47 protein-coding genes (2 of these 47 cut by a window edge) are annotated in these 57,671 nt (G+C 41.6%); 20 read left to right on the plus strand and 27 right to left on the minus strand.

The window, feature by feature from the left end; translation table 11 throughout:
* Positions 1-3,728: the 3' portion of a hypothetical protein gene (locus AU255_RS00410; RefSeq protein ID WP_080521032.1), read on the plus strand. It extends 307 nt beyond the left edge of the window; the window shows 3,728 of its 4,035 coding nt (coding positions 308-4,035); its start codon lies off the left edge, out of view; it ends in the stop codon at positions 3,726-3,728.
* 79 nt (positions 3,729-3,807) lie between these two features.
* On the opposite strand, the gene AU255_RS00415 is transcribed toward AU255_RS00410, so the two are convergent.
* Positions 3,808-4,158 (minus strand): hypothetical protein, encoded by a 351-nt coding sequence (locus tag AU255_RS00415; RefSeq protein ID WP_080521033.1) that lies wholly within the window; start codon positions 4,156-4,158, stop codon positions 3,808-3,810.
* Positions 4,159-4,330: 172 nt separating this feature from the next.
* On the opposite strand from AU255_RS00415, the gene AU255_RS00420 reads away from it, so the two are divergent.
* Positions 4,331-5,209 carry an IS982 family transposase gene (locus tag AU255_RS00420; protein WP_080521034.1) on the plus strand — a complete coding sequence of 293 codons (879 nt, stop codon included), beginning with the start codon at positions 4,331-4,333 and terminating at the stop codon, positions 5,207-5,209.
* A 15-nt stretch (positions 5,210-5,224) separates the two neighbouring features.
* Here the strand turns inward: AU255_RS00420 and AU255_RS00425 are convergent, their stop codons facing one another.
* The 3 genes from AU255_RS00425 to AU255_RS00435 all read right to left on the minus strand — a co-directional run bounded on the left by AU255_RS00425 (position 5,225) and on the right by AU255_RS00435 (position 8,358).
* Positions 5,225-6,526, minus strand: a complete 1,302-nt coding sequence (locus tag AU255_RS00425; protein WP_233144511.1) for a lysophospholipid acyltransferase family protein — start codon at positions 6,524-6,526, stop codon at positions 5,225-5,227.
* A gap of 64 nt (positions 6,527-6,590) precedes the next feature.
* Positions 6,591-7,337, minus strand: coding sequence for an alpha/beta fold hydrolase (locus AU255_RS00430; RefSeq protein WP_080521036.1), 747 nt, complete (start codon positions 7,335-7,337; stop codon positions 6,591-6,593).
* Positions 7,330-8,358 carry a M14 family zinc carboxypeptidase gene (locus AU255_RS00435; protein ID WP_080521037.1) on the minus strand — a complete coding sequence of 343 codons (1,029 nt, stop codon included), beginning with the start codon at positions 8,356-8,358 and terminating at the stop codon, positions 7,330-7,332. The genes AU255_RS00430 and AU255_RS00435 overlap by 8 nt, the downstream gene beginning before the upstream one ends.
* Positions 8,359-8,740: 382 nt before the next feature.
* Here AU255_RS00435 and AU255_RS20205 point away from each other — a divergent pair, with 382 nt between their 5' ends.
* Positions 8,741-8,893 (plus strand): hypothetical protein, encoded by a 153-nt coding sequence (locus AU255_RS20205; protein ID WP_198942505.1) that lies wholly within the window; start codon positions 8,741-8,743, stop codon positions 8,891-8,893.
* Positions 8,894-9,248: 355 nt separating this feature from the next.
* Here AU255_RS20205 and AU255_RS00440 read toward each other — a convergent pair whose 3' ends face one another.
* Entirely contained in the window at positions 9,249-10,133 is an 885-nt protein-coding gene (locus tag AU255_RS00440; protein WP_080521038.1) for a DUF58 domain-containing protein, read from the minus strand.
* The gene (locus tag AU255_RS00445; RefSeq protein ID WP_080521039.1) at positions 10,133-11,119 is read right to left on the minus strand and encodes an AAA family ATPase; all 987 of its coding nucleotides are present in this window, start codon (positions 11,117-11,119) and stop codon (positions 10,133-10,135) included. The genes AU255_RS00440 and AU255_RS00445 overlap by 1 nt, the downstream gene beginning before the upstream one ends.
* Before the next feature lie 288 nt (positions 11,120-11,407).
* Here AU255_RS00445 and AU255_RS00450 point away from each other — a divergent pair, with 288 nt between their 5' ends.
* The 7 genes from AU255_RS00450 to AU255_RS00480 all read left to right on the plus strand — a co-directional run bounded on the left by AU255_RS00450 (position 11,408) and on the right by AU255_RS00480 (position 17,493).
* Complete coding sequence (locus AU255_RS00450) at positions 11,408-12,160, plus strand: DUF5765 domain-containing protein (RefSeq protein ID WP_080521040.1); 753 nt, start codon at positions 11,408-11,410, stop codon at positions 12,158-12,160.
* 181 nt (positions 12,161-12,341) lie between these two features.
* Positions 12,342-13,121 (plus strand): DUF3450 domain-containing protein, encoded by a 780-nt coding sequence (locus AU255_RS00455; protein WP_080521041.1) that lies wholly within the window; start codon positions 12,342-12,344, stop codon positions 13,119-13,121.
* Positions 13,118-14,446, plus strand: a complete 1,329-nt coding sequence (locus AU255_RS00460) for a MotA/TolQ/ExbB proton channel family protein (RefSeq protein ID WP_080521042.1) — start codon at positions 13,118-13,120, stop codon at positions 14,444-14,446. The genes AU255_RS00455 and AU255_RS00460 overlap by 4 nt, the downstream gene beginning before the upstream one ends.
* Positions 14,446-14,970 (plus strand): MotA/TolQ/ExbB proton channel family protein, encoded by a 525-nt coding sequence (locus AU255_RS00465; RefSeq protein ID WP_080521043.1) that lies wholly within the window; start codon positions 14,446-14,448, stop codon positions 14,968-14,970. The genes AU255_RS00460 and AU255_RS00465 overlap by 1 nt, the downstream gene beginning before the upstream one ends.
* Before the next feature lie 254 nt (positions 14,971-15,224).
* Entirely contained in the window at positions 15,225-15,638 is a 414-nt protein-coding gene (locus AU255_RS00470; protein ID WP_080521044.1) for an ExbD/TolR family protein, read from the plus strand.
* Complete coding sequence (locus AU255_RS00475; RefSeq protein ID WP_080521045.1) at positions 15,638-16,270, plus strand: energy transducer TonB; 633 nt, start codon at positions 15,638-15,640, stop codon at positions 16,268-16,270. Before AU255_RS00470 ends, AU255_RS00475 begins: the two co-directional genes overlap by 1 nt.
* An 8-nt stretch (positions 16,271-16,278) precedes the next feature.
* Complete coding sequence (locus AU255_RS00480) at positions 16,279-17,493, plus strand: tetratricopeptide repeat protein (protein WP_158083015.1); 1,215 nt, start codon at positions 16,279-16,281, stop codon at positions 17,491-17,493.
* Positions 17,494-18,187: 694 nt separating this feature from the next.
* On the opposite strand, the gene AU255_RS00485 is transcribed toward AU255_RS00480, so the two are convergent.
* The 6 genes from AU255_RS00485 to AU255_RS00510 form a co-directional block, all read right to left on the minus strand.
* Entirely contained in the window at positions 18,188-19,150 is a 963-nt protein-coding gene (locus AU255_RS00485) for a fibronectin type III domain-containing protein (RefSeq protein ID WP_080521047.1), read from the minus strand.
* A 148-nt stretch (positions 19,151-19,298) separates the two neighbouring features.
* Positions 19,299-20,075 (minus strand): hypothetical protein, encoded by a 777-nt coding sequence (locus AU255_RS00490; protein ID WP_143735820.1) that lies wholly within the window; start codon positions 20,073-20,075, stop codon positions 19,299-19,301.
* Between the two features lie 49 nt (positions 20,076-20,124).
* Positions 20,125-22,311 (minus strand): TonB-dependent receptor, encoded by a 2,187-nt coding sequence (locus AU255_RS00495; protein WP_080521049.1) that lies wholly within the window; start codon positions 22,309-22,311, stop codon positions 20,125-20,127.
* A 60-nt stretch (positions 22,312-22,371) separates the two neighbouring features.
* Complete coding sequence (locus AU255_RS00500; protein ID WP_080521050.1) at positions 22,372-24,549, minus strand: cytochrome-c peroxidase; 2,178 nt, start codon at positions 24,547-24,549, stop codon at positions 22,372-22,374.
* Positions 24,550-24,872: 323 nt separating this feature from the next.
* A complete protein-coding gene (locus AU255_RS00505) occupies positions 24,873-25,868 on the minus strand; it encodes a hypothetical protein (protein WP_080521051.1) in 996 nt (331 codons plus the stop codon).
* Positions 25,869-27,148: 1,280 nt separating this feature from the next.
* Positions 27,149-29,254 (minus strand): TonB-dependent receptor plug domain-containing protein, encoded by a 2,106-nt coding sequence (locus tag AU255_RS00510; RefSeq protein WP_080521052.1) that lies wholly within the window; start codon positions 29,252-29,254, stop codon positions 27,149-27,151.
* Positions 29,255-29,738: 484 nt separating this feature from the next.
* Between AU255_RS00510 and AU255_RS00515 the strand changes: the two genes are divergently transcribed.
* The 8 genes from AU255_RS00515 (at position 29,739) to AU255_RS00550 (ending at position 38,430) form a co-directional block, all read left to right on the plus strand.
* Entirely contained in the window at positions 29,739-30,434 is a 696-nt protein-coding gene (locus tag AU255_RS00515) for a Crp/Fnr family transcriptional regulator (RefSeq protein WP_080521053.1), read from the plus strand.
* Positions 30,435-30,978: 544 nt separating this feature from the next.
* Positions 30,979-31,488, plus strand: a complete 510-nt coding sequence (locus AU255_RS00520; RefSeq protein WP_080521054.1) for an RNA polymerase sigma factor — start codon at positions 30,979-30,981, stop codon at positions 31,486-31,488.
* Between the two features lie 620 nt (positions 31,489-32,108).
* A complete protein-coding gene (locus tag AU255_RS00525; protein WP_080521055.1) occupies positions 32,109-33,098 on the plus strand; it encodes a FecR family protein in 990 nt (329 codons plus the stop codon).
* A gap of 153 nt (positions 33,099-33,251) precedes the next feature.
* Positions 33,252-33,479 (plus strand): DUF6364 family protein, encoded by a 228-nt coding sequence (locus AU255_RS00530; RefSeq protein ID WP_143735821.1) that lies wholly within the window; start codon positions 33,252-33,254, stop codon positions 33,477-33,479.
* Entirely contained in the window at positions 33,469-33,909 is a 441-nt protein-coding gene (locus tag AU255_RS00535; RefSeq protein WP_080521057.1) for a PIN domain-containing protein, read from the plus strand. Before AU255_RS00530 ends, AU255_RS00535 begins: the two co-directional genes overlap by 11 nt.
* A 221-nt stretch (positions 33,910-34,130) precedes the next feature.
* Positions 34,131-36,689, plus strand: a complete 2,559-nt coding sequence (locus AU255_RS00540; protein ID WP_080521058.1) for a TonB-dependent siderophore receptor — start codon at positions 34,131-34,133, stop codon at positions 36,687-36,689.
* A 76-nt stretch (positions 36,690-36,765) separates the two neighbouring features.
* Complete coding sequence (locus tag AU255_RS00545; RefSeq protein ID WP_233144512.1) at positions 36,766-38,031, plus strand: PepSY-associated TM helix domain-containing protein; 1,266 nt, start codon at positions 36,766-36,768, stop codon at positions 38,029-38,031.
* 66 nt (positions 38,032-38,097) lie between these two features.
* Positions 38,098-38,430, plus strand: a complete 333-nt coding sequence (locus tag AU255_RS00550; protein ID WP_143735822.1) for a hypothetical protein — start codon at positions 38,098-38,100, stop codon at positions 38,428-38,430.
* A gap of 62 nt (positions 38,431-38,492) precedes the next feature.
* Here the strand turns inward: AU255_RS00550 and AU255_RS00555 are convergent, their stop codons facing one another.
* The 10 genes from AU255_RS00555 to AU255_RS19970 all read right to left on the minus strand — a co-directional run bounded on the left by AU255_RS00555 (position 38,493) and on the right by AU255_RS19970 (position 49,016).
* The gene (locus AU255_RS00555; RefSeq protein WP_080521060.1) at positions 38,493-38,978 is read right to left on the minus strand and encodes a hypothetical protein; all 486 of its coding nucleotides are present in this window, start codon (positions 38,976-38,978) and stop codon (positions 38,493-38,495) included.
* Positions 38,975-39,310 carry a nucleotidyltransferase domain-containing protein gene (locus AU255_RS00560; RefSeq protein WP_233144513.1) on the minus strand — a complete coding sequence of 112 codons (336 nt, stop codon included), beginning with the start codon at positions 39,308-39,310 and terminating at the stop codon, positions 38,975-38,977. The genes AU255_RS00555 and AU255_RS00560 overlap by 4 nt, the downstream gene beginning before the upstream one ends.
* A 692-nt stretch (positions 39,311-40,002) precedes the next feature.
* Complete coding sequence (locus AU255_RS00565; protein ID WP_080521061.1) at positions 40,003-40,953, minus strand: hypothetical protein; 951 nt, start codon at positions 40,951-40,953, stop codon at positions 40,003-40,005.
* Positions 40,954-41,446: 493 nt separating this feature from the next.
* The gene (locus AU255_RS00570; protein WP_080521062.1) at positions 41,447-42,808 is read right to left on the minus strand and encodes an NAD-dependent succinate-semialdehyde dehydrogenase; all 1,362 of its coding nucleotides are present in this window, start codon (positions 42,806-42,808) and stop codon (positions 41,447-41,449) included.
* 10 nt (positions 42,809-42,818) lie between these two features.
* Positions 42,819-44,069, minus strand: a complete 1,251-nt coding sequence (doeA, locus tag AU255_RS00575) for an ectoine hydrolase (RefSeq protein ID WP_233144514.1) — start codon at positions 44,067-44,069, stop codon at positions 42,819-42,821.
* A gap of 14 nt (positions 44,070-44,083) precedes the next feature.
* Positions 44,084-45,358 (minus strand): aspartate aminotransferase family protein, encoded by a 1,275-nt coding sequence (locus tag AU255_RS00580; RefSeq protein ID WP_080521064.1) that lies wholly within the window; start codon positions 45,356-45,358, stop codon positions 44,084-44,086.
* Between the two features lie 66 nt (positions 45,359-45,424).
* Positions 45,425-46,561, minus strand: a complete 1,137-nt coding sequence (doeB2, locus tag AU255_RS00585; RefSeq protein ID WP_233144515.1) for a N(2)-acetyl-L-2,4-diaminobutanoate deacetylase DoeB2 — start codon at positions 46,559-46,561, stop codon at positions 45,425-45,427.
* A gap of 567 nt (positions 46,562-47,128) precedes the next feature.
* The gene (locus AU255_RS20210) at positions 47,129-47,362 is read right to left on the minus strand and encodes a transposase (protein ID WP_198942506.1); all 234 of its coding nucleotides are present in this window, start codon (positions 47,360-47,362) and stop codon (positions 47,129-47,131) included.
* A 227-nt stretch (positions 47,363-47,589) separates the two neighbouring features.
* Positions 47,590-48,261: a hypothetical protein gene (locus AU255_RS00595; protein ID WP_080521066.1), complete on the minus strand. Its 672-nt coding sequence runs from the start codon at positions 48,259-48,261 to the stop codon at positions 47,590-47,592.
* 587 nt (positions 48,262-48,848) lie between these two features.
* Complete coding sequence (locus AU255_RS19970) at positions 48,849-49,016, minus strand: hypothetical protein (protein ID WP_158083017.1); 168 nt, start codon at positions 49,014-49,016, stop codon at positions 48,849-48,851.
* Between the two features lie 107 nt (positions 49,017-49,123).
* On the opposite strand from AU255_RS19970, the gene AU255_RS00600 reads away from it, so the two are divergent.
* Positions 49,124-50,362: an NAD(P)/FAD-dependent oxidoreductase gene (locus AU255_RS00600; RefSeq protein WP_080521067.1), complete on the plus strand. Its 1,239-nt coding sequence runs from the start codon at positions 49,124-49,126 to the stop codon at positions 50,360-50,362.
* Positions 50,355-53,033, plus strand: a complete 2,679-nt coding sequence (locus AU255_RS00605; RefSeq protein WP_080521068.1) for a nitrate reductase — start codon at positions 50,355-50,357, stop codon at positions 53,031-53,033. Before AU255_RS00600 ends, AU255_RS00605 begins: the two co-directional genes overlap by 8 nt.
* Positions 53,034-53,483: 450 nt before the next feature.
* On the opposite strand, the gene AU255_RS00610 is transcribed toward AU255_RS00605, so the two are convergent.
* From AU255_RS00610 to AU255_RS00630, 5 genes are all read right to left on the minus strand, one after another.
* On the minus strand, positions 53,484-54,731 hold the full coding sequence (locus tag AU255_RS00610; RefSeq protein ID WP_080521069.1) for a tetratricopeptide repeat protein: 1,248 nt from the start codon (positions 54,729-54,731) through the stop codon (positions 53,484-53,486).
* On the minus strand, positions 54,728-55,357 hold the full coding sequence (locus AU255_RS00615; protein ID WP_080521070.1) for an energy transducer TonB: 630 nt from the start codon (positions 55,355-55,357) through the stop codon (positions 54,728-54,730). Before AU255_RS00615 ends, AU255_RS00610 begins: the two co-directional genes overlap by 4 nt.
* Positions 55,354-55,758 carry an ExbD/TolR family protein gene (locus tag AU255_RS00620; RefSeq protein ID WP_080521071.1) on the minus strand — a complete coding sequence of 135 codons (405 nt, stop codon included), beginning with the start codon at positions 55,756-55,758 and terminating at the stop codon, positions 55,354-55,356. Before AU255_RS00620 ends, AU255_RS00615 begins: the two co-directional genes overlap by 4 nt.
* 130 nt (positions 55,759-55,888) lie before the next feature.
* Positions 55,889-56,407: a MotA/TolQ/ExbB proton channel family protein gene (locus AU255_RS00625; protein ID WP_080521072.1), complete on the minus strand. Its 519-nt coding sequence runs from the start codon at positions 56,405-56,407 to the stop codon at positions 55,889-55,891.
* Positions 56,391-57,671, minus strand: partial view of a MotA/TolQ/ExbB proton channel family protein gene (locus tag AU255_RS00630; RefSeq protein ID WP_080521073.1) — the 3' portion only. 81 nt of this gene lie beyond the right edge of the window; 1,281 of the gene's 1,362 nt are visible here — the last part of the coding sequence; its start codon lies off the right edge, out of view; it ends in the stop codon at positions 56,391-56,393. Before AU255_RS00630 ends, AU255_RS00625 begins: the two co-directional genes overlap by 17 nt.

A 57,671-nucleotide genomic window follows, 5' to 3' on the forward strand; every position in this document is an offset into this window, starting at 1 on the left:
ACAATAAACCCGCTTTAGTCATCAGCCGCAACACTAAACCTGCCATCAAACTTGATACTGGACATTACCTGATTCAGGGCTCTTTTCTTTGGGATAACATCCCCGAAAATCTCGCTATACCCGAGCTAACGGGCATTATTTCCATCCGTCTTCTGAATAAAACCATTGATTATCCCAACATTAAAGACCAGCAACTTTGGTTTAAGACAAGTAATTCAGGTAGTGCTCAACCTGAATACCAAACTGATCAATTAAATTTACAAGTTTTTAGAAAAATTGATGACAGTATTCCCTTACTGCTAACAACCTACTTATCTCTGGAAGTTTCTGGCAAACAACGAGAAATAAAATTACCTTATGCTCTATTAAAAGGTTTTATTCCCATTAGTTTAAGCAGCGTTTTACCAGCAAGACTTGAAGCTGATGGCAGCCTTTTAGTTCAAGTACGCCCTGGAAAATGGCATATTGAACTCCAGACCCAACACCCTACTGAACTTCAAGACTTAAGTCTAAATATCAATGACCCTCATTGGCCAGCATCTGAAATATGGAGTTTTGCTTCCCAACCCTATCTACGACTTGTGGAAATTGAACAAGTATCGACTATAGATCCGAGCCAAAGCAATATTCCTGTGCAATGGAAAGCCCTTCCTGCCTTTCTTGTTAAACAGGGGGATACCATGCAATTTAAAGTTATAAGGCGTGGCGATCCTCAACCTGAGCCGAATAATTTATCCATCTCACGCGAACTATGGTTAGACTTTGCCGGCACTGGCTATACGATACAGGACAGGATAAATGGCTCACTAACCCATGGCTGGCGGCTTGACAGCTTAACTGAAAACCAGCTTGGACAGGTACAAGTTAATGGACAGACACAGCTAATCACTTTTTCTGAAAATAAAGAAGCTGAAGGCATAGAACTTAGAAAAGGTCGGCTAGACCTTCGCGCTGATAGCCGAGTTGATAGTAGCATCAATCAACTCAGCGCTACGGGCTGGCAAGAAAAATTTAATAGTGCTAATGCTATCCTGCATCTCCCCCCAGGCTGGCATTTATTTGCCATCAGTGGTGTCGATAATGTGCCTAATAGCTGGATTACTCGCTGGACTCTGTTAGATTTATTTTTAGTGCTTATCGCTGCTCTTGCTGTTAGCCGCCTGTGGAATAACTACTGGGGGCTATTTGCCTTGTTTGCACTCGCTTTAATCTGGCATGAAGCCAATGCACCACGTTTTATCTGGCTTAATATTCTTGTTGCCATTTCCTTAATCAAAGTTCTTCCTCAGGGAAACTTATTACGCGTCCTTAAGTTTTACCGCGCTGCTTGTTGGTTAGTACTACTTATTATATGTATTCCTTTTTTAGTCGAACAAGTTCGGACCGGCCTTTATCCACAACTGGAAAAACCCTGGCAATCTTTAGATACTAAAGGTGCATATCAAGCATCAATGGTCACAACGGCCGATGGGTTGATGCGTGAAGAAGAACAAGCATTGGCAAGCTCTTCTGTACGTAAAACCAAAATGCTTAACGCCAATAGCCGCTATTATCAAACACCAGAGCAGACACTCAAGCAGATTGACCCTAACGCCAGTTTACAAACAGGGCCTGGTTTACCGCAGTGGCAATGGACCAGAATTCCACTGTCATGGAATGGTAGCATCGACAGTCAACAACAAATCAGATATTGGTATATAGACCCTACAGCCAGCTTGTTACTAAATTTCTTACGCGTTGTTTTGATTATCATTTTAAGCCTGCTTATGTTCGGTATTATTAACCAGCGTTTTACCCTTCATTTACCTAAATTTGTTTTCAAGCTAGGTTTGTTTATATTTTTTATTCTACCCATTACGCCTGTTTCTGCTGATTTCCCCAGCCCAGAATTATTAATGGACTTAAAGCAACGACTATTAAAAGCGCCAGATTGCCTGCCAAGTTGCGCTCAACTGCAAGCTATGCAAATTGATATTACTGCAGATAGGCTAGCACTTACCCTGCAAGCGAATGCTCAACAGGCAGTTGCAATACCCTTGCCGGCACAGTTTAAGCAATGGTTACCCCATAGTGTTTTAGTTGACGGCTCTCCGGCGAAGGCTATTATTCGTGATGAACGGGGCTTTTTATGGCTGACTTTAACGCGCGGCATGCACACCCTGGTATTATCCGGAGCGGCCCCATTGCAATCCAGCTTCACACTTCCGTTACCACTAAAGCCTCATTATATTAGCCATACAAGTCAGCAGTGGGAAATTGAAGGACTGAAAAAAAATGGCACGGCTGAAGATCAATTACACTTTACCCGAGTCAAAACTACAGAGCAGAATAAAGATGCTCTACCCTCTCTTGACCCCAGTGTATTACCCGCTTTTCTTAGCATTGAACGCACGCTGAATCTGGGGCTAGATTGGTATATCACTACCCGAGTAATTCGCGCCTCGAAGGAAGCTACAGCCGTTACATTAGAAGTACCGCTACTTAAAGGAGAATCGATCAGCACGAGTAATATTCGCAGTGAAAAGGGCGTTGCTCTGGTACAGATGACAGCAAACCAACAAAGCATAGAATGGCACTCTTTATTAGAAAAAAGTGCGCTCCTGACCTTAACAGCACCGGATACAAATAAATGGTCAGAAATATGGCAGGTTAATATCAGTCCTATCTGGCATATCAAATTCGGCGGCATTCCTGCCGTACATCATCAAGACCAGACAGGTAATTGGCTACCTGAATGGCGGCCCTGGCCCGGAGAGAGCATTACTTTAAGCATCACTCGCCCTGAAGCAGTTCAAGGACAGACGCTGACGATAGACAAAAGTACATTACAGATCAGCTCAGGAAAACGTAATCTAGAATCTAGCCTAGACCTCGACATACGCAGCTCTAAAGGTACACAGCATAATATTACCTTACCCGAAAATGCGCTATTACAGTCTGTCAGTATAAATGGCAAAACACAGCCAATCAGACAACAACAGCGAACTGTGACCTTGCCGGTTAACCCCGGGTCACAGCATTTTCAGCTTAACTGGCATGAGGCAAAACTACAGTCCAGTTTACTCACTACGCCGACCGTTAGCTTGGGTATTGCCAGTGTTAATACCCACTTAAAAGTGTTACTTGCAGAGGATCGCTGGGTACTGCTTACTTTTGGTCCTAAAATGGGCCCTGCAGTATTATTTTGGGGAGTACTTATCGTATTAGCTATTCTTGCCTATGCGCTAGGAAAATCCTGCTTAACGCCACTCAGGCACTGGCAATGGTTTTTGCTATTAATAGGGCTCAGTCAAATTCCACTGATAATGGCTTTCGTGGTTGTTGCGTGGCTGATGGCTCTGGGCTTAAGACAAAAGCAAAGCGTTCAGGATGTAAACAGCTTTAATCTTATGCAAATTCTCTTGATTGCCTTAACCATAGGCTCTTTGGCTATATTATTTATCGCCGTAGAGCAGGGCTTACTGGGTTCACCTGATATGCAAATTGCCGGAAATCAATCGACCGCATTTCAGCTTAACTGGTATCAAGACCGAAGTCTGGCAACGCTACCAACAGCCAGCGTTATATCTGTGCCATTAATGAGTTACCGCATTATGATGTTAATCTGGTCATTATGGCTGGCCATTTCTTTACTGAACTGGTTGAAATGGGGCTGGCAGTGTTTTTCTTATGAGGGTTTATGGAAAAAATCTGTGCCGAAAACCGGGCAAAACGAACCTCCCTTATAAGCTTTTTTCAGACATCACTCTAAACTTATAAAAAAGACTGATGCAAGATCGCCTTGCATCGGTCTTTAAACGATATTTCTTAAGCAGCCAGCTTTCCTTCTATATAGCGCTGCCTTTTCTTGTCAGTGATACTGTCGAGTTCAATCATCACCAAGCTGTCTATACAATTATTGAAATCCGGATCAATATTGAAGTCGATAAAATGACAGCCTTTATCAGTACATAATTCCACATATTGTTTATACAAGGTAGGGACTTTTACGCCTAGTTTCTTCAATTCACTGTTCAATATTTTAAAACTTGTTTTGTAATCACCGGTAAATTCAGTCCGGGCAAACTCCTTGGCAGCTGCAGAAACGGTAAACGGTTTTCTGGCTTTAGCTAATTGCAAATCAGAAGTAAATTGTTGCTGATAAAAACTTATCAACACATCTTTTGCTACATCTGGATAAGCATTACTGAGACTGACCGGACCAAACAGATATTTTATTTCAGGGTTTTCCCTTAGATAACCTGAGTTCGGGATAAGAAAAGGTGGGCAGTCTTTTGAAAATCTGAAAAAATAGAAACAACCAAGAATTTATTTTTTCTAAGACTGCCCAATGCTAAGTTTAACCCGATTATTTTGTGATGTAGATGATTTTTGTAAAACCTTTTTACCCCACTGGGAGAAAACCCAAATAGAAAACGGTGAAAAGAAAAGACGGAAAAAGCGTTGCATTAGCCCCAGTGAAATAATTACTTTGATTGTTTACTATCATCAGTCAGGGTATGACACATTTAAATGGTTTTATTTACGCTACTTGCCCAAAAACTTATCTAAAGCTTTCCCAAAGGTGCCGAGTTATAACCGTTTCATTGAATTATTGCCCGATATTATCGGTCCTTTAACGGCTTTTATGCAAACACGTTGTGGCCGAAGTGAAGGTATTGCATTTGTTGATTCAACACCCCTTTGCGTTTGTAAAAATATTCGTATTCCGCGCCATAAAACTTTCAAAGATGTGGCCCAACGAGGCAAGTCTTCTACGGGCTGGTTCTATGGGTTTAAATTACACATTATTGTGGATGATCGAGGGGAAATACTTTCTTTTTCAATCACGAAAGGGAATGTTGATGACCGTAAACCCGTACCAAAATTGGCTAAAAATCTGATTGGAAAGCTTTTTGGCGATAGAGGATATATTTCTAAAAAACTCACTGAACTTTTAGCAACCGATGATGTTGAGTTAATCACAACTCTCAAGAAAAATATGAAACCACGAGTCATAGCTGCTTTTGATGCACTTTTATTGAGAAAGCGTAGCATTATTGAAACTATCAATGATCAACTTAAAAATATTTTTCAGCTTGAGCACTCTAGACATCGTTCGCTTACGAATTATATGATCAATATTGTTGCTTGTTTAGTTGCTTATTCTTACCAGGAAAAAAAGCCTGCACTCAACTTACGTAGAGAAGATTTATTACCTTTGTTATGACGTCTTATCCCGAACTCAGGTTAGATAAGCACCGATTCCATACCATAAATAATCCAGACTTCGCTGCCCCCAGTAACGAGGCTGGACAAAGCTCCGACCAAGCTCAATACTATGTGGCAAATAGCTCTGAAATTCGGCAGTTAAAGCAAACAAGGTATTGGTATAAAAACCTTCTACACCCATTGTTTGCATGATCCTGTTACCATCTCCTATACGATAAGAGCCGACAATTTCCAGGTCATGTTCATCCCAGAGCACCAGATGCGAATAATATACATCATATTTATCGATGTCCTGGTTTTCTCCTGTACCTTCTTCTACTGTACGAAAAGTCAATTCTCGAAGGCGTGCAATCTCAAGCATCACCGGACAATCACCATGATATTGATACAGGAATATCTTTTTACCATCTTTGGTTTCACCCAATAAACGAGATTGGTAAAGTGCTTTTTTTACTGCTTTACTATCCACAGGGTGAGCAACTGTTTCTATCGTTGCAAACAGTGGTTTCTTATGCTTTTTACCAAGGTTCAGCACATGCCTGCGAAAACGCTGGCAAAGTTGCTTATTATTTTCCTTTGACTCTGAAAAAGCCTGGTAGGGAATAGGGGAGCCTACTTTAAATTTAAGCTCTTTGTTCTTTTTATTGAACATCTCTTGTACCAGCAACATCGTTCCCATAGGCTTATACAAAGCAGAAGCTGCATAAAATAATGCCGAGTTAGAGGCTTTAATATGTATAGGGAGTACAGGTGCTTTTGCTTTCTTGGCTAATTTCAGAAAACCGCCCTGCCATTTACCGTCATGTATCCCTTTTGGTGTAATGCGCGATACTTCACCTGCAGGAAATAAAATAACCGCCTCGTCATTTTCCAAAGCCTCTAGCATCGCTTTATAAGCCTGTTTGTTGGATTTTCCGGATAATACATCGACTGTTAAAAAAACTGATTTTAAAGGCTCCACATAAGAGAGTATCTGATTAGCAACAATTCGCACATCAGGGCGCACTGCCCGAATCAGCTTTACTAATGCTAGCCCGTCCAGAGTACCAATAGGATGGTTAGCGACAATAACCAGGCGTCCTTCAGAGGGGATATTATTATAAGAGTCGGGGCTAACCTGATAACTAAATTTGAAATACTTAAAAAATTTATCTAAAAAAGCAAAACCACGCAAATGCTGATTCCGTTCAATCACTTCATTAAAGTCATCTTCATGCAATAGTGTTTTTAATAGCTTGCGTATTAACTTGTTATTTTTGCCAAGCTTGAGTTCGGGATATGTTTCGCGCAATACTTTTTCAGCATCAATCATCATAATGTCCTTTTACCGTTAATCTAAACAGTGTAATGAACAAATATGTCAGTAATGTGAAGTTGCCTTAATGCTGATTAAACCATAGGCTTATTTCAGCGATAAACCATTCTGGTGCATCTAAGGGAAGATCATGCCCGGCAGAATTATGTTGTTTATATTCCTTATGCCAGCTTTGCTGTAATTTTAAGCTGCAACGATAGTCCACCAAACGATCAGCTGAGCTGCTAATAATTAACACTGGCTGCACAGGTACCGAGCTGATTGAAAATGTTGCCGAAGCAAGTAACTGATTTTTTGCACTCCTTGTTGAAACAGGATTTTCTTGCTGCCACTGTTGCCATTCACTGATTAATGCAACATCATCTGCATGCTTATTAGAAGTCAGTGCCAAAATCAGCTGCTCCCGATCGCGCCTAGCTGTGAACAATAACTTGATAATCCCGGGATAATTCTGCCAGCGCAGGCGCTGATAAAAAGGAGAAAAATTACGTAGACTGGTATTAATTAATACAGTCGAATTGACCTCGGCAGAATAGCGACTCATCCAGTCTATGGCTATCATGCCGCCCATAGAAAGGGCTATCAACTGCAATGGATAATCCTTAGGCACTTGTTCACGCAGAGCATCGGTCATACCCTCTATAGTCTCGGGGCTAGTCAGGTGATTCAGTTTTCCATTCCCTGGGATGTCAGGGGTTAAAATAAGAGCATTGGGATACAGTTTTTGTAACAGTTCAGGGATTTTACCCCAATGCCTTGCTTCACGTAATAAACCGCGAATCAGTACAAAACAAAGTTTAGAATCAGTCATGATACCAAAGAGCCAAAGCTTCCTTTTCCATCAGCGGGGTGTGACTTGCAATTAACCATTTTTTATAAGACAAAGTGGCATGCATTAAATACTCCATTAACACCAGATGCCCTCTCAGTACCCTATTAACACGGTGCTGTTTGACTGGATGAAAAAGCCCCATAGATTTGCGTAATTGCAGCGGATTCTTGCGCACCCAGCGCCATGAGCCCATTTCCAGAGTCAGCGGTAAAAAAATATTATTATATGCCAGGGACTGCTGGTACAAATGATCCCATAAATCCCCGTGTGTCAGGTAATGCTGGGACTGCGGTTCAAAACGGTAATTCTGATAGGGATAGGTTTGCATAAACAACTTACGCAAAAAATACACCTCCCCTAGGTGCTTAATCGGCTCTATACGACTTTTAGCATAGGGAAACCAGATTTGGTTGTGATAACCAAAACCTGAGTGACAATCCAGTACTACACTAAACGGTGCGGGTAAAACATGCTGTCGAATAAAATCCTCCAGTACTTGCGCCTCCTGCTGCATGGGTTCATCTGGTAGCCCACGATACCAGGGTAAGGTAGCTGAAATGCGATGGCCACCTGCCAGCCAGACAGTTTTTTCATAACTATCAACGGGGGCATTGCGCATTAAATCAATACCATTACCATTTGAGCGAGTATGTTTTATCATACCAACCGGGTTAATAAGGGGCAGAAAATTTATGCGTATGCGCTGCAACATGTCGATAAAGCTAAGATCCCAGTGCAAGCGTTCCAGCAGCGTTTCAAGAAAAGCCAAAACAACCTGGGTACCAATCCGTTCCAGACCGTGAATACCTCCCACAAAAGTAATACTCGGTATATCAGCAGCCTGATTACCCAGGCTTAAAGCATAAATTGGCAGCGACTCATTTACATAGGAAACATGGCAGAGAGTTTTGCAGGATAAGAACTCTTTATGATCTCTCTTAATAATAGCTTCAATTTGCTGCAATTCAGAAAGTTTATTAGAAAAAGGGGAGCAGGACATTTAGGCAGATTTTCAATAAGAGGTATACGACTATTGTAACCACTAACCGAGGTGCTTAGGTTACAGTTGCGTGGCAATCAATTTTTTTGCCTCAATATCCCTGACCCGCCTTCTGTTTTCCACATGCAGTCATTCAAACACCGTGGACGCCATAGTACTTATACCTGTTTTCAAGCTCGCTTTAATATCTGGATAAAACTTAGATGAGTACAGCGTAGGCGCTTAGCGTAGTATCAATATAGTGGAATGGATTGCTCAACAAAAGCGACATTGTTTCATTTATGGAAACAAACTAACAATAATATCGCATATTGTTTATCTTTAGATCTACTGTATAGTAAACCCACGTTACATTAATTCTTCTTATTGACAGTGCAAGATGATGACAGAATATCAAAAAAATATTTTAGTAGGCGCTTTGTTCATTGCAGGTATTTTAAGCATTATTTCAGGTGCCTTTATTATCACGTTAATGCTTGCGGCAGGAATCATATTTTTCAGTACTGCTCGTCGCACTACCCCATTAGAAAATTAATTTACTCCATATAGACTAGTACCTCCTTGTGATATGTTTATCCTTTATAATGCCTGATGCAGAAATGCATCTGGCATTTTTTTTGCCCTGCGATCAGTCATTACATACAACTTTCATTAGTATATGAATTCATATACCGCTATATTTAGTTGCCTAAACTATCCCAGCAATCAATGCTACCAAACGATTTTGTCCGTCCTTTGATAATTTCACCGCTTTTTACCTTCCAGGTTTTATTAGCAAAAGAGCCGGTAACTTCAGTCACGACATTTCCAGGGAATCTATGGACTTGCTTTTGCGCGATCTAAACCAAAACATAAAAATCAGGCACGGGCAAAGCCCACGGCCTGCTGACTTACCTTAATATCTCTTCAGGTCTTTCATTACTGGCGCAACGTAACAAGCGGATATTGAGTTTTTTTCCCAGCGTTTGCAGGTAAGCACAGTGATGTTGAAATTTTTCCTGATAAGTCAAAACCCTTTGTTTGTCACTCGTATCAACAACTATATCTGTTGTACTATCAGTAAATCGATAACGACCTTTGGCGGGTAAATGGCTTTCCAGGGGATCATAAACCAGAATCATAATCACCTCGCAATGCCTTGCCAATTTAGTCAAATAATTTTCTATTGCATGATTGATGCCGCGAAAATCACTGATAATATAAACCAGGCTGCCGGGTTTTACATGATGGCTTAATCGTCCGATAACCTGTTCTAAATTAATCGGAGTTTGCTGGTTTTCTGATTTAACCAAGGCATTAAAAAAATGCAGTACTGCCTGCCTGCCATTTTGAGGTTTTAATTCGCGGCAGGCTGTATCGGTAAAAATCTGCCCGCCGATCCGGTCACCATGTCGCTCTGCAACCCAGGCCAGTAAACCTGCTAGTTTTGCCGCCTGCACAGATTTAAAAACACCCCGCGTAGCAAATTGCATCGAAGCACGATAATCGACTGATATAAATACCGGGCGCTCACGCTCCTCACGAAATAATTTAGTATGGGGTTTACCAGTACGTGCAGTGACCCGCCAATCGATACTGCGAATATCATCACCAGGCTGATACATCCGCACTTCATCAAATTCCATTCCTCGCCCTTTAGTGCGCGATAAATAACCGCCACTTTGAAGCGCGCGAATGCGCGAGCGAAAGAGTTTTAATGAAGCTGCTGGTTTGGCAAGCTTGATTAGCATATCCAGGTTCACGCTAACCAACTCACTGTTGGATTTTTTTTCCATTAAGGCACGGCAACCCTGGCAATTAACTGCTGAATAAAATCATCACTGCTAATCCCTTCAGCCTCGGCTTCATAAGATAAAATCACGCGATGACGCAATACATCAAATGCCATATCCTGTATGTCTTCAGGAGCAACAAAGTCCTTACCGTTTAACCAGGCTTTAGCTCGCGCACAACGGTCTAATGCAATACTGGCACGAGGGCTAGCGCCATACTGTACCCAGCTGGCTAGATCTTCTCCATAGGCAGCCGGGTTGCGAGTAGCGAGAATGATTTGCAATAAATAATCTTCCAGATTATCTGCCATATAGGTATTCAGCACTTCCTGTCGAGCGGCAAAAAGACTTTCCTGACTAATCGCTTTAGCACCTTGCTTTCTTGATGAATAGCCCTGCATAGCTTCATTGCGTGCCAGATGCAAAATAAGCTTTTCATGTTCCGCTTGTGGATAATCAATTTTTACATGCAGTAAAAAACGGTCCAATTGGGCTTCTGGCAAAGGATAAGTGCCTTCTTGCTCAATCGGGTTTTGGGTAGCCATAACTAAAAACAAAGGCGGTAGCGGATAGGTTGTACCCCCTACCGTAATTTGCCTTTCTGCCATAGCTTCCAATAAAGCGGCCTGAACTTTAGCCGGAGAGCGGTTAATTTCATCGGCCAAGACCAGATTATGAAATAGAGGACCTTTTTGAAATTCAAAACTCCCCAGTTCAGGACGATAAATTTCGGTGCCCGTTAAATCGGCAGGTAATAAATCAGGCGTAAACTGCACACGATGGAAGTCTGCCTGTATTCCTTTGCTTAATGCATTAATCGCACGGGTTTTTGCCAGACCTGGCGCGCCTTCGACTAATATATGCCCATCAGCAAGCAGGGCAATTAGCATGCGTTCGACTAAAACATCCTGACCAATAATTTGTTCACCGATATAGGTTTTTAAATGTTGTATGGCGATAAGACTATCGCTAGAACTGATTTCTGACATAGCTTGTGCTTATTCCTTAAATGCTATCTGAAAAATAAATAGCTATTTTAGTATAAATTTTCACTTCGCATCTAATTGGATGATAAATTGATCTAGTTCCGTCAGTAAGCATGCGAACAAAGCAAAATTATCTTGCTTAAAATACTCATTAATTTTGCCTGAAAGATGAATAATAACACAATATTAATAGGTTTTATCAAGTTGAGATAAGGTATAATTCCAGGTTTTTTATAATAACAATAAAACCTGAAGCAATGATTTCAGGAAGTAATAACCAGAGGTTTAGGTATGTGTTGGAGTGGTGAAGCGTCGGCTGTTTTAGCCGTAGTCGGGCTGGGAACAGCTGCGTATATTGCAGTCAAAGGAGAATCAAAAGAATTATGGATTCCACTAACTTATTTTGCATTGATGGAGTTATTGCAAGCTGCAACCTATGTCTATATAGATGAATGTAGTTCGCCAATGAATCAGGTACTCACGCTGTTTGGCTATCTCCATGTTGCCTTTCAGCCATTTTTCGTCAATATGGTGGCGATGTATTTTATCCCCGAAAGTGTCAAACTAAAAATAAGAACAACTGTTTATACCTTATGCGCAGTAGCGGCTGTCGCAATAATCGTTAAAATGTTCCCATTTGCATGGGCGGGCCTTTGTATTATTGGCACAGAAGGCTTTTGTGGCGATCAAATTTGCTCTGTTTCAGGCGCGTGGCATATCGCATGGCAGATGCCTTTAAATGGCCTTATGTCTCCTCCCGTAAGCTGGTTTCCCGGTTATGAATGGGGCTTGCATGTGTTTGCCTATATTTTAGCGGCCTTTGTTATGCCGGTTATTTATGGCTCGTGGCGCTTTGTTGCCTTTCATTATGTCGTAGGCCCATGGATTTCAGATGTAACTACTGATGATCCAAATGAGTTTGCTGCAGTGTGGTGTTTATTCTCGATTGTGTTATGTGTATCAGTTATTAAAACACCGATCAGAAAATATTTACATGTCAAAACATGGCCTTTTTATAATAGAACAATCAGCGATTCTTTATAAGTTATCATGCTGTTATACACCTTAACAGCATAGCAATTCAGCATTGCCAGTCTGCCAAAACTGGCAATGCGCCAGACCTATACCAGCGCAAAAAGTAGGTCAAATGACCTATTGAATTTTATACAGGCTGTGATAAAGTCATTCCTCCATTTTATCTTCATTAGATGTAAATCATATTTATATGCTTTTTTTATCCCGTGAATGCCAGATGCTACTGGTGTTATCAGTCTTCAGCTTAAGCACCGTTTCTGTTTTTGCGGATACACTTTCCAGTACAATACAAACTGAAAATGCTATCCAGAAAAATGCCGTACAGTCGCAAAAGACCATTGATGGTCTGGATGATCGTACGCGGGCAATGCTGGATGAATATCGTTCAGCGACACGTCAAATAAAGACTTTGCAGACTTACAATAAACACTTAAAATCCTTGCTGGAGTCGCAGGAAATAGAAAAAGCCTCATTTGCAGAACAGTTAGAACAAATTGAAACCACCCAGCAAGAAATTGTGCCGCTTATTTTAGATATGCAAGCAAGCCTGGCGGAGTTTGTTCAGCTTGATTTACCGTTTTTGCCGCAAGAACGTCAGCAACGCATTAACAGCTTAAAAGAAATGATGAGCCGTGCTGATGTCAGTAATGCCGAAAAATTTCGTCGCCTGATTGAAGCCTATCAAATTGAAAATGATTATGGCAATACCATTGAGGCTTACCGTGCCAATATAGAACTAGATGGCGAAATCAGCTCGGTTGATTTTTTGCGTCTTGGCCGTATTGCCCTTTATTATCAGCGTTTAGATGGTAGTGAAACAGGCATGTGGAACCACACAGAAAAAAAATGGGAAAAACTCTCCTCTGACTATCGTAATCCTATACGTCAGGGATTACGTATAGCGCGTAAAGAAGCAGCCCCGGACTTGTTAACCGTACCGGTACCAACCGCAGAGGAGGCCATGCAATGAGATTAGCCATCAGTTTTATATTTGCCTTGATACTCGCGCATAACGCATACGCCGGAAGTCAGGATCTGAATCAATTGTTACGCGATGTCAAACAAAGACAGGCGCAAGAACGCAAGCTTAACAAAACTCGAGAAGCAGAGTTTCTGGCAGAAAAACAAAACCAGCAGCAATTATTACAAACAGCTAAAGCAGAGTTGGCAAAACAGGAAAAATTAAGAGCCCAACTAAGTACACAGCTGGAAAGTAATGAGACATTACTAGCTGAAATGGAGACGCAGTTAAAAGAACGTAGTGGTGAACTAGGCGAATTATTTGGTGTTGCCAAACAAGCCGCAGGTGATTTACAAGCAAATTTACAAGGATCTATCATTTCTGCCCAATATCCAGACCGCATTGAAGCATTAACCCGGATGACCGAGAGCAAGGCCTTGCCCATGATAAGTCAGCTGGAAAACTTATGGTTTACCTTGCAACAGGAAATGACTGAATCGGGCAAAATTGTGCGTTTTACTCAGCAAATTCAGATACCAGGCGGCGAAAGACAAGAAGCTGAAATTACGCGTATTGGGGCCTTTAATGCGCTTGCCAATGGCGGCTACCTGAATTACGATGCCGATGCCAAAATACTGACCAGTCTGGCGCGTCAGCCTGAAGGCAAATATCTTGATTTGATAGATTCTTACAGAACTTCTGATGCCAAAAAAGCACCGCTTGGTATAGATCCAACACGCGGTGTTATGCTAAATATGTTGATTCAGACGCCAGATGCTCAAGAACGCATCCAGCAAGGTGGAGTAGTTGGCTATATTATTTTGCTGATAGGTGCACTGGGTTTTTTATATGCGCTATTAAGGCTGAGTATATTGGTAGCCACCGGGCATAAAATGAAGCAGCAAATGCATAATGATACGGCGATGGATAATAATCCTTTAGGGCGCGTATTAATTGCTACCGAACAAAGCCCTTCGCAAGAGGTGGCGGCGCTAGAGCTCATTCTTGACGAAGCTATTACCCGTGAAGTCCCAAATCTGGAGAAAGGACTATCCATGATTAAGTTGTTTGCCGCCGTTGCACCTTTATTAGGATTACTAGGAACGGTAACCGGAATGATTGCGACCTTTCAGTCTATTAGTTTATTTGGTACCGGTGATCCCAAGCTTATGGCCGATGGTATTTCTCAAGCGCTAGTGACAACTATGCTCGGGTTGAGTGTGGCGATTCCGTTATTATTTTTGCATAATTTACTTGCTTCGCGCAGTAAAATGCTAGTGCAAATTCTGGATGAGCAAAGTGCTGGCTTAATGAGCCGACGTGCGGGAAAGTAATGATTGAGTCTGTGGCATTTATAGACGATATTCGTAACTTCCTCTATGCAGGGGGTGATGTCTTATGGGTTATTTTAGGGGTTACCATCTGTTTATGGTGCCTGATTATCGAGCGTTTGCTATTTATTAAACAAAATTATCCATTTTTACGTGATAGCTGCCTGGCGCTCTGGAATCAACGGACTGATAAAAATTCGGCCTACGCTTTATTTATCCGTCAGGAGCTGATTTCCGAGGTATTAATCAAGTTGAACCGTGGCGTTGCAATTATAAAAGTGCTGATCGCCTTATGCCCTTTACTTGGATTATTAGGTACAGTAACAGGCATGATCCATGTATTTGATGTCATGGCCGTTACTGGTACAGGCAACGCGCGAGCTATGGCTGCTGGTATCTCTAAAGCGACCATTACGACCATGGCGGGTATGGTTATTGCTATTTCTGGCCTGTATTTCAGTAAACTTATAGAAGAGCGTGTCAGTGATGAATCGCATCACCTGGCAGATTTATTAAAATATCATTAAGTAAGGAACGAGAATTTAATAATGCCCGAGTCTGACTTGTCTTTTGGCTTCACAGGCGCGTTATGCGCCCGCTTTCCAAACACGCCTGTGAAGCCAAAATCCTGCGCCATACTTTCGGGTATTATTACTCCTGTTTTCGTGAAAGTATGTTGTTGGGGTTCGTTCCTCACCCACAACCTACGCCTTCGCGCTTTATAAATAGCGGACTAAGATCCGCTCTACAATTGATACATACTTGAGAGATACAAAACACTATGCGCCGTAGAGCCAATCGTTCCTCAGCAGAACAAAACGCAGATATAGATATGACTCCGATGCTGGATATCGTATTTATCATGCTGATTTTTTTTATTGTGACAACTTCTTTCGTCAAAGAATCGGGTATTGATGTCAACCGTCCCAGTGCTAAAACCGGAGAAACCAAAGCGCAAGGCAATATTATTGTCGGTATAAAAGCAAATGGCGAAATCTGGATCGACAAACGCCAGGTCGATATACGCGCCGTTCGTGCCAATGTTTCGCGTTTACACGCGGAAAACCCACTTGGCTCGGTGATTATTGCTGCCGACCGAGAAACTAAAACATATGTTTTAGTCGCTGTCATGGATCAGATTCGGTTGGCTGGTATTATGAATGCCTCTATTGCAACGGAGTCCGAATCACAGTGATGCGTATTGCATTCTCACTCTTTTCTGGAATCGCTATTGCGTTAGCCCTGTTCTGGGCGATGCAATATATGATTACTAATAATCAGCAAGGCTTTAAAAAAACCGATAGCATACGCATGACCGAATTTGTGCGCTTAAAACGTGAGTCTCAAATTCAAAGTAAAGAGCGTGTCGTTCCCGAAAAACCCAAGTCTAAAGAGCGTCCTGAACAACCCAAAATACAAATGCAATCCACTCAGGTAGCAAAAACAGTGACACCTGATATGGATATGCCAAATCTGGATATTCCGCTACAAACCAATAGTTTTAATGGTTCGGTTTTAACCGGCTTACAAGTACAATCAGGCCCGGGAGAAATCAACGCGAATGTCATTCCGCTGGTAAGAATTCCACCAACTTATCCTATGCGCGCAGCCAGCAGGCGTATAGAAGGCTGGGTAAAAGTAGAATTCACCATTACCAAAGAAGGTACGGTAACAGATGCTACTGTGGTTGCATCACAACCCAGCTCTATTTTTAATCGCGCCGCACTAAGAGCGATAAAACGCTGGAAATTCAAGCCGTATATTATCGCCGGTGAAGCCTATGAACAGCGAGCGATACAAACTATGGAATTTACACTCTCAAAATGAACAAAATAATGAGGAATAGCCTAAAAACCGGGCTAATCAGTCTTAGCCTGTTTATGCTAAACGTACCGCTGTATGCGGAAGATAACCCTCCCCCCATTGCGCCTGGTTTATACAAACAACTCAGCAAAGCAGAGACATTGATTGGCAAAAAAAAATATTCAGAAGCGCGTCAGAGATTAAATAAAATATTAGCTGACGTACAGGACAACAGCTATGAGCAGGCCATAATTTTGCGCAGTCTGGCCTCAATTTATACTTTTGAAAATCAATATAAACAATCAGCACAACTTCTAGAGCAATCTCTGGCGACAAATGCACTCACAGATACACAGCAGCAGGAATCGATACTGAATTTAGGCCAGTTATATATGGCCACTGAACAATATAAAAAAGCGGTTGATACCTTAGCCCCCTGGTTAAACAAACACCCGAATACAACAAACACACAAGTCTGGATTCTGTTAGCCAACGGCTATGCGCAATTAAAGCAGTACCGTAAAGCCCTTCCTTATATTGAACATGTCATCAAAAACGCTAAAAAGCCGCAAACTAGCTGGCTAGAACTAAACCTGGCACTGTATTATGAAATACAAGACTACTCTTCTGCCGCCGGTATTTTAAAAAGATTAATCACCCTGGAACCAGATAAACAAAATTATTGGCAACAACTCGCATCGATTTATCAGCAATTACAACAATATGACAACGCTCTAACGATTCAAAACCTTGCTTATAAAAAGGGGTTTCTTAATTCAGAATCCAAAAAATTAGCATTATTCAATTTATTTCTTTATAACAAACAGCCTTATCAGGCAGCCGTATTATTAGAAAAGGAACTTAACGCCAAAGGAATAAAGCAAACATCGGCAAACTGGGAACTACTTGCCAATGCCTGGACTAGTGCCAGGGAGTATAAAAATGCAATTAAAGCCTTGGATAAAGCCTCCACATTAAACGCATCGGGCCAACTATATTTACAACTCGGGCGAATTCATATCGAACAGGAATCATGGCAGGATGCGATATCGGCGATTAACAAAGCACTTAAAAAAGGCGGATTAAAACAATCTGGAGAAGCCTATATTCTGCTTGGAATTAGCTACTATGAAGCTGGACAATTACAAGCTGCAAATAAAGCATTTACTAATGCGCAAGACTACAGTAAAACCAGAAAATCGGCAGAACAATGGCTGGGCTATATTACAATGGATGCGCGAGGTTAAAAAACACAGTATATTTAATGTAGTTTAGAAAACGGAATCTAGCTGGCTGACCGGCTGACCCCTTGAACGTCCCTGCTAATATCTGAATATGCCTGGTAATCAATTTCCATGCTTTGATTTTAATTCTTCTAGCGATATAAAATTAGCATTACTATTTTCTCTTTTCTATCAGAAAGTATTTCTTCATACCATTCAGGCGATTTAATTCCAGTGGGTTCGCAAGTGAGTGAACCCCATAATTGCCTCCATTATTTGAAATCGCTCAAGTACACTCATTTTTGAAATTTCAGCAATAGTTATTTATATTTTCTCTGTCACTATAGAAATCATTTTAACAGAAGCAATAAAATGTGCGCTTCTGACAAAATATCGCGCTTAATATACAGAGCAGTTTTAGGGCTAGTGTTAGGCGACGCATCTGCTAGATCAAATTAGAGCAGTTGATAAATCACAACTAATAAAAGATCCTGGTGTAAAACTCAAGAAGAGTTATGCGGGTGTTTACAAGAAATGCCTGAATGCTAAATTGCAGTAAATCGGGGATTTAAAGACCAAATAAAGACAGTTATAAATACAAACTTTCAGGTGTTTTCAATAGCAGCAACTCTGGCCGCGTGATATAGACTGTATTATCCTAGAAAACCTGTTATATAGATTCTGTAATTTAAGTTACATGCCGGAAGGGAAGAGTTTTTTAATAGGCGGAAAATTCTATAAGCCCCGTGTTACCTCCTGTACTGGAAACGACCTCAAGGCGAAGACTGGAAGTACTTTTGTTTAGTGCAAATGTATAGGCTTGCTGCGTATCGGGAAGTTCAAATGGTCCTAAAACTGCATCATTATCCAGAATCAAATTAAAACTCAGTATTTTTGCACTGCCATCCGCCATGGATCGTGACCAGACCTGCACTGAATTAATCCAGGTACTTTTTGCTAATGCCACCTCAATAAATGCTTGATCTCCATCTCCAGCAGAGGACCAGGCGGTTGCAGATGAATCATCAAGTGCACTATTTGCTCCCCAATTCGCTTGATTACTTCCTCCACCATAATTACTACTGACCGATGCGACATAAGCCCCGTTATTTAACGACAAAAGATTTGCATCAGCTGCGGCGCTTGCGCTTAACGTATTAAAACTAGCCACAGGGCTCCAGTAAAGTCGTCCTTGTGCATCACTTCCCTGAACACGGTAAAAATACGTACTATCCGGATTTAAACCACTGAGTATCGGATTGTGCTCGGTTATGGCACCCCCATTCATGCTGCTATCGGTTGCAATACTACCAAACTCAAGACTGGTGCCATACATTACCGAGCATGCCAGCGGAACCGTTGAGACAAAATGTAAGCGCGCATTAGTTGCTGTGATATCAGTTATCACAGGCCCATCACCTTCAGTCACATTAGCAAGTTGGTATAAATTGGGCGGCACCGACTCAGGCTGTAACTCACCATAAGTAGTCACAGTAAAGGTCAGCGGATTATTTGCCTGTTTTTGCTGCTCAAGATTGGCCCAGTAATAATGAGTGTCTGCGCCCGATCCAAATTCAATAAGCGGTATTTGTAAAGCGAACTCGGCATCTAAACTGGCCGGTTGAGCAAACACAAGCGTTGAAACACAATATAGACTGATAACATTAATTTTTTTCAACATAATAGCCTGAGGAGGTTAACTGCGACTGAAAACCCGGTCATTGACCGGGCCAAAGTGAATTGGAGAGACTAAACCAGTCACAAAAAAATATTTTGGCTGAGCTATTGATAACTCAATAGCTCATTCTGGCAATTGCATTACTTTAGGCTTAATTGCACCCAGCCTGTTCTAACCAATCGTAAGCATGTCCAACATCCATTATTTCGCCGCTTGCTGGTAAATAATAGATATGGTTATCCATGGAAGAAATACCTACGTAGGCATTGGTACCTGAATAATAACGAAAATAGTAGGGTGGAAAAGTTTGGGAATTTGCAACGCCCTGCACAGGTGAAAATAAACCCGCAAAGTTATTTTCCGCCCAGTCAAATAAACAATCCGAATGTGTCATGTCGCCTTCGGCAACCCGAATTGTTTCTGATAAAATTAAATTCTCACCTCCCATGGGAAAATATACCGGATCATGCCAGGATAAATGATACATGCAGTGTCTTATACCCTTATTGTCTTGCATTAAAGCAAGAGAATTACAGTCCATATATCCCAATTGCTCTGTATCGGTTGGACCTAACGTGGGATCTTGCGCATCAAAATTAATGGCAACATAAATATTATTATTTATATTGGGAGAAGTCGCTATTTCGGTGGTATTCATGTTGTAAGCAACCGCGGTGATCCCGCCTTTATTATCCAACATAGTTTCGAGTTGATAACGAACCGGCTCTATAGTCCCCATCAACGTATCGTCTAATAGACCTTGAAGATTGCTTATCTGTTGAGTAGCGATATCATAATCAAATGTGCCATAGAAAATGGAATTATCAAAAAAAACCAGCTCTACCTGATAACGAATTGGCGCCGCCTGCACGGGTTTTAAGAAAAAAAATAGTGGAAATAACAAGATGATAGCTTTTAGTATTTTCATTTGAACCTCATAAAATAAAAAATTAAATCTGAGACTATAATCAGATCTTTTAATACTCAAGGGTAACCCCGACATAAACAGACCGCCCTTGACCTGGCAAGTTTTGTGTTTTTGGCTCGGATGAACTCAAGGTCATCGCGTTCTGGTCGCCAATATAAACGCCCGACAACGGGTAGTAATATTGATGGTTCAGAATATTATCCACGCCAAAATCAACAGTCACAAATTCCCACTGAAAACTGGTTTTGAAATTTAACAGAATATAAGAAGATGTTTCTAACTCATTTCTTACTTCTTGCACTTCATTTTTTGTATCAACAAATTGCATGTTAAACGTACTTTGCCAGCCTCCCAGTTTATGGTTTACCCCCCATGTAAAATTAAATGGCATCATATTATAAAGATTATCACCATCTGAACGTTTACCACGTACATAACTCATAATGGTATTCGTTGAGAATTCGCCATAAGTTGGGCTTTCAAATAAGTTCATTTCGCCCGTTATATCCACACCCCAGAGGTAGGCATCATAATTTTCAAATGTCAGGTAGTAATAACCATTTCCCGGCTGTTTTCTACACTCCTGACAAAGATCGGCATCAATATAGTTTTCCACGTAGCTGAAAAACGGGGAAATTTCAAGATTCCACACTTGCTCATCACCAGAGTCAGAAAAATTAGCGGTAAAGCCAATATTATGTGCAGTCTCCATCTTTAAATCTATGTTACCTACATAACCATTACCATCACCAAACCAGCCTATCATGGTCATCGGCATTGGACTGATACTCCATGGATATAACTCCTGCACTGAAGGTGCACGATTTTTTCGTGCGTAACCCAGGGTGTAATAACTCCAGTCATTGGGTGTATATTGAACAAGCATACTGATATCAAACGCATTAAAGTTACGTTCGTGATCCAAGGCATTAAATGCCAGTGCCTGTTCATAGTCAGTCAAAAGATAATTCGAGGTAATATTGTTATATCCCTGCACGTCGCCAGTATTCATCCACGTGCGATCGTAACGGAAACCCAGCATCGTTTTCCATGTATCTGTCCAGTATTTTTCCCATTCTGCATAAACACCAAAACGATTCCGGGTCGCATCATTCAGGTTGATAAAATCGTTGGGTCCCATCATGCTCGGAACCGTTGACGTTGCCGGCCAATAATCGTTGATGACACTGCCATGGAATTCACTGCCAAAGCGAAAGATATTGTCATCTTCATCTGATGGCAATTCGAATTCCAGTTTATAGCCATAATTTTTGCCTCGCGTTTCCATAGGCATAAATATGGTCGCATCTCTATCTGGCAAATAATCCATGGTATGACTGGTATGTTCCAAAAATAATATAGTGTCTACATTCCCCCAATCAAATAAACCGTTGTAGTGAATATTACCAAAGAGACTATCATTATTGGTTAAATCCATTCTTGCCGTTGGAAAACCCTGGTATGGAATATGTTGCTGTCCACCTTTAATTTCTAGCAATTGGTCTTCGTAATTAAATGATAATGCGAATGCTTGATTGATGTTTTCATAATTCGTAGATTTAATCACAGTACCGTTGCCATCCTGATAATTCTTACTTTGAGTATCCGAGCCTGTGTAGTCAAGGCGAGCATATTCATTGGCAATGCCTAGTCCGACACTGCCACCAAAAGCATCACCATTACTGCGATAAAATGATGACAGTTTTCCATTTAATAAGAAATCTTCACCAGCTTCGGCAAACTTAGGCTTCGCAGATTTTACAGATATTGTTCCTGCAATACTGTCACCTCCCATTCTTACCGGCGTAATTCCTTTTAAAATGGCAATGCTACCGATATTACTGCGGTCAATGCTCGCTAAGGCAGGATTCATATGATTTGGACAAATTGAGTTGACAGTCATCCCATTAACCTCAATTTTGACACGCGTGTCATTCAAACCACGAATAATAGGTATTGAAGAAACCCCACCCCCTGCTTGAAAGCTCATGCCAGCCGTGTCTTCGAGTAATTTTGCAGTATCAGAAACCTGGCTTTGCTTTTTTGCAATATCGTCTTCGTTAATGCTGTTTTGAGGGGAAACAGTAAGATTTTCGGTGTCAGCCTCAATAACCATATTATCAAGATAAATTGCCTCTTCAGTAGGACTTGAATCCTCAATACTCTCATCTGCATAAACTACGTTAAAACACAGCAATATTGCTGTATTAAACAAAATTATTACTTCTTTTTTCATTTGTTTGTTTCAGTGCTTAATTAAAGTTATATCGAAATCATATTTGCGATGGCTTTTAATTTAGATTTTTCTTAAATAAGCGTCAAAAGGCTGTAATTCAGACTCTATTCCGGATGCGCCAGTCGCCGGCACAACTAGGAAGTCGTCTTTTGCCATGGGTAAATTAAAATGCTTAGGCGTTACACGTAAATGATCACCATCGTGACCCTGCGGAATGATGAGCTCAGGATGATCAAACGGTGCACGTTGATAACGCACACGGTCATCAGTTAAGGTTTTTAAAAAGGCAATCAGATCATGGCGATTTTTTTCAGAAAATTTGAGTCTAGGTAATGGAAACACCAAAGTGGTTTCTTTGGCATCGTTCATAAAATTTCCCCCTCTGGAATAAAATTCAATCACCTGCTCCAGGTTTGCCATGCTTCCATTGTGCATATAGGGACCGGTCAATTCGATATTACGTAATGAAGGAATTTTAAAACTGGCATTTACTTCTGCGAGCATTTTATTGGTATCAGGTTTTTTCAGTTCCGCCTGCGCCGCTTGTATTGTCGGTAAAAAGGCATTTTTATCAGCGCTTAAAAAGCAGTTTTTGCTATCTTGCTGTTGCGGCTGAACGCCATCTTCAATGTTAAATACGCTCAGTGCTTTATAAGTTGGCTTAAAATTAACTGCAAACGGTATTTGAAAGTCACACGGGCGCACATGACGTACTGCATCATCCTTAACATCCTCATTCATACCGGCTAAAAATTGTAAATATTGTTTGCTAAATGACAATGGATTACCAAACTCATCTATACCGCCCAGCCCAATATCTGCCTCCTCTCTCGCGACACCGGTTGATGCAAAGCCAATATCGGAAAAAACGGTTAAGGCTTTGTTATGCACAAAAAGTGGAATGCGGTTAACCACATTGGTGGTCGTGCTGATTTCGTCAAATACACTCGGATTACTCTTTGCCAGTGTCGCGTTGGCATCAATAGCTGCTGCAGTAAAATTAGGCCCTAAATGACAATGCGAACACAGATTAATGCGAAATTGTTCGAAACCATTTAATTCCTCTGCGCTTAAGTCAATGGGTAGATTATCTTTATCGCGCCGACTTTGATCAAAAGGCGCGTTATCAGAAATCAGGGTACTTTCATAAAGCTGAATGGACAAACCAAAAAATAGCGCAAAATTTGCTTCCATTTGCTGATAAGGTTCGCCGCTTAATGGACTGCCAAATTTATTGGGCCCCTGATACGACCAATATTTGCTATTAAAAGCTTTTTTAATCAATGCAGCGTAAGTGGTATTAAGTCCGGGTTTTAAAGCTTGCTCATTGCTCAAGCTAAAAGGTGCAAGCACACTGTCATTCCAATGTACTCTCTGATTTTCTAGCGGCTGACGTGGCAAAAGCTTTCTGCCTATATCTTGCAGAGTACGCTGACTGCAACTCATTTCAGTGGTATTTAACGGTGGTGCAGTGGCAAGTGAAGCCAGGGACGCGTTAGTTAGATGCAGGCGTTCTTTGGTAACTGTGTTGGAATCATGCGCAACCCAAATTCCCGCGTCAGGATCGCGATCACCCCATGAATTACTGCCATTAAAAACATTATTCGCACGACCATCCCAAAAATTGCGATAATTAAAGACAGCGTTAATGACTGTGGGTGCATTTCTTGGTGTCACGCGTCGTGTCGCGAGCTTGCCAACATGAAAAACCTCTCCCGCTGATCGTGCACAATCTTCAAATACGCGCTTTTGAGAACTCACGCCTTTATATTCACCGCCAAATGTTCCTGCAGAACCGGTAACAAAATGGCTGTCATTGCTAACTGAACTGCTTTCTTGTAGTGGGTTTTGCAACTGGTAAAAAGGGAATTGTGCCGCTGAAAGAGATTGATTCACGGAAAATTTCGCTAACTGCTCTTTGCTTAAAGTCGTGGACTGTCCGCCAGGTGCCAACTGATTTTTTACCCTGCTATCCGCACCCGCATGGAAATGACACGAAGCACACGCCATACCATCACTGCCGATATTAGCATCCCAAAACAAGGCTTTTCCTAAAACAATGGCAGTATCTTTATCAGCTATAATGGGATCGGAGCCGTTTAATAACCCCGGAACAGTAGGGACTGGCAAATATTTTAAACTGATGGGCATAGGCCCAAATGACAAGGTATTTTCTGCATGAACTTGCAGAGAAAAAAGCAGAAGGGAAAGCAAAAACCAGCGCCATAAATAAAGCATATAAACTCCAACAGTATTGATTAAGTGCTGTTTGGTCTGTTAAAAATCAATCAGATGCATGCGTTTCTGATTTTTTATTAAACCATGCTTTACGAGTAGATTAATGCCCAATATAACTTTAATGGATAATTCGCAAACAGCCGCGGATAAATCTAAAATATAAGCAAAAATCAATCAATCTTCAAACAAAATTTCGACTCAGAAGAATCTACCTTGCAAATAAGCAACGCAAGAATGAGGGAACCACTGAAAAAGCATAGCCAAGGCCATAGGCGATGGCTATGGCTATGGCTATGGCTATGGCTATGCTTAAGCGTAGTAGTTTATTTACATCCTGCTGCTGTTGTCATAGCAGCTACATCACCTAAATCACTCATTTCACCACCAACCTGAGACAGCGAGTACATATGACTATCTTCGGAAGAAATACCTAAATAATGACCTGTTTCTGCATAATAACGGAAGTAATATTGCATAAAATTTTGAGAAGTTAATCCAGCATGTGGGTAATCAGCAGGCTCTTGCTGTTCAGTATAATTCAATAAACAATCCGCTACCGATAGCGGTATCGCAGTGACTTTAACATCAATCGGTGTATCTTCACCCTCCGTGTTGGTACCGCCTAGAAAGATGGTATAAAAACCTGGCTGCAAATTAACCAAAGTTAGATTAGAGTAGTTAGTATTACCATCAGGGCCAGCATGATGCTGCACACTACCAAAAACGCCATTTTCATATTTGTTATCAATACTGACATCATGCGCACCGGAATCAACATTGTCGTTCCAGAAATTGACATAGTCCGTCATTGAGCCATTCACATAACCTAATGTTTCAACAAGACCATTTTCTAATGTATTTCCTTCTAGTGAATCAACGACATCATTGTCGGTCGCCCAAACAAGTCCTGGCTTTCCTGGTTGTCCAACCTGGTTGAAAGCATGAATTGCACCTTCAGCTCCATCTTTATCAGCCTTTCCAGATGCTTTTGAATCTGCTACAAAATTATTATCAGCTCTATACACCGTAAATCCGGGTGCATTAGTCGCTGCTGAAGAAAGAGATACCAATACGTCAGAAGACTGCATGACTTCAAAATTAAGCCAGGCCCCTTGCATACCCCAGGCGCGATTAGTTAACGCTGGGTTACTTGTATAGCCATTTTTACTGGCATTCGCGTTTATTGTTTGAATAGTCTTTCCTGGCTCAAGCATGTTATCGCCATTAAGCCATGTGCCTGCAGCATAAGAAGCAGAACTCAATACCAGGGAAGAAGCTATTAATCCAAGCTTTGCCGATAAATCAAAAGTTATTTTCATTTAAATTAATCTCCAAAAAGAATAAATGTTAAGTTATTAACCTCATTGAGGCGTGATCAAAAATTTATTGAACTATGTTATATAACTCTGGCTCCTGGATCATTGTCCATAAAGAGCTATAAAGCTCAAAATGAGTCACCGTCAATTATTTACTGAAAACCAGAGGCGTCAGAGAATAAGACTTTTACCCAAAAAAGTGTTTACCATTTTTCCACCCTATCGCTGAGATAGCTAATACCGGCGTACCTTGCAAGTACATTTAGCAGAGAAAAATCAAAGCTACAGTAAACATCACCAGCAAACGTGTAGTGATGAACACCTCTTACGCGTACAGATGAATGCTTTAAAGTCGTAACCTTGTTGCTAATCAACTGAAAATCTTGCATAAATTTAATCAAAACACGGGGCTATTATGCGTAACCGTCGTTAAATTGACACTTATCGTGGGGGAATCCATTTACCCAGGTTCAAAACGTTTGCTATTTTCTACATTCCGCTTTTTTCTTCCCTGAATCAAACGAACTTAGTCGCGTATATAAAAGCAATTTATATGCCAAATTTTTATACTTCACCATTCTTTTTATTATCTAACTGTAAGTTAAGTACTTTATCTTATTCTTATTTACTGATAGCTTTTTAACCATTCATTGACTGACGTATATGCAACGTAAAATAGGTTATATGCCTTATATAAATATGGCAAATGACCTATTTATGCGAATCACCGTATTAAATAGACCGAACAACCTGATTACTTTATGTCTATGGAATAAGACTCGATTGATCATTGACTTAGGAACGCGCATGAAATAACATAAACAAGTTAAAAATCTGTATGATGGGCAAAGCAATAGCGCGCCCTTCAAGCTACTATATAAAGATGGGCACGTAAAAAACCTTTGCCCATCCTACAAGTTGCTCATATTATTTCGTGCATGTTCCTTACCTTCATTGATTCCCTGATCTGTGCTTCTGACAACATATCGTGCTTAATATACAGAGCAGTTCTAGGGCTAGTAGTAATAACTACGGCATTGCTCAAGATATTTTTTTGTAATTCAGGATAGACGAATTAATAAGAAAGTAGTCGTTCACGGATAAGGCTTCATAAATAAATCGACACAAACAGGATAATCCATAAGATGTCTCCACCACTTTTTAAAAACTCAGATAAAGTATCCAATAGTCCCATTTTTGGATTTTCAGTTTTTGATGCATACTGCGCCTTATATTTTAGCCAGACGTCCCTGTCGAACAGGCTAAATAAAACAGGTAACTTGTTACCAATCGTAACTCAAAGTGGCATAAAAGTTCCTTCCTTGTCCAGGCAAATGCTGACCAATTGCTGTGCCATCATTGATAGGATTTCGATTCAAGCCATTAAGGTGAATCCGGTATCCCTTATCAAGCAGGTTTTCAATACCAAAACCTACTTGCAAACCTTGCAAATACTTATATTGAGGGCGATATTGCATACGTAAGTTCCAAAGGATATAGCCGGCTGTCGGAGGCTCATCATTATATGCAGCTGTTTTTGTCTGTTTTCCGTAACCGACCAATTCAGTCCCCGCTAGCCATTCTGGTGTATCATAAAAAAAGCTGATTTTCCCATTGACTGGCGCTATTCGATATAAATTATCTTTAGCATCTGTTCGCTCACCACGGACATAGCTGAGCAAGAAATCAATACGCCAATCTTCCAGAAACCGATAACCTGCCTCCATGTCTACTCCATACAATTGGGCATTAATATTGCTAAATTCCAGAGTCGTAGGGTCAATAGCCAGAGCGGCCTGATTTTGTGTTGGCGTTCCCTGAATATAATTATCTACATAGCGATAAAAAGCTCTAGGGGTTAAATACATCTCTTTTCCTTGCCAATCAAAACCTAATTCAACTTGATAAGATGTTTCAGGTGTTAGATCTACATTACCAATATAATTGCGTCCATCGGCCAGACCACCTGTCGCATTCAGTGGCAGCCATCCGTAACGTTCCTGATAAGAAGGAGATCGAGTTTTTCTGCCAAACCCTAATTCAATAGCCATATCAGAACTTAAGTAATGGGTCAATGCAGCGACCACATCCAGATTGACATCATTTTTGAGCCGGTCACTTGCATTAAAATCAGCTGCCAGCTGTGTACCTGGTTTTCCAGGTGCAAAGATTGGGGCACCTGTTCCACTGACAGTACCTGCATTCATCCTAACCCAGTTTAACCGGGTACCTATTTCAAGAGCCCAATCCTGAACTAAATCTCCTTTCCATTCTGTAAAAAAACCATAGCGGTCACGTGTTACATCATTAAAGTTATTTATCTTAAATGGTTGATTAAACGGGTTCGTAATCACCGCATTATGTTCAATATTATCGCCATCAACGCCGAGTAATAAATTGCCCTCAAAGAGCGGGATATCAAAAGTTGCTTTATAGCCAAAACCTTCAGCAGTATTATCTGACTGACGGCGCGCGGGTTGAGCAACATTACCTCGCAGGGTATAGTTATTCATTTGGTGCTCAACATCCTGATAGCTAAATTCAGTGGTCAATTTATATTTATCCGCTATCAAGCCATTGTAATTCAAGTTGGTAACACCACCATTGGAATAAACAATATCCATCGGCAAAGAGGGCGTTCCCGATAGATGGGTATCATTATAATTATATCCAATATCAAACTGATGATTCTCGTCGTCCGTTTGAAAACCATAGCCAACTGTGCCTACATTACGTTCATAACTGCTATCCCTGTTAACGCCTTCAGACCAGGCAAAACTGTCACCCGCTTCACGACTACCTCCCCCGTGAATCTTATGATTCTGGTTGGCAATATTGGCAAATAAGCTCACATAATAGCCAGTATTAACTGAGCTATAGCCATTTGACGTTCTACCGGAAAATAAAATATCGTCATCTACAGCGAATTCACCACTCCGCGTCTTCTGAACTATATTTCCACCTAACGTTTCTATACCACTACTCACTGAGGCAATGCCGCGCTTGACACTTAATACTTCAGTCAACACTGCAGGGACATGACTTAAAGGCGCATCCATGGCATTTGAACAGGCCGATTTATAGCTCGTTCCATCAGTAATAACATTTACACGATCGCCAAAAAGTCCACGGTACTGTGCAATTCCAGTTAAAGGACCATTTGAGTTTACATTGGCGCCCGGCACTTTATGCAATAAAACGGCTGCATCTCCTGCTCCGCCCATATCGGGTTTCACTCCAACCGTTCCAGGGGTCAAAATTTCTCCCTCAATAAACATGGTTGGTAAAATTTCTTTATCAGCATCGGCTAAATCTTGCGCATAGACAGGCATTGTGCCACCAGCTATCATCAGACCAGCAGATAGATATTTAATTTTTCGTTGTTTCATAGTAACGATTCCTTGTGATGTAATAAACAGTCTGATATAAATATCTGAAGTTTCCCAATAATCGAGAAGTCAACACTAGCAATATGGGGCTGCATGATTTTCAATAGAAATTGAGCCCAGTGCGGCAAACCCACTACAAAACACCCTTATCTGTTGTTATATCCCACTAAAAACCGGTAAACTTCAGTTGCTAATTTCTTGATACTTTAAAGGAATATTACCCTAAGTAAAATGATAAATATCAATTTACAATAGGCAATCCAACCCTCTTTAAATATTGAAAATAATGGCTTATTTTTTGCTTGTTGCTGATTTTAGTCCAAAATATCATGTTTATTTCAAGTTAATTCGTTATATAGCCTAATGAAAAATGTTAAATAACAATGTTTTATTAATCCCGGAAAATTTCATCTCTGGAATAAAGTTAAATAATTTTCCAAATTAATCTTGCAATGTCGCTAACAACGGCAATGATGGCCTATTAATGAAACTCTCCTCAATCAAACAGGCCTGGAATGGTGCAGAAAAATGTAGACAGTGCCATATTCGAGAATTAGCTCTGTTCGCAGACATACAGGAAGATGACTTTAAGCAATTGCACTTTCCTATTTCTGATTTAGAGTTACAAACCGGGGATAGCCTGTTTAAGCAAAGTGAAACACCTAAATTTGTCTATACGATTCGAACTGGTCTGATAAAACTGGTACATTTTTTACCTAATGGTAACTATCGAATCGTGCGCTTGTTAGGCCCAGGTGATCTTGTTGGTATCGAGGCATTACACGGCATTCCATATTTGCATTATGCCTTTACCTTGCAAAATACCACAGCTTGCCAAATACCTGTAGAAACTATTGAACAGTTAAATCGCAAGTCTCCGCATCTCTATAAACAATTGATCGCGCACTGGCAAAGAGTACAAAGCGATGCCGATGTATGGCTTACCAAGTTAACTGTGGGGAATTCAAAAAAACGGGTTGCAAATTTGCTACTCTATCTAGATCAACAGAGCTCCAATGACTTTTTTTATTTACCTGGCCGCGAAGATATGGGCGCTCTTTTAGCCATCGCTACTGAAACTACCAGCAGAATCATTGCCGAATTCAAACGCCTTGAATATTTACAAACTGGGCACTTAGGTGCCTATATTAATAAAGACCAGCTTAAACAAATTTCTTAAACTATGAGCCACCTCAACTATTAGATGGCAACAACGTCGACATAGACTTTTGCTGATCAATTAAAAACCAATCTGGAACGCCGGTACAAAGTTAAGGGGCGAATTAATTTTACCTTTTCAGATATTTGACGCATCATTGCCGAAGTTTTTTTAGATTCGAATTTTAATAGGGTTAGCCCCAAATATAGCAATTCATCAGTAAATTTGATGGTAACCGTTTTATAACGAATGGTCGCCTGACAAATTAATACAAAACTTCAGTTTTTTAAGTTCTTCATGCTGAAAATACCATGTCTAAAAAAGTGTTATATCACACAGTTTTTGGTTAATTGCCTCATTGTATTTTTTGATTAGGCTAACCATAGAATAAAGTGTTCGATATTTTGCTGCGAATTAACTCGTATCCGCTGCCATGGTTTAATTACATAACTCAATGATCTTTTATATCTATTTATCACCTCATTAATAATGTTCAGATACGATTTAACGTACATAAAAGAGAGATAGTTTACAAAAGGTATAAAAATTGCTTATCTAAAAAATTATGCACAAGCTAAATCCCGTCAGTATTGCAGAATTATTAACCGAGCATCATCATGCGTTAAATCGTTTTGCCACCCATAAACTTGGTTCACCCGATGCGGCCTCTGATGTTTTGCAAGATGCCTATCTGCGTTTGGCCAATAGCCAGCAGACAGAAAAAATCAACAATCCGCGAGCCTTTGTTTTTCGCATCGTTTCTAATTTAATTATTGATTATCAGCGTAAAAGTGTTAACCGCATTCTACATGAGACGGATGATCAGATTTTACACTCCATCCCCGATCCGCAGGCTTTAGAAATAAGTATAGAAGGTCAACAACGGCTTGCTCTTATTAATGAGGCATTGGCACAATTACCTGAAAAATGTCGCCAGGCGTTTTATCTTAATCGGGTAGAAGGCTATACACATAAAGAAGTTGCAGAAAAACTGCAATTATCCGAAAGCATGATTGCCAAGCATTTGGTTAGAGCCATGCGTCATTGCCGAGAACACCTCAAACAAAATTTATAGGTGCGGATTTATCCATCAATTATCATTATGACTTTATCCCTATCTAGTTTCTAATTTGGAAAGGCTGAAATCTTGGTTTTCCGATGTATTAAACCAGCGTTTCCAACATGGAAGTGAGTAGGTGTTCCCAACTATCAAAGCAAAAACAGGGCGTAAGCGCCTTCATATCATCGAATAGACATCTGCGAAAAGGCATTTTCTGGCGCAGTAGATAAAAGCCGTCATTCATAAAGTCTAACAACATGTGTAGTAAATAAGCCAATAAAATCCATGTTGCCAATAAAAAAGATAAATTATGCTAACCGTGATCGAAATAGTGCTTAAAGTGCTAGCCTTTGGTTTTCAACATATTGTTATTTTCATTTTCTAGTACACTGATTGGGAAAATTTTCACAAACCGTCGATAGTTGCTTAACTACATCGCTAAAAGTTAATGCATTTTTTCCAAAAGGAGCACTTATAAACTGTTTTTAGGTGGTCATTAAAATGCCATTTTAGGGGATTAGCGCCATAATATGAATTATTGGGATTTATCCGTATAAATTCGCACCTACGTTATAATACAAATTTTTCTTTCTAAATCGTCTTATATAATAGACAGGTTTCTTTCAGATACATAAATGGCAAAAAATACCGTACCAGAAATAACTTCAATGTCAGATCAGGCAATAAACTGGGTGATTTTGTTGCATTCTGGGCAATCAACTAATGACGATAGCATTAACGCACTGCAGTGGCGCAGTCGTAGCCCTGCACATGAAAGGGCCTATGTAGAAGCATTAGTTTTATGGCAGGAAATGGGCTATGTAATGATGCCTCAGCCTGAGCAGACTCATGAGTCTTTAGATTTTAAAGAACAAAAAAGCCCTTCCCAATCTAAAATAAAATATGGTTATCTAGCCAGCTTTGCGGCGGCAGCTATGTTGTTAATTCTGATATTGCCAATCTCACGCTACGCAGACCAATGGCAGAGTGATTATTACACTCAGGTGGGCACTCAACAAAGTATAACTTTAGCAGATGGCAGTATCATCCAGCTAAACACCGACTCTGCTTTATCTATTCAGTATGAAAAAAATCGCCGCGTGATTCAACTACATCGAGGACAGGCACTCTTTACCGTAGCAGCCGATCCACAACGACCTTTTGAGGTGATAACAGAAGATATCGTTATCAGAGCGTTAGGCACTATTTTTGAGGTCTGGAATAATCAAGATGAAACACGGGTAACGGTATTGGAACATGCAGTTCAATTAAGTTCTCTGGGTAAAAATACCCATACACAAATAGCGCGTATAGAAAGCGGCTATCAAACCCAATACAACAATACAACGGGAGTGATGCACACCGAAGCCATTGATATTATAAAAAATGGTGCATGGCAACGAGGTAAGCTGATTTTTAAAAACCAGCCATTGGCGGATGTAATTGTAGAACTAGAGCGTTATTTGCCAGGGCGCATTATGATTACCGATGAAAAACTTCGCAAACTTCAAGTCAGTGGCGTATTCCCCGTACAACAGCCCGATCAGATTTTAGCAATGATAAAACAAACTCTGGCTATAAAAGTAACCCATCTTTCCCCCTATTTAACCCTATTACACAAGTAGGTACGACACTACGAACAATGACGAAGATATGTAGAATAAGGCATTACTCACAAATCCAATACAACAAAGTAAATTGTTTACTCTGTAATAAATAAAGCTGACTCTTTTTACTTATTTTTTGACACTATTTTCGTGCAGCACTATAATCGTGCCATGAAAAATATTACTATAAAACTCGATAATGATGTGGCTCAGTGGTCAAAAGTATGGGCTGCTGAAAATAACACCAGCGTTTCACAAATTCTTGGTGATTTGTTGAAACAAATGAAAAAAGAAAAAACAGGCTATGCAAAAGCGATGCAACAGTTTCTTGATGTCGAAGCATTGCCATTAAAAACATCAAAGCATTATCCTCTGCGAGATGACTTGTATGAGCGTTAAATACTTTGTTGATACTCATATTTTAGTTTATGCCCGTGACAGTACAGAACCTGAAAAACAGCCTATAGCAAAACAATGGTTAGCTCATCTATGGGAACAGGAATGCGGCAGAATAAGTGCTCAGGTTTTGAACGAATATTATGTGACAGTCACTCAAAAACTCAAGCAAGGACTTTCTAAAGAGCAAGCAAGGTCTGCTATACGGGCACTTGCAGTCTGGCAACCACTGGAAATTTCATCAACGCTGATCGAATCTTCATGGGACATTCAGGATCAGTATGGTTATTCATGGTGGGATACTCTGATCATTACTTCAGCACTATTTCTTGACTGTCGTTATTTGCTAAGTGAAGACATGCAGCATCAACAAAAAATCAGTAACCTGACGATTATTAATCCATTTCTTGTTACATGGAACGAATTGGAATAAATAAGAAAACTATTTTTACAGCCTTCTTAGACACAGAGAGAGAGCATCGAGAACACAGAGATTGTTGAATATTTTCTCAGTGTCCTCTGTGCGCTCTGTGTCCATTTTTTACCGATTCAAAACAACATAGATGCATTAATTTATAGGCATATTACAAGATTTTTCTCCTAAGCCGTCTTTAAAGATAACTCTTTAAAAAAATCGCATCATCAGGAGAATCCATGCATTCAAAAACGAGCAACAGCCGATTACAGTACAGGCATGTAACAGCAGGTTTATTATCAGTCGCCATTAGTACCGTAGTCAATCAACCGCTGTATGCCGAACAGCAAAGTAATCTGACAACTCGATATTACAATATCCCCTCCCAATCATTAGATGGCGCATTAACCGAGCTGGCGGATCAAGCTGGGTTAAAGTTATTGTATCCTGCAGAGGTTGTGAGCAATAAACAATCCCAACCTTTGTCGGGTAACTATTCGCCTAAAACAGCATTGGAAACCTTATTGCGTGATAGCAGTCTGGATTATCGCTTTACCGATGATCAATCGGTAACCGTGCAAAAGCATCAAAAGTCGATGGATGATTTGTTAAAGATTGCTGCCAGTGATGAATATCGTGTGGATGCAACGGGTGGTGGGGAGGAAGATTATACTGGGCCGGTTGAACAAGAAGACTTGACGGTGAGTGGGCGGGAGTTGAGTGGGTATAATGTAATTAATGCGAATTCGGCGACTAAAACTGACACGCCGATTTTAGAAACACCAGTATCGATACAGGTGGTACCACGGGCCGTGATGAACGATCAAAAAACCACCACCATTAAAGGCGCGCTGGAAAACGTCAGCAGCGTGCGTCCGCAATCATCTTTAGGTCTAGGTAACGGCTTTATTATCAGGGGCTTTCATAGTGACCGGGTTTATCGTAATGGTCTTGTCGCCAACGGTTTGAGTACCGGGCGAGCTGCTCAGTTTGATTCCGCCAATCTGGAACGCGTCGAGGTGCTTAAAGGCCCGGCAGCGGTTTTATTTGGCCGTATCGAGCCGGGCGGCTTAATCAACCTGGTCACCAAAAAGCCTCAGGATGAGTCCTATTATTCGCTGGAACAGCGTTTCGGCTCTTACGATTTCTATCGAACCGAATGGGATGCGACCGGTGCTATTACGGATGATAATTCGTTAAGCTATCGTTTTAATGGTTCTTATCAAAACAATAAATCATTTCGAGATTTCAATTTTAATGATCGGGTTCAGGTGAATCCGTCTGTGACCTGGCGACCCAGCGATGCCACTGAAATGTCCCTGGATGTAGAAGTTCTGCATGAGAATTATCAGGTGGACAGAGGCTTATTCGCTATCGGAGACCGCCCCGCACCAATTCCCATTACTCGCTCTTTCATTGACCCCAACGATCCTGTCGATACGAACTCCAAGGTATATCTCGGCTTCAATTTTACTCATGCCTTCAATGCAGATTGGACTATACGGAACCGCTTTCTGGCTTCTTTTGTTGACAGTAACGATATTTCTGTTAAACCCGCTAATGCCTTTACGGTAGCGGAGTTTTTAGATCCGAGTTCTGGCAATCGTACCTATTTACGTAATATATTTTCTCAAATTGTAACTTCTCAAACTTATACCACTAATCTTGATTTAACGGGGAATCTGGAGCTTTGGGGAACAAACCATCAAACTTTGATCGGTATCGATTATTTAAGATCAACCGGTACCTACCTGACCCGTGGAAACTTTCGGGAGCCAGTACCGGGCTTGGGAATCGACATTTACAATCCGGTGTACGGCATTGATCCTTCATTTTACGCCAATGCGCTGGCAACTCCTTTTCCCCCTGGGAGTAATCATTCCTATTTTAGGGATGAGTGGTATGGCGTGTATTTCCAGGATCACATCACGCTTTGGGACAAGCTTCATATACTGGGCGGTGGCCGCTATGATTGGGCGACTACCGGTCGAGGCAAGGGCGATTCGTTTAGCGCTGCTGAAGCAGATTTGCCTTCACGCAAAGATGAAGGCTTTAGTCCACGAGTGGGGATTCTCTATCAGCCCTGGGCATGGGCCAGTGTCTATGGCAACTGGACAACCTCGTTCGGTGCAAACAATGGAATAACAGCTACTGGCGCTACTATCAATCCGGAAGTCGGGGAACAATTTGAAGTTGGTTTGAAAACCGAACTTTTCGATCAGCGGCTGACAACAACGTTGGCATATTACCATTTGACCAAAGAGAATATTATGACCAGCGATTTCAACAGCCCCGATCCTCTCGCAAAGGCGGCTATTGGGGAAGCGCGCAGCCAGGGCATTGAGCTGGACATGAGCGGTCAAATCACCGATGAACTCAGTGTCATCGGCAACTATGCCTATACCGATGCACGCATTACTAAAGATTTTTCTGGGCTACAGGGCAATCGCTTGAGCAACGTTCCCGAGCATTCCGGTAGTTTGTGGCTCAAATACGATATTCATCATTATGAACCGCTGAATGGCTTGAGTTTTGGCATGGGTGTATTCGCCGCCTCACAACGGGAAGGGGATGACGCCAATACCTTCGTTTTACCAGGGTATGTCCGACTGGATGCCTTTGCCAGCTATGCCTATCAACTCGGAGATTCGCGTTTAATCGCACAATTCAATATACGCAATCTGTTGGATAAAACCTATTACGAGTCCACCGATCCTTTTCAAAACGCACCGCCGCGTGTCGGCATTTATCCTGGTGCGCCGCTGACAGCGATAGGATCGATTCGCTTGGAATATTAACTGTCATGTCGGGCATAAAAATACATGCCCAGTCTACGAAACTAACCACGACTATACGTGAAGGGGTTGATAAAAGATGAGCGAGCATGAGAATATGGCTTTACAAAGAATATTGCCACAGACGATGAATGAAAACCGCTATAAAGCTTTGCAATGGCGGCGACGGTTTCGCAACTTTTGGCTAACGGTGCATTTGTATATTGCCCTGTCGATAGGCTTTTTCTTTGTCATTCTTGGACTGACAGGTTCTTTAAATGTTTTCAATTACGAACTGGAGGAGCTGGGTTTGCCGCAAGTGCAACATGAAGCCTATGCGCAACTGCGTACACCGGATGAACTAATGCAAACTGTTAAAGCAGCTCACCCGAAAAAAAATGGCAAATGGTCATTGCTGATGCCGGGTTACGGCAACGATTATGTATGGGCGGAATATCCAAAACCTGTAGAAACAGCTGACGAGCTTTATGCGCCGTTCCGTGTTTTGGTCGATCCATACAGCGGAAAAATAATCTCGGAAAGTTATTGGGGACGTACCTTATGGTCTTCAATTTACCAAATCCATGCCAGTTTGCTGACGGCTAGATTAGGTGTAAAGATCGGGCGATTTGGCTTTAATACGGTCTGTTTTCTCGGCTTATTTATGTTTATTTCCACGTTGACAGGGCTTTATCTGTGGTGGCCGCGCTGGGAAAAATTTAAAAAATCAGTAACCATTAAACGGGACGCAAGCCCGGAACGACTTTACTTTGATTTGCATAAAGCCACGGGCTTTTACAGTTCAATCATTCTACTGATTTTGTCGTTTACCGGGTTTTCGTTTAGTTATGCTGATTATATCAAGCCGTTGATACGCGGTTTTTCAGCCGTCAAGGAAAAGCATTTAGAAGAACCGGATGTAAAGTCACAGGTTGTAAAAAATGCGCCGACTCTTTCGATAGCGCGCGCTGTTTCCATTGCAGACAAGATTTTCCCCGGGGCGGAATTGCGTGGAGTAACAACACCGGATGGTATAACAGGCGTTTATAGTGTCTCCAAAAGGCAATCAGATGAGGCTAATCACCGATGGGCGCGCAGTAAGGTATGGATCGATCAATACAACGGCAAAGTATTAGCCGTGCAAGACCCAAATCAATTTACCGCTGGTGAAACGTTCTTGAATGTGTTGTGGCCGCTACACAGCGGCGAAGCGTTTGGTTTTGCAGGTCGCATTTTGTGGTGTATTACTGGATTTGTCCCTTTAATTTTATATGTCACAGGTATGAGCCGCTGGCTACAAAAACGCAAAGCAAAAAAAATAAAGAAAAATAAAACAAAGCAAAATTACACTATCGTAGCCAGGTAGGTCGGACAAGCTTTTCTGCCCGACATTACGATGCTCCAATGTGTTGAACAATGTGGTATTGTTGCCATGGCTTTATCATCGGGCGCGGCAATGTCGGGCAACGATAAAACTGTTGCCCGACCTACGATGAATTATCCGAAACAGCCGGGTAGGTCGGGCATGCTGTTTATGCCCGACGTTTCGATGCTCCAATGTGTTAAACATTGTGGTATTGTTGCCATGGCTTTATCATCGGGCGCGGCAATGTCGGGCAACGATAAAACTGTTGCCCGACCTACGATGAATTATCCGAAACAGCCAGGTAGGTCGGGCAAGCTTTTCTGCCCGACGTTTCGATGCTCCAATGTGATAAACATTGTGGAATTGTTGCCATGGCTTTATCATCGGGCGCTGCTATAAGTATATACAAGATTTAATAATATCTTCCAATGCAGCCCTACAAATAGGATTAATGTATCAGGTTAATCAGGTCTGCGAGTGCTACGACTTATAGTATAGGGCAAAATAAAGGTTCCAACAGTATTAAGCACCTCTAATAACTGAGCCGCTAATTCGTAAGCTTTATTAATAGTTGCAGCTTGTAACTCTGGATCATCAGGATAATCATACGAAAAGCTATTTCTTATTTCGCGCATCAATAACCAGTTATCGGCCGAAGGAATTGCGCCAATTTTTTCTAAGCGATAAAGCTTGTCGATAAAGGCTTTTAAATCACCTGGCTCTTTTGTTAGCTCTAGCACAGCAGGAAATAATTTTGCCCCCATTAAATCCTGTAATTTACCAAACCGTGTGGAAAATTGATCAAGTATAGCCAATTCCATATCGGTTAACTGCTCTAAAGTCTTTGCTGAAAAAGGGACGTGCGTGCGTAACGCAGCCATCGCCCATTTGAGGCGATCGGCGTGACGCTGGCAGACTTTTAATGTTTCATCAAGAGTTTCAATCATTGCAATAATATCCCTGTTTGTTTAGCAATACGGTAGATGGGTATATCAATTGAATGATTACTTCTGCGCAGTACAACATCAATTTTTTGCTCGCCCAGCACTTTATGCAGCTCTCGTAAAAACTGCAATTTAGCCGTTATTAAGTCGGCAGCATTTTGTCGTGTGGCTTCTATATATAAATCTATATCACCGCCCTTAGACTGATCTTTCACTCTTGAGCCAAATAACCATACCTGAGCATCGCTACCAAAGTATTTTGTCGTATTTTCGCAAATAACGTTTTTCTGTAAGGGTGTTAAGCGCATAATATTATCAATTCGTTGTGTCTGCATGTAGATACTATATTATTAATATAATGATTTATTAACGAGTGGAGGTCAACAATGCAACAGAACATCAGACAACCTGATCTCACGGAAAATAAATTGATACCCTGTAAACCTAATGTAGGTTGGCGCTGAGGAACGAAGCCCAACAAATTCGGCGAAATATCCTGTTGGGCTTCGCAAGCTCAGCACCAACCTACGCATCTAAGTCTCACCTTTTTATCTTGAAAAATCAGTAAGCTTTTGATTTTATTGGACTGGCTTGTCATTCCGTAGACCAACTGATATTGCTCACGATACATCAGAGTTTTTTTATATCGTCCTGCACATAATGTAACTGTCTGGCGATATTGATAATTGAAGTATTTAACATTACCTGATGACCCACAAGCTCCAGCTATCTTTAAAAAATGCGTATACATCTAATGTAGCCCGTATGAAATTTACGGAATGCGGGTATTATATTAGGTGCCATGAATATCCCGTATTCCGCTAACGCCATAACGGGCTACAAAGTGGTTAGTGATAGGCTGAAAGTTATACGTAATCTGGTAAACAAAAAGGAAGTCGAAGCTGTCATGAATAAGCTCAACCAACGACCTTGAGAAACATTAAACTATGACACAACACCCCTCACGCTGTATTTTTAATAATACTGAGCGTGAGGTAGCATGATTACTGAAGTTGAATTCGCCTGCTTATTGAGGCATGATGTTTTTAATTTTTAATCCGTCTGTAGCTATAGTCAGCCTAATACCCTTTTCTTTAGCAGTTAGCTTCAAAATAACACCTTTATCATTTCTCATAACCAGCGCAGATATACCAGAATTTTCTGTATTACCTAACACCGCGCCTGCTTCAGCTGCAACAAAAACGCCTTCAAGATCTTTTGCTTCAACCATATTATAGATGTTCCCTGTCGCGTTAACAGATGCAATCCCTAGGTCTAATACTGAGAAACCTTCTATATCAAAGGTATAAATAGAACCGTTATGCATAGTCATCGTCCCTTTGCCCCATTCTACCCCAAAACCCAGTGCAATAGCGGTGCTACTGATATCAACGGTTCCTGATACTTTAGGCGCTGGTAATACAGACACTGCATAGGACTGGACATAGACCGCTTCGACTTCATCGCCTACTTTAACCTCGGATAGATCTACATACTCCGAAACATTAAGTTCTACAGTTTTCTCTTCACCTTTAATAGTGACCAAACGTTTTTTTTCATCTACAGCAGACACAGTTCCTACAGCAGCGATAGTATGGGTTATTCTAAATCCAGGTTTTTCACCCAGCTTTGCGCGCTGTAAATCAACCGAATCCATACGTTCCTTTAGTCCACCATCCTTAGGTGCAAGGGCAATTGCAAAACCTTCAAAGTATTGGGTGATAACCTGATCGCCACGCTTAAGTTGATCAAAATTTCGGACTTCAGGTCCCACAATAAAAGCTTGCTCCTGTCCATTTTCATCTTTAAGGGTAACCATTCGATTTTCCTTATCAATATTTACCACTGTTGCTATAGAAACGGCCGTGCCATTTATAGCTGCCCCCTCAATAGCCGCAGGCTCTTCTACAGCAAAAGCCTGATAAACGGGCATAAATATTGTGGCAATTAAAACACCTATGTGTATTTTTTTAAGCATAATGATTTCTCCATTTTAATAAAAAATTTACGTATTTTTATAGTTTAAGTTATACAAATCTGGGCAATTATCAACCAGTTTTAATCTCCCTAATAGTCATCCATTACTTCCATTCATCCCTCTGTTTAATAGTAACTCAATGCCTGGAAAATTGTCACGTCATTTTATGAGAGTAAAGATAAATTACATTTTTATTCTGGCAATATAGTAATTTTGTATTATTTAACGCCTGGGACGCACAAAGAAATCAGCAGAGTTAGACTCGCTCGATATTCAAATTATCCTTATAATTTGTTGCTTTCCTATTGCCATCTTTTGATTTTAGACTGACTTGCCGCCCCGTTAATTTTTCGATCCGTTCGCTGAATTTAATTCAATAAATCGACTACAGACCAGTCGCAATTTAAGTCTAGATTTCTGTCGATAATTACTCCGATGCAATTCAAGTTCAACCAAGATAGAAATTTCAAATCACATCAGCGACCGTTTGATTTTATTTAATCCAGACTTGCTTGCTGTTTACAAACTCGCGAATCCCGTGTGGCCCTAGTTCTCGACCGTATCCAGAACGTTTAATACCGCCACTGGGCAAACGCGAATCGGTTTTCACTATACCGTTAATAACGACCTGTCCCGCATCGATTTTCATCGCAGTCTGTTCGGCGAGCTTAACATCCGCCATCCAGATACTTGCAGCCAAACCGTATTCGGTGTCGTTGGCAAGTTTCACCGCATGGTCCAGATCATCAACCCGGGTGACCACCATGACCGGACCAAAAGTCTCTTCGCGGAAAGCACACATAGACGGCGTCACCTCCGTAAGCAAGGTGGGTGGGTAAAAATAGCCAGGCCCTTTCGGCAATACTCCCCCTAATAGACAATGCGCACCGGCTGCCACCGTTTCTTGCACCTGACGGTGCAAGTTTTGCTGTAAATCCTGCCGGGCGATCGGGCCGATATCAGTGCTACTCTCCAGCGGATCCCCCATCCTTAATTTTGCCAGACGTATTTTGAGCATGGCAACAAAATGATCGTAAATTGCGTCTTCTACCAAAATCCTTTTAGCAGCGATACAGGACTGCCCCGCGTTGATAATACGTGACAAAGTGATAGCGTTTGCTGCTGATTCAAGATCCGCATCGGCCATCACGATACTAGGGTCTGAGCCACCCAACTCCAACACCGAGGGTTTGATTTCTGACGCAGCAATCGCAGCGACTTTTGCGCCGGCTCCCGCCGAACCAGTAAATGATATTGCCGCAATCAACGGGTCGCGGATTGCACGCTCAACATCCGCAGTAATAACCGGTAAATTCACCATAATATTTGCCGGAGCACCAGCGGTCTTGAAAACCTTAGCGATCGCGGCGGCGCAACCAGGTACATTCGAGTCATGTTTCAACACACAGGTATTGCCCGCCATCAATGCCGGGGCCAAATAACGAAATGCCAACCACAAAGGGGCATTCCAAGGCAAAATCCCAAGTAAGGTCCCCAGTGGTGGATAACAAACGTAACTGCTTGACGCATCGGACTGCAGCGTCTCATTTTTCAAAAAGCTTGCGGCATGTTCGGCATAAAATTCGGCACAACCAGCGGCTTTCTCGACTTCCGGCCCACCTTCTTTAATCGGCTTACCCATTTCGATGGCCATTAACTCTGCCAGCGATTTCTTTTGCCTGCGCAACTCCGCCGCTACCGCTCGCATCACCTCAGCCCGTCCTGAATAACCTATTGAATTCCATGACGCAAATGCCATATGTGCGGTAAGGACAGCCTGATGTATTTGCTCATTCTTGAGCGCGGGATATTCGCTGATAACGGTTTCATTGAATGGATTTTTTGCTACTAGCATCTTAACCTCTCTATTTAGGTGACTTGGTTTCAGGTTTACTGGAAGTTGCTGTGTTAGCTTTGCTGCGTTCAGGTGGATCAATTCCAGCGGGTTTACTTGGCGCTTTCTTGCCTTGTTCTGGCTTCACCACAAAATCACGATCCAAAGTAAAGAATGATTTGCAACCATCTTCAGTAATGTAAATAGTATCTGAGATACCACAGGTTTTATCGCCGTCAATACCCCACATCCAGGGAATAATATGAAATGTCATGCCTGGTTCAAGAATCCGTGATTCGCCTTGTTTCAAACTAATGATATAGCCTTCGTCCCAACTGGGAGGAAACGCAATCCCAATCGAATAGCCAGAACGAGTGATCAACTGTGCACCGACGGTGTTGTCGGTAATAATGTTACGAATCATGTTATCAGCATCCGAAACTGTCATCCCTGGTTGAATAGATTCGTGCAGTGTATTCAGTGCATTTTTCATTTTCTCCTGCGCTTCATACATTGAACTGGACAACTTACCCAGCACGACTGTACGCATCATCGCGGTATGATAACGACGATAACATCCCCCCACTTCTAAAAACACATGTTCTCCTGGCTGCACCATCCGGCCCTCCCACGTTGCATGGCCAATCATGGTGCGCGGCCCTGAGGTAATGTAAGGCATAACAGCCGGCGGCTCACCACCTGCGCGAAACATTGCAGCACTAACGGCCGCACCAATGTCATTTTCACTGACGCCCGCGACGCTGGCTTCCAGTCCGGCCTTCATGCCTGCTTCCGTTGCCGCCGCAGCTCGATGCATTAGTTCAATTTCAACCGCTGATTTACGCACCCGACCTTGCTCGACAATCCCAAAGCAATCCAAAAGCTTGGCCTTTTTCAACGTAGTATGAATAAAGTCTTGCTGATAAGCCGGAAAAAAGTAACTATTACGTTCGTAGCCAATGCGTTTCTCGGACAAGCCGAATTCTCGCAATGCATCGACCAGCATTTGAATGGCATCGCCGGTGTCAGGATAGGGTCGCGTTATTTCTACCCAGGTACGAGCATACACATTTGATGCCTCCAGGGAACGGGTGATCATAAACGGCTCTTGATCAAGGGGAACCACTAAAGCTTGAAAGAAGGAGTAACCCGTTGTCTGATAATCCGTAAGATACATAATGTTTTCAGGATCGGTAAGGACAACCGCATCCAGACAACGTTGTTCAATGCGTTGCCGCAACTCCAGCATACGCCGCTCATACTCAGCGAACGGAAAGGTCATATCTTCTCTTGGCTTCATGCCGCTCCTCCAATAACCTGAGTGGTCTTCTCAAGCAATATCGCTAAACCTTCCTGCAAATCCTGTTCCGGTATGGTCAATGGCGGTATCAGCTTGATTACGCGACCACCCGTGCCACATGCAGACACCAACAAACCTGCGTTAAAACACTCACTGACAATTTCTTTAGCATGCTCACCAGACGCAACATCGATACCATATATCATACCTGTGCCACGAATCTGTATATGCGGAAATTGTAATTCCAGCGGTGCAATTGCATTTAACATGGTAATACCATTTTTATGCACCTGACTCATGAGTTCATCATCTTCGAAATAACTCATTGCCTCAGCCCCTGCCACGAATGACAAACCTTGTCCCCGAAACGTGCCGGTATGCTCTCCGGGCTTCCAATACTTATCAATCTCTGGTTTGACCAGATTCAACGCCAGCGGAGTACCCATACCTCCAACGCCTTTTGCCAAACAAATAATATCGGGATCCAAATCCATACCATCAAAACTGAAGTAACTTCCTGTACGACCACAACCCACCTGAATATCATCGATAATAAACAGCGCTCCCAATTCCCGCGCTAATGCCTGAAGCTCTTGCAACCAGGTTATATCTGCGATTTTGACGCCGCCCTCAGCTTGAATGACTTCAACCATAAAGGCAGCGGGTGGCCGGATACCGCTAGAACTGTCTAAAAAGCTCGCCCGCAGCTGCTTTAAACTTGCCAAACCGCAGCCTAGTTCGCAACCCTTACAAGGCGTTTCACAGCCGAAAGGATAATGCGCAACGTGATTTAAAGGAACCCCCGCGGCGCCACGAAAGGCCTCGTTGGAAGTACACGCTAACGCCCCCAGAGTCATCCCGTGAAAACCATGGCTAAACGCCACTATCTGTTGTCGGCCAGTCGCACGCCGAGCAAGCTTAAGTGCCGCCTCAACCGCGTTGGTACCTGTCGGCCCCATAAACTGCATCTTATGAGGCATATTGCGCGGTTCAAGTATGGTTTTAACAAAACGCTGCATAAAATCCTGCTTGGCAACACTGTGCATATCGAGACTATGAGTGACACCATTGCGCTCAAGATATTGAATCATCGCCTGCTTCATGCGCTCATTATTATGACCAAAATTCAAGACTCCCGCACCGGCAAAAAAATCGATATATTGGTTCCCTTCAACATCTGTCTGGCGGGCATTAAATGCCGTGTCAAAGATCGCAGGATAAACTCGGCAATAGCCTCGGATTTCCGATTCTCGTTGTTGAAAAATATTCATATACCCTCTCCAAAAAAATTAGTTTATATTTCATAAAAATTAACCAGTGCATTCCGCCAGGTTCGGCTATGGCAAAGATGCACTAACTAGACGAGTGAATAGCTTGGTGACTGGCTCAATTAGATGATCATTGAAATCATAAATTGGGCTATGACAGGGATGATCATGCCCCGGCCCGTCATTTGCGCCAATTAACGCAAATGCACCGGGAATTTCCTGCAGATAATAACTAAAATCCTCAGAAGCCATAATCGGTGGCAACTGTTCTGTTTCCAGGGCATCAAGCCCATTAAGTTGTTGCCAGCATTTACGGATCTCCGCCGCCGGTTCATCATGGTTAATCGTGGCCTGATAACGAGGCTGGAGATCGACCTGACATTGAACGCCATAACTCGCAGCTGTATGTTCGCTAATACTGGTTAGCAAGTTGCCGATCTCCTGACGCGCACTTTCTGTGACAATCCGGATACTGCCGCCAATAACCGCTGTTTCAGGAATAACTGTCGGAGCGCTAGGTGCTTCAATGGACGTAATACTGATGACATTCGCTTGCTGTGGTGGCATGCGACGACTGATAATTTGCTGCACTGCGAGGATAATAGCACTGGCCGCCAATACCGGATCCCGACACAATTCTGGCTGACTGGCATGACCTCCAACTCCCGTCACGGTAATAGTAAAGGTGCCATTGCCACACATGACGATACCATTCGGACAGAGTAATTTACCAAATTCAAGCGCCGGCCAATTGTGCCAGCCGTAAATACAATCAATTCCCTCAAGAGCACCATCATCAATCATTTTTTTTGCGCCATGACCTCCCTCTTCTGCGGGCTGAAAAAGCAAGGTAACCGGACCCGGCAAAGACGCTTCAACTCGCTTCAACCATTGCGCTGTCGCCAGCAAAGTAGCGGTATGACCATCATGACCGCAAGCATGCATGCGCCCATTATGCACAGAACACCACTCTTTACCGCTACGCTCAGTCATGGGTAAAGCGTCAATGTCACCTCGCAAAGCAATATGCGGATGCCCCCTGGCCTGGGGATTTAATATCGCGACTGTACCGGTATCAGCACACACTCGCCAGGGAATATCAAGCCTGGAAAGTTCTTCACGAATGCGTTTTGCGGTGCGCAGCTCTTGCCATCCCAATTCAGGATTAGCATGTAACTCACGACGCCAGCGATGCGCGGCAGTCATTGTTTCGCTCCAATAATTCTGCATAAATCTCCGTCTAAGTTGATACGAGATTGCTCATTAAATGGCAATAAATGAGAGAGGTTAACATTATTTTTAAAAGGTTAAGCCCATAAGTGTATTGAGTTAATCTTCTGTTTTTCTCCAGCCAAGTGAACGCCCCCTTTTCCTTCCATTCATTTGTCGTCCCGTTAATATCTCGATTGGGTGCTTAAACAAATCACGTCCAACGGCCATTCCTTTGTTCACGCTCTGCCGAATGTTAACTATCAGCTTACCATCAATCTGGTACTTAAAAATAGGGCCCGATAAATTTCCTGCCGATCTGTTGTATTTTTTGCTAAAGATAAATACAATCCATGAGACGTGCAAAGATCAGTTTTTTCCCCTAATGCATTAATTTGATAACTCGATCAGGAGTATTGTGAAGCATCTCCTGCCATTCCAGCACGCACCGGACTAAGCTCGATATACCAATATAATTCCAATAAGTAGGTCTCCGCTTCAAGCAATCAAGATTTGTAACGGACTTCCCATAAGGTTCCTGTATGGCGATATTGATAATTGAATTTAATAACGCCCTAATGACTGCATCACTTTGCTGATGCTGTTTTCTGCATGCAGCGTAAATAACAAATGAATATGGTTTGTCATCATCACATAGGCATCTAAATCAAACGGGTATTTTTGGCAAGCTGCTTTCAGGATGCTCAGATAATAGTGATAATCTTCATCTGCAACAAACACAACAACTCGATTATTGCCGCGCTGAATACATACTGAGGCTAGCCTCTTTGATTGCACAGCAGGCACTTGCCATCAGGTGGCTACGAAACAACGTTAAAAAAACGAATTCGGCGAATTTTTCTTATAGAACAGATTGGTATAGTTCAATCTAACACCCCGCTATTTTCTTCTACTTTTTCTGTTGGACGGTTAGTGAGAATTTACATTAATGTTCTATGATGCCATTTTCCCGAATAATTGATTTTAAATAGCTATTTATAAGACCCCATATCGAGTTGTGTATTTTATTTTTCCTCCGCCTGCTCACAAATAAAAGTAAATTTTTCAACTTCACCTCCTGCAGAAAGACTAAAAATAACCGTGTTACCAACCTCAAGGTCATTTTCAAAGCCGATTTTGAGAACCCCTGAATAAAGCTCTCCGGGCTCAATCGTTTGTTGACGCAAATAATTTTGATTTAATTGTGTAAAGGTTAACTTATCTATACGCTCTTCATATGATTCTGAACTTTGACTTCCAACAGAATAAAACAACCGCCCAACTGAATAAATAATACCACCAAAAGGGATGAAGCCAACTCCGACACCTGCGGCTGTATTACCCGCCTGGGCTGCCGTATCATATCCTCTATCAGCTGCTTCCTTTGCTAACTGCTCAAAAGTATAAACAGTACCTGCTTGTAATTCACCTGAAGCCAACAATTCAACTGTTAAATTACTTTCCGAAAACAAAATGGGTTCAGAAGTTGTATTTGTCACAGTAAGGCTAATGAGCATTTCATCCAAAGAATATTCAATGATAGTCAACTCTGGCTTCAAAACTGATTGAGAATTTAATTTACTATTACCTCTTACATAGGTAATAGTTTGATCATTAATTAACCGAGGCTGTAGCTGAACTCTTGTAGCTGAGCATCCTGTTATTAAAATAGCGGTCAGTATAAAAAATAATTTCATTCAATTATCCAAAAGTTTGACTCAGATTTTCTTTGGTTCACACCAATGAGATTAAAACTGATCTTAACAGAAGACAGACAATTTTTTCTAGTGCTGCTAATATTCCGTTGGCATAGATGAGTTCTGCGACAAATAGGGTTTAGCTAGACGCTTGATAGCGCGAGGTTGATTTTACATATGCGTTGTCCAATCGCTGTAGCCGCAATCATTACCAGCATTTTATCCAGAATATCTTTCATTAGCGTACCGGACAGTTGAACAAATTGTAGAAAGGGGGTTTTCGTGCCCATCTTTATATAATACAGCCATCAGGTAGCTTGATGGGCACGCTATTGCTTTGCCCATCCTACAGATTTTTAATTTGTTTAAATTATTTCATGCACGTTCCTAAGCTCTTTTTCACTCAATATCTTCGCCAAAAAGCAGGCCGTATTAGCATGAATTTTACCAATCTCTGCGGCTTGAAAAACCTTATCTGTCATTAAAAACCCCTCTGCATTTAAGCTGAGCGACACATAATCCGACATGTGAACTTACGTGCCCTGAACCTGGTAAAGCCTGGTTTTGGATCGATGAGAAAAATCACCCTAAACCGTGCGGTCACTCCCGCCTTTTTCAGTCCACCGAGAAATACTCAACATCGTGACACATCCTGTCATTGATAACACTGACTCATCTATTAAGCTCAAGTGATTTAAGGATTTTGTGGATAGTTTTGGACTTAATACTTCAAGTATTGCTATGATTTCAGTCATGGTCATATTTTGCTGGGTACTGTGGTGTCGTAATCCAGTAATTTACCGACTTCTGACCTTCTTACGTGTATTTAAAGTTCTCGTCAATTTGGCGAAGGTATTAGTCTATGAAAAATCGTCTTGTTGTTATTGGTAATGGTATGGCAGGCATTAGAACGGTTGAAGAGCTTTTATCAGCCTCTCCTGAAAAGTATGACATCACCGTTTTTGGTGCTGAACCTCATGGAAACTATAACCGCATCATGTTGTCTTCGGTGCTCAGTGGTGAGAAAAATATAGAAGATATCATTACTCATAACCGCCAATGGTATACCGATCATAATATTTTGCTGCATGCCGGGGAAGATAAAGCGGTTGTAGAAATTAATCGTAGTCGTAAATGTGTTATAGCAAAAGATGGCACTCAGGCAGAATATGATCGATTACTGATAGCCACCGGTTCCAAACCCGTTATTCCAGAGATTCCAGGAAAAGATTTACAGGGTGTAATTAGTTTTCGCGATATATTAGATGTGAATACCATGCTGGAATACAGCCGAAGCCACAAAAGAGCCGTTGTACTGGGTGGTGGTTTACTGGGGCTTGAAGCAGCCAATGGCCTGGTATTAAGAGGCATGCATGTGACAGTCATTCATACTAACCCGGTGTTACTAAATCGACAAATGGATGAACAGGCCGGTGGCATGTTACAACAGGCACTGGAAGCACGCGGCCTACATTTTAAAATGCCGGCAAGAACCCAGGAGTTGATTGCGGATAATAAGGGGCATGTTAAATCCGTCCGTTTTGAGGATGGCAGTGAACTGGAGTGTGACTTATTTATTACTGCCATAGGCGTAAGGCCGAATATGCAATTAGCTCAAACAGCGAAACTTTATTGTGAACGGGGCATCGTCGTTAATGATAATTTACAATCATATGACCCCAGTATTTACGCAGTCGGTGAATGCATACAACATCGAGGTGCCACCTTTGGCTTAGTTGCCCCTTTGTTTGAACAGGCTAAAGTTTGTGCCAATCATTTAAGTGAGCATGGCATGGCTGATTACAAAACCCTACCTACTTCTACCAAGCTTAAGGTAACAGGTATTAATTTATTTTCAGTGGGTAACTTTTTAGGTGATGAAAATAGTGAAATCATTACTTTTACTGACCCGGCATTCGGACTATACAAAAAGCTGGTGATAAAAAATAACAAATTAATTGGCACCGTCCTATATGGAGACACCGTTGATGGTAGTTGGTATCATGAATTACTGGAAGCAGAGCAGGATATTACCGACATCAGGGAGAATTTAATATTTGGCCAACGTTATCTACCTACAACAGAGTCAACACATGAGTGATGAACAAACCGAATTAAAATCCATCAATACCACCTGTCCCTACTGTGGTGTGGGATGTGGCATTACTGCCAGTATTGACCAGGCAAAACACCAGATAGTAATTCAAGGCGATGAGAGCCACCCATCAAATTTTGGGCGTCTCTGCTCCAAAGGCTCTACTCTGGCTGATACGATTGAGTTAAAAAGTCGTCTATTGGAACCCTCTGTTTATGGTCATGACTGTAGTTGGTCAGAGGCTTTGGATATGGTCGCTGACTCTTTTATGAGTATTATCAAAAAACATGGCCCAGATGCCGTGGCGATTTACGGTTCAGGTCAATTATTAACAGAAGACTATTATGTCGCCAATAAACTGATGAAGGGATTTATTGGGAGTGGCAATATGGATACTAATAGTCGTTTATGCATGTCCTCTGCGGTCGCAGGGCACAAGCGGGCTTTTGGTTCAGACACGGTGCCGGGTTGCTATGAGGATTTTGAACAGGCCGAGATGATTGTGCTGGTCGGTTCTAATGCCGCCTGGTGTCACCCAGTCAGCTTTCAACGTATCCGTGCAGCCAAAGAGTCAAACCCTGACTTAAAAATAGTCGTCATTGATCCTCGACTCACTTCGAGTTGTGATATTGCCGATTTACACTTGCCGATAGCCATAGGCAACGATACGATTCTGTTTAATGGTTTACTAAATTACCTGAATCAACACAATGCGCTAGATCAAAACTATATCCAGCAGCACACTGAAGGCTGGTCTGACGCATTAAAATCAGCTCAGGATAGTAGCTCCAGTACTGAACGGCTGGCAGAACAATGTAAACTGGACAAACAAGATGTAGAACTATTCTTTAAATGGTTTGCTGGTCATAAAAAAGTCATGACTTTGTTTAGTCAGGGCGTTAACCAGTCTTCTTCTGGTACCGATAAAGTCAATAGCATCATAAATTGCCACCTGGCTATGGGCAGTATCGGTAAGCCTGGCATGGGGCCTTTTTCATTAACAGGGCAACCCAATGCGATGGGGGGACGTGAAGTCGGAGGACTGGCCCACCAACTCGCTGCGCATATGGATTTTAGCAACCCTGATGACATCGACCGGGTTGCACGTTTCTGGAACACGGATCATATCGCTCAAAAACCCGGGTATTTTGCAGTTGATCTATTTGATGCTATTTACGATGGTAAAGTAAAAGCGGTATGGATTATGGGCACTAATCCAGTCGTCAGTATGCCCAATGCGGATAAAGTGAAACAAGCTCTACAAAGATGTGATTTTGTAGTGGTCTCTGATTGCATTGCCGCAACCGATACTACAGCTTTAGCGCATGTAAAGTTACCTGCCGTGGGCTGGAGTGAAAAAGACGGCACGGTGACCAATTCTGAACGACGTATTTCTCGGCAACGCGCCTTATTTAAACCGGCTGGCAGTGCAAAGCCAGACTGGTGGATCGTGACACAGGTAGCTCGACGCATGGGTTATGAAGAGGCTTTTCACTATAGCAGTAATGTGGAAATTTTCCGTGAACATGCCGCGCTTTCGGGTTTCGAAAATAATCCACAACAACATAGCCGGGATTTTGATATTTCTGGTTTTGCAGAGCTAAATCAGGATGAATATGATCAACTGCAACCTACACAATGGCCTGTTAACAAGGCACATCCACAAGGTTTGCAACGGATTTTTGCCGATTATAAATTTTCCTCTCCCTCTGGAAAAGCACAATTTATTAGTATAAAACCAAGATCAGCTGGCAATTTGCCTAATAAAGATTACCCCTTGATATTAAATACTGGTCGTCTGCGAGACCAGTGGCATACCATGACCAGAACGGCGTTGGCAGCAAAACTTAACCAGCATAAACCCGAGCCTTTTGTAGAAATTCATCCTGTAGATGCAAGTCACTATAAGATGGTGAAAGACACTCTTGCAGTCATTGAAAGCCCTTGGGGGAAAATGATAGCCCGCGTGCAAATTACCGATACCCAGCAGCAAGGTACGTTGTTTGTCCCAATGCACTGGACCGCACAATATTCCAGTCTGGGTCGCATGGGTGCACTCGTCAACCCAGTGGTTGATCCCATTTCCAGTCAACCGGAAAGCAAGCATACTCCAGTGCGAATAAAAGCGTATCAACCGGCTTGGAATGGCTTTATTTTATCTCGCCATCCACTAGAGTTCAGCCATCCAGATTATCTAGTCAAAGTAAAAGGCAATCAATTCTATCGTTATGAATTAGCAGGTGAAACAATGCCTGTGTCGTGGCGAGCATGGACAAAAAACATTCTCTGCAGCGCCAGCAATGAAACGCCTCAATGGCAGGAATATACCGACCCTGCTGTAAATAAATATAGAGCTGCACGCATACTGGATAATCAATTACAAAGTGTTATTTTTGTCGCACCTGACATTAACTTACCTGAACGCAGTTGGTTGACCAGTTTATTTGAAAAACCAGAATTTGAAAAAGAAGATCGATTAGCTGTATTGACTGGCAAACCACCGTTGGGAACTCCCGATGTTGGAACTATCGTTTGCGCCTGCTTTAATGTCGGAGAAAAAACTATCCAGAGCGCCATCAAAGAAAAAAGCTTAAAAACGCATCAAGATGTAGGGCAATGTTTAAAAGCGGGAACTAATTGTGGTTCGTGTATTCCGGAAATTAAAGCGCTGTTGTAAATCTTAGTGTTTCCTGATTACGTACAACTCACAGCCATATTAATAAAAATTTAAATATCAGTATGTTAATAGTCTCGTTATTCCCGAAGTCTACCCAGTCAAGCGAGGGCACAAGCTTTATCGGGAATCTATGCTTACCCCACGAGATTCCAGCTAAAAGCGTGCAGGCATGACGAATATAGCTGAGAGTTATGGGTAATCAGGTAGTGTTTAACCGGCGGCTATTTTGGCTTAGCAGTCAGATCGTCCTGGAACTCCTGAAGCAAAGGCAATCAAAATAGCGGTCAACTGCAGTTTCTAAGGTTATTGCCGCGCTGAATCACGTGCTGCGGCCATCCGGGGTATAACAAAACGAGGTAGACGAGCCATAATTTAAGACCTAAGTTTCAATAATTTGGTGAATTATAGCCTATCAATCTATCCCGCCCCTTTTGATTCTTAAAGATAGAACTAGCTGATTTTTAGTTCATTCATTTTCTGATTAACCTGCTGTAACCAATTCTCTGCTGTTTTTTTAGTCTTCTTATACTTGCCTGCTTGAGTAAAAGCCCAAGTTGCTGTTTTGAAATTATTTGCATTGTATGCTGCGATACCAATTAGCAAATAACTCTGCTGAGGTTGTTTTATATCACCCTTGGCAAGTCCTTTTTTTAGCATAACAATGGCTTCATTCCATCGTTCCATTTGTAGCAATATTTGTCCACAACGCTTATACAGCCGACCATCATCTTTCATGGTGGCGGCTTGTTGTAAATACTTTAACTCCTTTTTATGTTCTCTGGCCATGGCCCAGCTATTGGCTAATAACTCCAAATTAGCGGCGTTACTTTTTATATTCTTATTTTGCATATTTGTTGATAAAACCTCAGCAGCCGTAAGAGGTATAGCGTTATGCAAATAAAGTTGCGCTAAACGGAGAATATCTTTTTCTTCTAAAGACACACTTGTGTAGGCTAGCTTTAAAGTAGCTAGTGCTTTTGCGTAGTCTTTTAGCATCAAATACACATCGGTCAAATGTAACCAGTATTTCTTTTTGCCTGGATATAAATCTAACAGGTGATTTAGTACAACTGCAGCTTTGCGATAATGCTTTTGTTCCAGATGAATACTCAGCAATAAGACAGACCAATCTTCATGAGGCGATAATGCTATCGCTTTTTTAAGTGGCGCAACAGCAGATGAAAACTGGTTTAACTTGTAATAGGCCAGTCCTTTTAAATAGTAGGCATCTGCAGTTGGCTTTTTTTCCTGCTTAAACCATTGATTTATAATTGGTAAAGCTTTACCGTATTGCTCCGTTTGCATAAAGACCTGCGCCAAGTTGTACCGCAGGCTCTGAATACTATCTGGGGGTAAGGTATCACTACCTTTTAAGGTTGCTTCTAACTCGGCAACCGCTTTGCTGTAATTTTTCTGCTCTAGGTATATATAGGCTAAGTGCTGATGGATTAAAGCCGTTTCATATTGATTTTGTAGTATTGTTGGAAGCTGTTTTTTTAATATATTAATCGCTTCTGAATAACGGCTCTCATCGCTCAGTTTTCGCGATGTTGTTAATACTTTATAAGTACCTGGTGATACGCTGTAGTTCTTTTTCTTTTCAGCGTTAACTGTTTGAGGAAATGTCATGATGACGACAACCAACACAGCAAACAAATAAGTAATTGTTAGCCCAGATCGATCCAAATAAATTCTCATGATTTATCCATTTGAAATATAATCGTCTGCACTGATTGCCATTGTACAGCTTTCCCATCTATCATCCGTTTGTTGAACTTCCATCTTCGTATTGCCCGTAAAGCAGCTCGGTTAAAAATGCCTTGAGGTTTAGCCGCTACCACAACCGGGTTTATCACTTTGCCTTCTTCTGAAACGGTAAACTCAATTTTTACCCGCCCCTCTATTCGTCGAGATAATGCACTCGGTGGATATAAAGGAGGAATACGTACGAGAGGAATTGCTTCACGCAATCCACCCATGTCTCCTGCACCCATTTCTCCCTCAAAAGGCACGCCAGATATATTCATTGCTATATCCATTCGTGGTGCCTCCATAGTTAACTGTTTAACTCGCACTGGCTTTGGACTGGGTATATCCATTTTTGGTGTTAATAACTGTTCTTGCTTTTCGGGTGGTTTAACGCGTTGTTTAACTTGAGGTGGCGGCGGTGTACGTTTTAATCTTACAAAATCGACAGAGAGCACTTCGTTTGCTGATGACAACATTATTGGTTGCTGTGCTGACATTCGTTCCATAATAATAAACAGCACTAAATTTATAGTTAGCGCGCCTAAAATAATGGTCGTAATGCGTTTATTTTTCATTCTGAAAAAGCCGCAATAGAAACATTACTTACGCCTGCTAATCGCGCCTGATCCAGAGCCTGCACCAATGTACCTGTAAGCGCTTCTTTATCTGCAGCAATAATCACCGAACCCTCAGGATTTTCTGCATGCAATCGTTCCACATTGGCTCGCAAGGCATTTATAGCAACTTTACGCCTATCTATCCATATTTCACCCGATTTACTCACCGAAATAATTATATTGCCACGCTCCTGGCGCTCAGCACTCTTGGCAGTAGGTCTATTAACCTCAATGCCTGACTCTTTCACAAACGATGAGGTAACTACAAAAAAAATCAACAAAATAAATACCATATCTATCAGGGGAGTTAGATTAAGCTCTGTTGTAGTTAATTCGTCTTCTTCACTATGTATTTTCATATCTTATTGGTTGAGTGGGGACTGCCCACCAAAACTTGTGTCTAAAAAACATTTAAGTAGGTTCGAACTTATTCGAACTATGTGCTAAAAAATATGTTTTTTTCAGTGTAAATTTGTCGCACCTACTGATCTAATCCAGTTCGCTTTCTGCATCATCAAGTAGTAACCGTACACGTTCATTTAAGTTTGCACTGAAATAAAGCCCTGATAATGCGGTGACCAATCCAGACATGGTAGTTAATAGCGCAACGAATATTCCTCCGGCTAGGCCACGAGCATTACCATTGCCAAATACGGTAATGACATCAAAAGTCTGAATCATGCCGATCACTGTTCCCAGCAACCCTAATAAAGGAAGTGCTTGTGACAATGCCTTAATACTTAATAAATGATTGCCCGCTGACATACCTAATTGTTTTAACAGATAAACACGTTTACGATGTGAACGTGCAGTGTGCTCATTTTTATAGGGTAACCAGGTCGTTGTTATCTGCTTAATTATTTGCGGATAGGTAAAATACAAGTACCAGTAACGTTCAATAATTAACATCCACATAACAAAAGAGACCAGTAAAATAACCCATAAAGCGGTGCCGCCTTTATCTAAAAAAGCCAGGGCCACATCACTTAATTCAGCTACTGATAACATGAGATTTCTCTTCGCGACTGGCTATTAAAGCGGCACTTTCTTCGTCCAGTATAAAAATGACTTTTTTTGCACTACCTGACAACCAGCTATGTAATAGCGTGAGTGGAATAGCGACTATTAATCCTAATTCAGTGGTGACTAATGCAACAGAAATACCGCCTGACATCAGCTTGGGATCGCCTGTACCAAACAGTGTAATGGATTGAAACGTTTCAATCATTCCTGAAACGGTACCTAACAAGCCTAACAAAGGCGAAATTGCAGCAAAAATAGCAATCGTGGGTAAAAATCGTCGAATCATTGGACGCTCTTTTAATATCGCTTGATCTAATTTTAAGCCCAAAGTTTCCGAATCAACCCTTGGATTATCCTCTGCCACCTGGCGAATTCGACTTAAAGGCGTTGATGTTGTTACCACACCGCCAGTTTGTTGTTGTTGCATTTTTCGATGCGACAGGGTTAATGCCACCATCCGTTCAACAACTAAAGCCAAACCAATGAGTCCTATAATAATAATCAGGTAACCAATAACGCCGCCTTGATTAACACGCTCTATAATACTTGGTGTCTGAACCATTAATGAAAGAATCGCACCTCGAGATGGATCCAATGCAACAGCCGCTACACCTGATTCGGTTTGTTGCAAAGTTCTGGCTAGCGATACAAAACGAGATGCAGGCTGTCTGCCAAGTTCAACCAAACGACCTGTTTCAGGCAGGTACCTTAAATATAAACCATCTGAAAGAATATTAAAAGCGCCTAAACGCACAACTTCCTTACGTACTTCTTCACCATTATGTGTGATAACAGGAGTTTCAAAACGTACAACTTTCCCTGACTGTACCATTTCATCTAGCACTAACCGCCAGAATTCTTCCATTTCTTTAATAGTCGGATTTGATTTATTAGTTGCTAATCGTTTAATTGATTCATTACGCCCCTGTAGTTGTGCTGAAATGATTGAGCCATTAAACATAGTCATCATATCTTTTGCATTTTGTCGCACGACGCCAAACAGCTCGCCTAAAGAACCCATTTGTTCATTTAGGCGCTCAGACTCAACTGTAATGAAATTCTCATTTTCTTCAAAAAGTTTTTTCAACTCAAATCCGCGATTTCTCTCCGCAGCAAGTTTAGCTTTTAATGTGCTTAACATGCTTGCCTGTTTATCTCGTTGCTGACGAAATAATTTTTCTCTTTCTGCAAGTTCGCGGCTTTCCAAAACACTATTTTTTCGTACTTGTGCAATTAGCTCATCAAGCGA

It is taken from the genome of Methyloprofundus sedimenti (assembly GCF_002072955.1).
Classification (GTDB): Bacteria; Pseudomonadota; Gammaproteobacteria; order Methylococcales; family Methylomonadaceae; genus Methyloprofundus; species Methyloprofundus sedimenti.

What these genes read in the sequence shown, in the direction of transcription:
- AU255_RS00420 (WP_080521034.1), top strand. Translation starts at nt 4,331, where the DNA reads ATGCTAAGTTTAACCCGATTATTTTGTGATGTAGATGATTTTTGTAAA.
- AU255_RS00425 (WP_233144511.1), bottom strand. Translation starts at nt 6,526, where the DNA reads ATGATGATTGATGCTGAAAAAGTATTGCGCGAAACATATCCCGAACTC.
- AU255_RS00430 (WP_080521036.1), bottom strand. Translation starts at nt 7,337, where the DNA reads ATGACTGATTCTAAACTTTGTTTTGTACTGATTCGCGGTTTATTACGT.
- AU255_RS00435 (WP_080521037.1), bottom strand. Translation starts at nt 8,358, where the DNA reads ATGTCCTGCTCCCCTTTTTCTAATAAACTTTCTGAATTGCAGCAAATT.
- AU255_RS20205 (WP_198942505.1), top strand. Translation starts at nt 8,741, where the DNA reads ATGACAGAATATCAAAAAAATATTTTAGTAGGCGCTTTGTTCATTGCA.
- AU255_RS00440 (WP_080521038.1), bottom strand. Translation starts at nt 10,133, where the DNA reads ATGGAAAAAAAATCCAACAGTGAGTTGGTTAGCGTGAACCTGGATATG.
- AU255_RS00445 (WP_080521039.1), bottom strand. Translation starts at nt 11,119, where the DNA reads ATGTCAGAAATCAGTTCTAGCGATAGTCTTATCGCCATACAACATTTA.
- AU255_RS00450 (WP_080521040.1), top strand. Translation starts at nt 11,408, where the DNA reads ATGTGTTGGAGTGGTGAAGCGTCGGCTGTTTTAGCCGTAGTCGGGCTG.
- AU255_RS00455 (WP_080521041.1), top strand. Translation starts at nt 12,342, where the DNA reads ATGCTTTTTTTATCCCGTGAATGCCAGATGCTACTGGTGTTATCAGTC.
- AU255_RS00460 (WP_080521042.1), top strand. Translation starts at nt 13,118, where the DNA reads ATGAGATTAGCCATCAGTTTTATATTTGCCTTGATACTCGCGCATAAC.
- AU255_RS00465 (WP_080521043.1), top strand. Translation starts at nt 14,446, where the DNA reads ATGATTGAGTCTGTGGCATTTATAGACGATATTCGTAACTTCCTCTAT.
- AU255_RS00470 (WP_080521044.1), top strand. Translation starts at nt 15,225, where the DNA reads ATGCGCCGTAGAGCCAATCGTTCCTCAGCAGAACAAAACGCAGATATA.
- AU255_RS00475 (WP_080521045.1), top strand. Translation starts at nt 15,638, where the DNA reads ATGCGTATTGCATTCTCACTCTTTTCTGGAATCGCTATTGCGTTAGCC.
- AU255_RS00480 (WP_158083015.1), top strand. Translation starts at nt 16,279, where the DNA reads ATGAGGAATAGCCTAAAAACCGGGCTAATCAGTCTTAGCCTGTTTATG.
- AU255_RS00485 (WP_080521047.1), bottom strand. Translation starts at nt 19,150, where the DNA reads ATGTTGAAAAAAATTAATGTTATCAGTCTATATTGTGTTTCAACGCTT.
- AU255_RS00490 (WP_143735820.1), bottom strand. Translation starts at nt 20,075, where the DNA reads ATGAAAATACTAAAAGCTATCATCTTGTTATTTCCACTATTTTTTTTC.
- AU255_RS00495 (WP_080521049.1), bottom strand. Translation starts at nt 22,311, where the DNA reads ATGAAAAAAGAAGTAATAATTTTGTTTAATACAGCAATATTGCTGTGT.
- AU255_RS00500 (WP_080521050.1), bottom strand. Translation starts at nt 24,549, where the DNA reads ATGCTTTATTTATGGCGCTGGTTTTTGCTTTCCCTTCTGCTTTTTTCT.
- AU255_RS00505 (WP_080521051.1), bottom strand. Translation starts at nt 25,868, where the DNA reads ATGAAAATAACTTTTGATTTATCGGCAAAGCTTGGATTAATAGCTTCT.
- AU255_RS00510 (WP_080521052.1), bottom strand. Translation starts at nt 29,254, where the DNA reads ATGAAACAACGAAAAATTAAATATCTATCTGCTGGTCTGATGATAGCT.
- AU255_RS00515 (WP_080521053.1), top strand. Translation starts at nt 29,739, where the DNA reads ATGAAACTCTCCTCAATCAAACAGGCCTGGAATGGTGCAGAAAAATGT.
- AU255_RS00520 (WP_080521054.1), top strand. Translation starts at nt 30,979, where the DNA reads ATGCACAAGCTAAATCCCGTCAGTATTGCAGAATTATTAACCGAGCAT.
- AU255_RS00525 (WP_080521055.1), top strand. Translation starts at nt 32,109, where the DNA reads ATGGCAAAAAATACCGTACCAGAAATAACTTCAATGTCAGATCAGGCA.
- AU255_RS00530 (WP_143735821.1), top strand. Translation starts at nt 33,252, where the DNA reads ATGAAAAATATTACTATAAAACTCGATAATGATGTGGCTCAGTGGTCA.
- AU255_RS00535 (WP_080521057.1), top strand. Translation starts at nt 33,469, where the DNA reads ATGAGCGTTAAATACTTTGTTGATACTCATATTTTAGTTTATGCCCGT.
- AU255_RS00540 (WP_080521058.1), top strand. Translation starts at nt 34,131, where the DNA reads ATGCATTCAAAAACGAGCAACAGCCGATTACAGTACAGGCATGTAACA.
- AU255_RS00545 (WP_233144512.1), top strand. Translation starts at nt 36,766, where the DNA reads ATGAGCGAGCATGAGAATATGGCTTTACAAAGAATATTGCCACAGACG.
- AU255_RS00550 (WP_143735822.1), top strand. Translation starts at nt 38,098, where the DNA reads ATGGCTTTATCATCGGGCGCGGCAATGTCGGGCAACGATAAAACTGTT.
- AU255_RS00555 (WP_080521060.1), bottom strand. Translation starts at nt 38,978, where the DNA reads ATGATTGAAACTCTTGATGAAACATTAAAAGTCTGCCAGCGTCACGCC.
- AU255_RS00560 (WP_233144513.1), bottom strand. Translation starts at nt 39,310, where the DNA reads ATGCAGACACAACGAATTGATAATATTATGCGCTTAACACCCTTACAG.
- AU255_RS00565 (WP_080521061.1), bottom strand. Translation starts at nt 40,953, where the DNA reads ATGCTTAAAAAAATACACATAGGTGTTTTAATTGCCACAATATTTATG.
- AU255_RS00570 (WP_080521062.1), bottom strand. Translation starts at nt 42,808, where the DNA reads ATGCTAGTAGCAAAAAATCCATTCAATGAAACCGTTATCAGCGAATAT.
- doeA (WP_233144514.1), bottom strand. Translation starts at nt 44,069, where the DNA reads ATGACCTTTCCGTTCGCTGAGTATGAGCGGCGTATGCTGGAGTTGCGG.
- AU255_RS00580 (WP_080521064.1), bottom strand. Translation starts at nt 45,358, where the DNA reads ATGAATATTTTTCAACAACGAGAATCGGAAATCCGAGGCTATTGCCGA.
- doeB2 (WP_233144515.1), bottom strand. Translation starts at nt 46,561, where the DNA reads ATGACTGCCGCGCATCGCTGGCGTCGTGAGTTACATGCTAATCCTGAA.
- AU255_RS00595 (WP_080521066.1), bottom strand. Translation starts at nt 48,261, where the DNA reads ATGAAATTATTTTTTATACTGACCGCTATTTTAATAACAGGATGCTCA.
- AU255_RS19970 (WP_158083017.1), bottom strand. Translation starts at nt 49,016, where the DNA reads ATGACTGAAATCATAGCAATACTTGAAGTATTAAGTCCAAAACTATCC.
- AU255_RS00600 (WP_080521067.1), top strand. Translation starts at nt 49,124, where the DNA reads ATGAAAAATCGTCTTGTTGTTATTGGTAATGGTATGGCAGGCATTAGA.
- AU255_RS00605 (WP_080521068.1), top strand. Translation starts at nt 50,355, where the DNA reads ATGAGTGATGAACAAACCGAATTAAAATCCATCAATACCACCTGTCCC.
- AU255_RS00610 (WP_080521069.1), bottom strand. Translation starts at nt 54,731, where the DNA reads ATGAGAATTTATTTGGATCGATCTGGGCTAACAATTACTTATTTGTTT.
- AU255_RS00615 (WP_080521070.1), bottom strand. Translation starts at nt 55,357, where the DNA reads ATGAAAAATAAACGCATTACGACCATTATTTTAGGCGCGCTAACTATA.
- AU255_RS00620 (WP_080521071.1), bottom strand. Translation starts at nt 55,758, where the DNA reads ATGAAAATACATAGTGAAGAAGACGAATTAACTACAACAGAGCTTAAT.
- AU255_RS00625 (WP_080521072.1), bottom strand. Translation starts at nt 56,407, where the DNA reads ATGTTATCAGTAGCTGAATTAAGTGATGTGGCCCTGGCTTTTTTAGAT.